At 60.7% G+C, this 55,352-nt stretch carries 62 protein-coding genes and 2 tRNA genes (1 of these 64 running past the window's edge); 54 read left to right on the plus strand and 10 right to left on the minus strand.

From position 1 onward, the window contains the following. The 41 genes from QM647_RS17205 to QM647_RS17405 form a co-directional block, all read left to right on the plus strand. A partial coding sequence (locus tag QM647_RS17205; protein ID WP_376855822.1) for a hypothetical protein occupies positions 1-95 on the plus strand: 95 nt, incomplete at its 5' end. 338 nt (positions 96-433) lie between these two features. Continuing rightward, positions 434-1,075 (plus strand): glutathione S-transferase family protein, encoded by a 642-nt coding sequence (locus QM647_RS17210; RefSeq protein WP_414996787.1) that lies wholly within the window; start codon positions 434-436, stop codon positions 1,073-1,075. 81 nt (positions 1,076-1,156) lie between these two features. Then, positions 1,157-2,323: a GNAT family N-acetyltransferase gene (locus QM647_RS17215; protein WP_414996788.1), complete on the plus strand. Its 1,167-nt coding sequence runs from the start codon at positions 1,157-1,159 to the stop codon at positions 2,321-2,323. A gap of 80 nt (positions 2,324-2,403) precedes the next feature. Further along, positions 2,404-4,011: a family 43 glycosylhydrolase gene (locus QM647_RS17220; RefSeq protein WP_414996789.1), complete on the plus strand. Its 1,608-nt coding sequence runs from the start codon at positions 2,404-2,406 to the stop codon at positions 4,009-4,011. A gap of 347 nt (positions 4,012-4,358) precedes the next feature. Next, positions 4,359-4,667: a 30S ribosomal protein S10 gene (gene rpsJ, locus QM647_RS17225; protein WP_006273890.1), complete on the plus strand. Its 309-nt coding sequence runs from the start codon at positions 4,359-4,361 to the stop codon at positions 4,665-4,667. Between the two features lie 11 nt (positions 4,668-4,678). Continuing rightward, positions 4,679-5,413 (plus strand): 50S ribosomal protein L3, encoded by a 735-nt coding sequence (rplC, locus tag QM647_RS17230; RefSeq protein WP_414996790.1) that lies wholly within the window; start codon positions 4,679-4,681, stop codon positions 5,411-5,413. 2 nt (positions 5,414-5,415) lie between these two features. Beyond that, a complete protein-coding gene (gene rplD, locus QM647_RS17235; RefSeq protein ID WP_414996791.1) occupies positions 5,416-6,048 on the plus strand; it encodes a 50S ribosomal protein L4 in 633 nt (210 codons plus the stop codon). Between the two features lie 5 nt (positions 6,049-6,053). After that, positions 6,054-6,350, plus strand: a complete 297-nt coding sequence (locus tag QM647_RS17240; protein ID WP_414996792.1) for a 50S ribosomal protein L23 — start codon at positions 6,054-6,056, stop codon at positions 6,348-6,350. Between the two features lie 15 nt (positions 6,351-6,365). Then, positions 6,366-7,202 (plus strand): 50S ribosomal protein L2, encoded by an 837-nt coding sequence (rplB, locus tag QM647_RS17245; RefSeq protein ID WP_414996793.1) that lies wholly within the window; start codon positions 6,366-6,368, stop codon positions 7,200-7,202. Positions 7,203-7,204: 2 nt separating this feature from the next. Then, a complete protein-coding gene (rpsS, locus tag QM647_RS17250; RefSeq protein WP_414996794.1) occupies positions 7,205-7,483 on the plus strand; it encodes a 30S ribosomal protein S19 in 279 nt (92 codons plus the stop codon). A 3-nt stretch (positions 7,484-7,486) separates the two neighbouring features. Beyond that, positions 7,487-7,879, plus strand: a complete 393-nt coding sequence (gene rplV / locus QM647_RS17255; protein WP_090650571.1) for a 50S ribosomal protein L22 — start codon at positions 7,487-7,489, stop codon at positions 7,877-7,879. Then, positions 7,879-8,634, plus strand: a complete 756-nt coding sequence (gene rpsC, locus QM647_RS17260) for a 30S ribosomal protein S3 (RefSeq protein ID WP_414996795.1) — start codon at positions 7,879-7,881, stop codon at positions 8,632-8,634. The genes rplV and rpsC overlap by 1 nt, the downstream gene beginning before the upstream one ends. Before the next feature lie 5 nt (positions 8,635-8,639). After that, complete coding sequence (rplP, locus tag QM647_RS17265) at positions 8,640-9,074, plus strand: 50S ribosomal protein L16 (protein WP_018083969.1); 435 nt, start codon at positions 8,640-8,642, stop codon at positions 9,072-9,074. 5 nt (positions 9,075-9,079) lie between these two features. Then, positions 9,080-9,286, plus strand: a complete 207-nt coding sequence (gene rpmC, locus QM647_RS17270; protein WP_414996796.1) for a 50S ribosomal protein L29 — start codon at positions 9,080-9,082, stop codon at positions 9,284-9,286. Between the two features lie 13 nt (positions 9,287-9,299). After that, positions 9,300-9,539, plus strand: a complete 240-nt coding sequence (rpsQ, locus tag QM647_RS17275; protein WP_414996797.1) for a 30S ribosomal protein S17 — start codon at positions 9,300-9,302, stop codon at positions 9,537-9,539. A 17-nt stretch (positions 9,540-9,556) separates the two neighbouring features. Beyond that, entirely contained in the window at positions 9,557-9,925 is a 369-nt protein-coding gene (gene rplN, locus QM647_RS17280) for a 50S ribosomal protein L14 (protein WP_006273901.1), read from the plus strand. Then, a complete protein-coding gene (gene rplX, locus QM647_RS17285) occupies positions 9,925-10,248 on the plus strand; it encodes a 50S ribosomal protein L24 (RefSeq protein ID WP_414996798.1) in 324 nt (107 codons plus the stop codon). Before rplN ends, rplX begins: the two co-directional genes overlap by 1 nt. Further along, entirely contained in the window at positions 10,241-10,795 is a 555-nt protein-coding gene (gene rplE, locus QM647_RS17290) for a 50S ribosomal protein L5 (RefSeq protein ID WP_414996799.1), read from the plus strand. Before rplX ends, rplE begins: the two co-directional genes overlap by 8 nt. Before the next feature lie 18 nt (positions 10,796-10,813). Next, positions 10,814-11,119 carry a 30S ribosomal protein S14 gene (gene rpsN / locus QM647_RS17295; RefSeq protein ID WP_414996800.1) on the plus strand — a complete coding sequence of 102 codons (306 nt, stop codon included), beginning with the start codon at positions 10,814-10,816 and terminating at the stop codon, positions 11,117-11,119. 15 nt (positions 11,120-11,134) lie between these two features. Further along, a complete protein-coding gene (gene rpsH, locus QM647_RS17300) occupies positions 11,135-11,533 on the plus strand; it encodes a 30S ribosomal protein S8 (protein WP_414996801.1) in 399 nt (132 codons plus the stop codon). 45 nt (positions 11,534-11,578) lie between these two features. Next, complete coding sequence (gene rplF / locus QM647_RS17305) at positions 11,579-12,112, plus strand: 50S ribosomal protein L6 (protein WP_414996802.1); 534 nt, start codon at positions 11,579-11,581, stop codon at positions 12,110-12,112. 3 nt (positions 12,113-12,115) lie between these two features. Further along, positions 12,116-12,469: a 50S ribosomal protein L18 gene (rplR, locus tag QM647_RS17310; protein WP_414996803.1), complete on the plus strand. Its 354-nt coding sequence runs from the start codon at positions 12,116-12,118 to the stop codon at positions 12,467-12,469. A gap of 11 nt (positions 12,470-12,480) precedes the next feature. After that, a complete protein-coding gene (rpsE, locus tag QM647_RS17315; protein WP_414996804.1) occupies positions 12,481-13,056 on the plus strand; it encodes a 30S ribosomal protein S5 in 576 nt (191 codons plus the stop codon). Between the two features lie 3 nt (positions 13,057-13,059). Further along, positions 13,060-13,236: a 50S ribosomal protein L30 gene (gene rpmD, locus QM647_RS17320; protein ID WP_414996805.1), complete on the plus strand. Its 177-nt coding sequence runs from the start codon at positions 13,060-13,062 to the stop codon at positions 13,234-13,236. A 187-nt stretch (positions 13,237-13,423) separates the two neighbouring features. Beyond that, positions 13,424-13,954 carry a 50S ribosomal protein L15 gene (rplO, locus tag QM647_RS17325; protein ID WP_414996806.1) on the plus strand — a complete coding sequence of 177 codons (531 nt, stop codon included), beginning with the start codon at positions 13,424-13,426 and terminating at the stop codon, positions 13,952-13,954. 161 nt (positions 13,955-14,115) lie between these two features. Next, positions 14,116-15,501, plus strand: a complete 1,386-nt coding sequence (secY, locus tag QM647_RS17330; RefSeq protein ID WP_414996807.1) for a preprotein translocase subunit SecY — start codon at positions 14,116-14,118, stop codon at positions 15,499-15,501. Continuing rightward, on the plus strand, positions 15,498-16,058 hold the full coding sequence (locus tag QM647_RS17335; protein ID WP_414996808.1) for an adenylate kinase: 561 nt from the start codon (positions 15,498-15,500) through the stop codon (positions 16,056-16,058). The genes secY and QM647_RS17335 overlap by 4 nt, the downstream gene beginning before the upstream one ends. A gap of 307 nt (positions 16,059-16,365) precedes the next feature. After that, complete coding sequence (gene rpsM / locus QM647_RS17340; protein WP_414996809.1) at positions 16,366-16,734, plus strand: 30S ribosomal protein S13; 369 nt, start codon at positions 16,366-16,368, stop codon at positions 16,732-16,734. A gap of 14 nt (positions 16,735-16,748) precedes the next feature. After that, entirely contained in the window at positions 16,749-17,138 is a 390-nt protein-coding gene (gene rpsK, locus QM647_RS17345) for a 30S ribosomal protein S11 (RefSeq protein ID WP_414996810.1), read from the plus strand. 72 nt (positions 17,139-17,210) lie between these two features. Continuing rightward, the gene (locus tag QM647_RS17350) at positions 17,211-18,227 is read left to right on the plus strand and encodes a DNA-directed RNA polymerase subunit alpha (RefSeq protein ID WP_414996811.1); all 1,017 of its coding nucleotides are present in this window, start codon (positions 17,211-17,213) and stop codon (positions 18,225-18,227) included. Between the two features lie 239 nt (positions 18,228-18,466). Next, entirely contained in the window at positions 18,467-18,883 is a 417-nt protein-coding gene (gene rplQ, locus QM647_RS17355) for a 50S ribosomal protein L17 (RefSeq protein ID WP_414996812.1), read from the plus strand. Between the two features lie 250 nt (positions 18,884-19,133). Further along, positions 19,134-19,286 carry a hypothetical protein gene (locus QM647_RS17360; protein ID WP_414996813.1) on the plus strand — a complete coding sequence of 51 codons (153 nt, stop codon included), beginning with the start codon at positions 19,134-19,136 and terminating at the stop codon, positions 19,284-19,286. A gap of 101 nt (positions 19,287-19,387) precedes the next feature. Then, positions 19,388-20,641 carry an ectonucleotide pyrophosphatase/phosphodiesterase gene (locus QM647_RS17365; protein WP_414996814.1) on the plus strand — a complete coding sequence of 418 codons (1,254 nt, stop codon included), beginning with the start codon at positions 19,388-19,390 and terminating at the stop codon, positions 20,639-20,641. Between the two features lie 80 nt (positions 20,642-20,721). After that, the gene (locus QM647_RS17370; RefSeq protein WP_414996815.1) at positions 20,722-22,008 is read left to right on the plus strand and encodes a TCR/Tet family MFS transporter; all 1,287 of its coding nucleotides are present in this window, start codon (positions 20,722-20,724) and stop codon (positions 22,006-22,008) included. An 89-nt stretch (positions 22,009-22,097) separates the two neighbouring features. Then, positions 22,098-23,522, plus strand: coding sequence for a Do family serine endopeptidase (locus tag QM647_RS17375; RefSeq protein ID WP_414996816.1), 1,425 nt, complete (start codon positions 22,098-22,100; stop codon positions 23,520-23,522). A gap of 73 nt (positions 23,523-23,595) precedes the next feature. Further along, positions 23,596-25,548 (plus strand): M61 family metallopeptidase, encoded by a 1,953-nt coding sequence (locus QM647_RS17380; RefSeq protein WP_414996817.1) that lies wholly within the window; start codon positions 23,596-23,598, stop codon positions 25,546-25,548. A 69-nt stretch (positions 25,549-25,617) separates the two neighbouring features. Then, on the plus strand, positions 25,618-25,851 hold the full coding sequence (locus tag QM647_RS17385; protein WP_414996818.1) for a hypothetical protein: 234 nt from the start codon (positions 25,618-25,620) through the stop codon (positions 25,849-25,851). Between the two features lie 114 nt (positions 25,852-25,965). Further along, on the plus strand, positions 25,966-27,264 hold the full coding sequence (locus QM647_RS17390) for a replication-associated recombination protein A (protein ID WP_414996905.1): 1,299 nt from the start codon (positions 25,966-25,968) through the stop codon (positions 27,262-27,264). 18 nt (positions 27,265-27,282) lie between these two features. Further along, entirely contained in the window at positions 27,283-27,768 is a 486-nt protein-coding gene (locus QM647_RS17395; RefSeq protein WP_414996819.1) for a DUF805 domain-containing protein, read from the plus strand. Between the two features lie 32 nt (positions 27,769-27,800). Further along, positions 27,801-28,619: an RluA family pseudouridine synthase gene (locus tag QM647_RS17400; protein ID WP_414996820.1), complete on the plus strand. Its 819-nt coding sequence runs from the start codon at positions 27,801-27,803 to the stop codon at positions 28,617-28,619. A gap of 64 nt (positions 28,620-28,683) precedes the next feature. Beyond that, complete coding sequence (locus QM647_RS17405) at positions 28,684-29,091, plus strand: DUF805 domain-containing protein (protein WP_414996821.1); 408 nt, start codon at positions 28,684-28,686, stop codon at positions 29,089-29,091. On the opposite strand, the gene lipB is transcribed toward QM647_RS17405, so the two are convergent. Then, positions 29,088-29,807 carry a lipoyl(octanoyl) transferase LipB gene (gene lipB / locus QM647_RS17410; RefSeq protein ID WP_414996822.1) on the minus strand — a complete coding sequence of 240 codons (720 nt, stop codon included), beginning with the start codon at positions 29,805-29,807 and terminating at the stop codon, positions 29,088-29,090. The genes QM647_RS17405 and lipB overlap by 4 nt on opposite strands. An 89-nt stretch (positions 29,808-29,896) precedes the next feature. Here lipB and QM647_RS17415 point away from each other — a divergent pair, with 89 nt between their 5' ends. The 4 genes from QM647_RS17415 (at position 29,897) to QM647_RS17430 (ending at position 34,345) form a co-directional block, all read left to right on the plus strand. Further along, positions 29,897-30,154 (plus strand): FliM/FliN family flagellar motor switch protein, encoded by a 258-nt coding sequence (locus tag QM647_RS17415; RefSeq protein WP_414996823.1) that lies wholly within the window; start codon positions 29,897-29,899, stop codon positions 30,152-30,154. A gap of 99 nt (positions 30,155-30,253) precedes the next feature. Next, a tRNA-Leu gene (locus tag QM647_RS17420) sits at positions 30,254-30,338 on the plus strand. A 56-nt stretch (positions 30,339-30,394) separates the two neighbouring features. Further along, positions 30,395-31,891: a magnesium transporter gene (gene mgtE, locus QM647_RS17425; RefSeq protein ID WP_414996824.1), complete on the plus strand. Its 1,497-nt coding sequence runs from the start codon at positions 30,395-30,397 to the stop codon at positions 31,889-31,891. Positions 31,892-32,017: 126 nt separating this feature from the next. Continuing rightward, the gene (locus QM647_RS17430; protein WP_414996825.1) at positions 32,018-34,345 is read left to right on the plus strand and encodes a glycoside hydrolase family protein; all 2,328 of its coding nucleotides are present in this window, start codon (positions 32,018-32,020) and stop codon (positions 34,343-34,345) included. A 14-nt stretch (positions 34,346-34,359) separates the two neighbouring features. Here the strand turns inward: QM647_RS17430 and QM647_RS17435 are convergent, their stop codons facing one another. Then, positions 34,360-36,195, minus strand: coding sequence for a patatin-like phospholipase family protein (locus QM647_RS17435; RefSeq protein ID WP_414996826.1), 1,836 nt, complete (start codon positions 36,193-36,195; stop codon positions 34,360-34,362). 220 nt (positions 36,196-36,415) lie between these two features. Here QM647_RS17435 and QM647_RS17440 point away from each other — a divergent pair, with 220 nt between their 5' ends. Beyond that, complete coding sequence (locus QM647_RS17440) at positions 36,416-36,805, plus strand: DUF1489 family protein (RefSeq protein WP_414996827.1); 390 nt, start codon at positions 36,416-36,418, stop codon at positions 36,803-36,805. Between the two features lie 78 nt (positions 36,806-36,883). On the opposite strand, the gene panC is transcribed toward QM647_RS17440, so the two are convergent. After that, on the minus strand, positions 36,884-37,726 hold the full coding sequence (gene panC / locus QM647_RS17445; protein WP_414996828.1) for a pantoate--beta-alanine ligase: 843 nt from the start codon (positions 37,724-37,726) through the stop codon (positions 36,884-36,886). Positions 37,727-37,895: 169 nt separating this feature from the next. Between panC and QM647_RS17450 the strand changes: the two genes are divergently transcribed. From QM647_RS17450 to QM647_RS17460, 3 genes are all read left to right on the plus strand, one after another. Then, entirely contained in the window at positions 37,896-38,534 is a 639-nt protein-coding gene (locus QM647_RS17450; protein WP_414996829.1) for an SPOR domain-containing protein, read from the plus strand. Positions 38,535-38,567: 33 nt separating this feature from the next. After that, complete coding sequence (locus QM647_RS17455; RefSeq protein WP_414996830.1) at positions 38,568-40,250, plus strand: phosphatidylglycerol lysyltransferase domain-containing protein; 1,683 nt, start codon at positions 38,568-38,570, stop codon at positions 40,248-40,250. A gap of 115 nt (positions 40,251-40,365) precedes the next feature. Further along, positions 40,366-43,659 carry a PAS domain S-box protein gene (locus QM647_RS17460; protein WP_414996831.1) on the plus strand — a complete coding sequence of 1,098 codons (3,294 nt, stop codon included), beginning with the start codon at positions 40,366-40,368 and terminating at the stop codon, positions 43,657-43,659. On the opposite strand, the gene sfsA is transcribed toward QM647_RS17460, so the two are convergent. Continuing rightward, positions 43,640-44,365 (minus strand): DNA/RNA nuclease SfsA, encoded by a 726-nt coding sequence (gene sfsA / locus QM647_RS17465; protein ID WP_414996832.1) that lies wholly within the window; start codon positions 44,363-44,365, stop codon positions 43,640-43,642. The genes QM647_RS17460 and sfsA overlap by 20 nt on opposite strands. Positions 44,366-44,378: 13 nt before the next feature. Here sfsA and QM647_RS17470 point away from each other — a divergent pair, with 13 nt between their 5' ends. The 3 genes from QM647_RS17470 (at position 44,379) to QM647_RS17480 (ending at position 46,885) form a co-directional block, all read left to right on the plus strand. Further along, positions 44,379-45,176 carry a competence/damage-inducible protein A gene (locus tag QM647_RS17470; RefSeq protein ID WP_414996833.1) on the plus strand — a complete coding sequence of 266 codons (798 nt, stop codon included), beginning with the start codon at positions 44,379-44,381 and terminating at the stop codon, positions 45,174-45,176. Positions 45,177-45,185: 9 nt separating this feature from the next. After that, complete coding sequence (locus tag QM647_RS17475) at positions 45,186-46,640, plus strand: M20/M25/M40 family metallo-hydrolase (RefSeq protein ID WP_414996834.1); 1,455 nt, start codon at positions 45,186-45,188, stop codon at positions 46,638-46,640. 158 nt (positions 46,641-46,798) lie between these two features. After that, positions 46,799-46,885: transfer RNA gene (locus tag QM647_RS17480), tRNA-Leu, on the plus strand. 7 nt (positions 46,886-46,892) lie between these two features. On the opposite strand, the gene QM647_RS17485 is transcribed toward QM647_RS17480, so the two are convergent. The 6 genes from QM647_RS17485 to QM647_RS17510 all read right to left on the minus strand — a co-directional run bounded on the left by QM647_RS17485 (position 46,893) and on the right by QM647_RS17510 (position 54,805). Continuing rightward, positions 46,893-48,356, minus strand: a complete 1,464-nt coding sequence (locus QM647_RS17485) for a PepSY-associated TM helix domain-containing protein (RefSeq protein ID WP_414996835.1) — start codon at positions 48,354-48,356, stop codon at positions 46,893-46,895. Continuing rightward, positions 48,353-48,946, minus strand: coding sequence for a hypothetical protein (locus QM647_RS17490; RefSeq protein ID WP_414996836.1), 594 nt, complete (start codon positions 48,944-48,946; stop codon positions 48,353-48,355). The genes QM647_RS17485 and QM647_RS17490 overlap by 4 nt, the downstream gene beginning before the upstream one ends. Before the next feature lie 78 nt (positions 48,947-49,024). Beyond that, the gene (locus QM647_RS17495) at positions 49,025-51,121 is read right to left on the minus strand and encodes a TonB-dependent siderophore receptor (RefSeq protein WP_414996837.1); all 2,097 of its coding nucleotides are present in this window, start codon (positions 51,119-51,121) and stop codon (positions 49,025-49,027) included. Between the two features lie 251 nt (positions 51,122-51,372). Further along, positions 51,373-53,526 (minus strand): TonB-dependent siderophore receptor, encoded by a 2,154-nt coding sequence (locus QM647_RS17500; RefSeq protein WP_414996838.1) that lies wholly within the window; start codon positions 53,524-53,526, stop codon positions 51,373-51,375. 131 nt (positions 53,527-53,657) lie between these two features. Continuing rightward, positions 53,658-54,266 carry an esterase gene (gene ypfH / locus QM647_RS17505; protein WP_414996839.1) on the minus strand — a complete coding sequence of 203 codons (609 nt, stop codon included), beginning with the start codon at positions 54,264-54,266 and terminating at the stop codon, positions 53,658-53,660. Further along, the gene (locus QM647_RS17510; RefSeq protein WP_414996840.1) at positions 54,263-54,805 is read right to left on the minus strand and encodes a glutathione peroxidase; all 543 of its coding nucleotides are present in this window, start codon (positions 54,803-54,805) and stop codon (positions 54,263-54,265) included. Before QM647_RS17510 ends, ypfH begins: the two co-directional genes overlap by 4 nt. 109 nt (positions 54,806-54,914) lie before the next feature. On the opposite strand from QM647_RS17510, the gene QM647_RS17515 reads away from it, so the two are divergent. After that, positions 54,915-55,268: a DUF1304 domain-containing protein gene (locus QM647_RS17515; RefSeq protein ID WP_414996841.1), complete on the plus strand. Its 354-nt coding sequence runs from the start codon at positions 54,915-54,917 to the stop codon at positions 55,266-55,268. Between the two features lie 5 nt (positions 55,269-55,273). Further along, positions 55,274-55,352, plus strand: the 5' portion of a protein-coding gene (locus QM647_RS17520; RefSeq protein ID WP_414996842.1) for a GNAT family N-acetyltransferase. 449 nt of this gene lie beyond the right edge of the window; only the first 79 of its 528 coding nucleotides appear in the window; the start codon lies at positions 55,274-55,276; its stop codon lies beyond the right edge, outside the window.

Consider the following 55,352-nt stretch of genomic DNA (forward strand, 5'->3'; position numbering starts at 1 on the left):
TCACCCCGATCGCCATGGAAGAGAAGCTGCGCTTCGCTATCCGTGAAGGCGGCCGTACCGTCGGCGCCGGCGTCGTCTCCAAGATCGTCGAGTAAGTATTGAAAGGCGAGGGGGCGCAGCCCCCTCGACCCCGATACCTATTCAAGCGAGGCTTGATATAATAAAAAATCCTCCGGCTTTTGGCCGGGGGATTTTTTATTATCCAGGTTTTCGCTGAATATGTTCCGGGATCAAAGGGCCTGTGGCCCTTTGCCTTCAATCTTACTTTGACAGTCCCTGGCCACAAGCCCATCATGTAGTTGGGCGGCTGCCGGAGACAAGACATGCGGATAATATTGATCCTGACAGGCGCACTGTTGTGTACGGCCTGCGCCAATATGTATGGCGGCGTAGGCGTTAGCGCCCTGGCGCCGGCGCACCCGGAGACGGCGAAATGATCCTGATCGGCCAATATGATTCCCCCTATGTCCGGCGGGTCGGGATAGCCCTGACCCTCTATGGTCATGCCTTCGAGCATCGTCCGTGGTCGACCTTCGGTGACGGCGACAAGATCGAGCCTTTCAATCCCTTGCGCCGGGTGCCGACCCTGGTGCTCGATAATGGCGAGATTATCATTGAGAGTGCTTATGTGCTCGACTGGCTGGATGAGCAGGCGCGGGCGGCCGATGAGACGGCGCCGCTGATCGCCGCGTCCGGTCCGGATCGGCAGAAGGCGCTTTATTATATTGCGCTCACGACTGGCTTTTCCGACAAGGCCATCGCCCTGTTCTACGAGCAGGTGCTGCACAGAGAAAAATCGCCGGTGTGGCTGGAGCGCTGCCAGACCCAGATCGGCGCCGTGCTCGATGTGCTGGAGAAAATCCGTGCCGGCGCCAAGCGGCAGTGGTTGCTGGGCGGAGACATGACCCATGCCGATATCGCCCTGGCGTGCAGCCTGCGCCATGCGCGCGAGGCGCATCAGGCTATCGACTTCACAAAATGGCCGGCCCTGGCCTTTCACAGTGCGCAATGCGAGCAGATGGAGGTTTTCAGGACCATTTTCCAGCCATTCATCGGCCCCAATACGGATAATTAACGTCGCGCTAACCCTGTGGCTTAGGCCGGTATAAACCCTATCGTGGTAGCGTTCGGGCTCACTATCCGTCTGCGAGACCCCATGCCTTCCAAACGCCTGCGCTCCGTCAGTTCGCTGAACCGCATCGAAATCCTTCAGGTGAACGACCTGACGGAGGCGGATGCCGGCCTGTGGGCGGCGTGGCGCGAGTTGCGCCCGGAACTGATCGGGCCCTATTTCGACATACGCTATGTCAAGGCCATCGGCGCGGTCGTGCCGGGGGCTCGTGCCGCCCGCTTTTATAGCGAAGGCCAGATTGCCGGGTATTTCGCATACCAGATCCGCGGCGGCGTGTTGCAGCCTTTGGGCGCCCCCCTCAGTGATTATCATACCCTGATCGCCGCGCCGGGCTTTACACCGGATTTCAACCTGCTGCTGGAAGTGGCCGGCGCGAAACGCATGGACTTCCAGGGCTGGGTTGGCCCGATGGACCCGACGGCCGAAACGGCGGTGCTGAATCGCCGTGCCGCCCTGACGCCGGAGGGGTTCGATGCCTGGTATGAACATCAGGACCACGAACACCACAAGTTTTTCAAGAATGTCGGCCGGTGCGAGCGCAATATCGTCAAGGATTTCGGCGGTTTCGACTTCACCTGGGAGCGCGTCACGCCCGAGGTGATGGAATGGATCGTTGCGCTCAAGCGTGAGCAGTACAAGAAGACCGGCCTGCACGATATCTTCACCTGCGGCTGGACACGCGACGTGCTGATCAGTCTGGCCAGCCTGCCGGACGAGGACTACGGCCTGCGCGCCGGCGTTTTCCGTCATGAGGGCAAGCTGGTGGCGGCAGAGATCAGCCTTATGGACCGCGCCAGCGTCCATCTGTGGTTCCCGGCCTATGACCCGGCCTATTATCGCTATACGGTCGGTATCGTGCTGACCATGGCGATCATCCGTCACCTGTCGCCGCTCGGCTATACCAGTTTCGATTTCGGCACCGGAGGAGAGGACTACAAGTCTCCGATGACCGTCAGCGGCGGCGAATGCCTCGAAGGCAGCCTGCAATATGCCCCGGCCCTGAGCAGCCGGATGGTCGACCTGGCCGTGGCCCTGCTGCCGGCCCGCCCGCAGCTGGAAGAGGCGCGGCTATCCTTGCGTCGACGGGTCAATGTCATACGCTCCACCGAGGTCAGTCTCGGTGGTTGGGGGCGGGCGCTGATGGCGATGGGACAGCGCGCCGTCATGCGCCTGAAGCCGGAAAAGGCCTGAGCTGGTAGCGCTACCGGTTTCTGTTTACGTGGCTCATCGTTCGTTTTATGACGAAGAGACACAGAACAGGGATCGTACACATGGCGGATACATCACGGCGTGGCGTTTTCAGGACACTGATGGGCGACGCGGCCGCGGCGCCATTGGTGGCCACACAGGCCACAGCCGCTGCCAGTCGTGTTGAGGCGCCGAAGTGGGGCCGCGGGATCGAAGGGCAGCGCAAGGCCGATCTCGGCAATGGCACCTATCTCAATCCGATCATTCCCGGCGACCATCCCGATCCGACGATCCTGAAGGATGGCGCCGATTACTACATGACGTTCTCGTCGTTCTTTTCCTATCCGGGGATCGTCATCTGGCATTCGACGGACCTGGTGAACTGGACCCCGATAGGACCGGCCCTGCAAAAGCCGCTCGGCACCATCTGGGCGGTGGACCTGTGCAAGCACGGTGACCGCTATTACGTTTATATCCCTGCCAATCCGGGCAATCAGGGCTGGTCGATCTATGTTATCTGGGCCGATGATATCCGCGGGCCGTGGAGCGATCCGATCGACCTGAAGATCAGCGGCTGCATCGATCCAGGCCATGTGGTCGGTGAGGATGGCAAGCGCTACCTGTTCGTCAATGGTATCCGCAAGATACGCCTGACCGATGACGGTCTGGCGACCGATGGTGAGGTCGAGCCGGCCTATAGTCCGTGGCATTTCCCGGATGACTGGATCACCGAGAATTTCGCGCCGGAAGGCCCCAAGCTGCTGCGCCATAATGGCTGGTTCTACCTGATCACGGCAGTCGGCGGTACGGCGGGTCCGGTGACGGGCCATATGGTCATCGCGGCGCGGTCGAAATCGATCCACGGCCCCTGGGAGGATTGTCCGCACAATCCGCTGGTGCGCACCCTGAGCGCGGCCGAGCCCTGGTGGTCGCGTGGCCATGCCTCGATCGTCGAGGGACCTGCGGGCGACTGGTGGATGGTCTATCACGGTTACGAGAACGGTTTCCGCACCCTGGGACGTCAGCCGCTGCTGGAGCCGATCGAGTGGACAAAGGACGGCTGGTTCCGTGCTCTGGGCGGTGACCTGTCGAGGCCGATGCCGAAACCTAAGGGCGGCACGGCCGGGCAGGCCGGTTTTGCGCTGTCGGACGACTTCACGCAGAATCGCTTTGGTGCGCAGTGGAGCTTCCATGATCCGGCCACCGACGAGATGTCACGCGTGCATTATGACGCAGGCGCTCTGCGCCTCGATGCCCGCGGATCGTCGCCGGTGGATAGCGCGCCCCTGACCTGTCCCGTCGGGGACCGATCCTATCAGGCGGAGATTACACTCGATCTCGACGGCAAGGCCGAGGGTGGTTTGCTGCTCTTCTATAACCACAAAGCCTTCGTCGGCATCGGCTTCACGCCGGAAATGATGAAAACCTGGCAGTATGCCGAGGAGCAATCCTGGCAGCGCACGCCCATGACCACCGGCACGGTGCGCATCCGCGTGACAAATGACGAGAACGTCATCACCTGGCATTACTCACACGATGACGGAAAGAGCTGGATGCGCCACCCGACGCGGATGGAGGTTTCCGGTCTCAATCATAATGTCTTTGGCGGCTTCATCAGCCTGAAGGTCGGCATATACAGTGCAGGCGAGGGGAGTGTGCGCCTGCGCGACTTCGCATACCGGGCCATTTAGGCCTATATCCCTGCCTCGGGCAGGAAAGAATCCCCGGCCTTTATTTTCTTCGCTTTTCACCCATTTGGCGCTTGACGAAAGCGAGTCGTTTGGGCATATAGCGCGCTCTGTTAGATCGGCTGTGGCGTCTGAAGGATGCCAAACGCGGTCTGCAAGCATAAACCAACCCGGTCGGCGGCCCTTTTTAAAGGGAATTGACCGGTTTGATCAACGGCCCGCGCGGGTAAAACCGCGAGGGCTTTGTTTTTGCGGATATCGCGTTCGTGCTCACATTTGTGGGGGCGAGTTGGTCTTTGAAATGGTTCACTGGACGCGTTAAACGCAAACCTTTTGGGAATACGAGCGATATGGATCGTCAAAATATCCGCATCCGCCTGAAGGCCTTCGATCACCGCGTCCTGGATCATTCCACACGCGAGATCGTCAATACGGCCAAGCGCACGGGTGCTACCGTCCGGGGTCCGATCCCCTTGCCCACGCTGATCGAGCGTTTCACCGTCAACCGTTCGCCGCACGTCGACAAGAAGTCGCGCGAGCAGTTCGAAATCCGCACGCACAAGCGCGTGCTCGATATCGTCGATCCGACTCCGCAAACCGTGGACGCGCTCATGAAGCTCGACCTGTCGGCTGGTGTCGACGTCGAGATCAAGATCTAAGGGGCGCGCAGATGACCAACCGTACAGGTTTGATCGCTAAAAAGCTCGGCATGACCCGCTTCTTCGATGAAGCTGGCGTTCACGTGCCGGTCACCGTGCTGTCGCTCGACGGCTGCCAGGTTGTGGCTCAGCGTACCAAGGACAAGGACGGCTATGTCGCCCTTCAGCTTGGCGCCGGTTCGCGCAAGGCCAAGAATGTTTCCAATCCGGAGCGTGTCCGTTACGCCAAGGCTCAGGTTGAGCCCAAGGCCATCCTGACCGAGTTCCGCGTGACGGAAGACGCCCTGATCGAAGTCGGTGCTGAGTTCACCGCCGATCACTTTGCTGTCGGCCAGAAGGTTGACATCCAGGGCACGACCATCGGTAAGGGTTTTGCCGGCGCTATGAAGCGCTGGAACTTCGGCGGTATGCGCGCCACCCACGGTGTGTCGGTCTCCCACCGCGCCCACGGTTCGACGGGTAACCGCCAGGATCCGGGTCGTACCTTCCCGGGCAAGAAGATGGCTGGTCACTACGGCGTTGAAACCGTTACCACGCTGAACCTGGAAGTGGCTCGCATCGATGCCGAGCGCGGCCTGGTCTTCATCAAGGGCGCCGTTCCGGGCGCTGAAGGCTCCTACGTCAAGATCCGCGATGCGGTTAAGAAGGCCGCTCCGGCTGGCCTGCCTTTCCCCGGCGCTGTTAAGACGGCCAACGCCGCTCCGGTGGCTGCTGAGGAAGCTCCTGCGCAAGAAGGGGCTGAATAATCATGAAACTCGACGTTATCAAGCTTGACGCCTCCAAGGCTGGCTCGGTGGATGTCTCCGATCTCGTGTTCGGGATCGAGGAAATCCGTTCGGACATCCTGTCGCGCGTCGTCAACTGGCAGCTGGCCAAGCGCCGCGCCGGTACGCACAAGGTGCAGACCCGCAACGAGAACTCTCGTACGGGTAAGAAGATGTACAAGCAAAAGGGCTCCGGCGGCGCTCGTCACGGTTCGCGCCGTGCCCCGCAGTTCGTCGGCGGTTCGCGCGCTTTCGGTCCGGTCGTTCGCTCGCACGCCTTCGACCTGCCGAAGAAGGTTCGCGCCCTCGGCCTGCGTCACGCCCTGTCGTCCAAGATCAAGTCCGGCTCGCTGATCGTTCTCGATCAGGCTGTGGTCGAATCCCCGAAGACGCAATCGCTCAAGGCTTCCTTCGAGAAGCTCGGCCTGAAGAACGCCCTGTTCATCACCGGTCCGGAAGTCGATGCGAACTTCGCTCTCGCTTCGCGCAACATCCCGAACATCGACGTGCTGCCGTCGGCCGGCCTGAATGTCTACGACATCCTGCGCCGCCATACGCTGGTTCTGACGAAGTCCGCGGTTGAGGCCATCGAAGCTCGCTTCGCTGTGGAGGCCTAAAGATCATGGCTGCTACCATCCGTAATTTCGACGTCCTTCTGGCGCCGCACATCACCGAAAAGGCGACCAACCTGTCCGAACTGAACAAGGTTGTCTTCAAGGTGGCGCTCGACAGCTCCAAGGACGAAGTCGCTTCCGCCGTCGAAGCCATCTACAACGTCAAGGTCACCAAGGTGAACACCATTGTCACCAAGGGCAAGACCAAGCGTTTCAAGGGCATCAAGGGCCGTCGCAACGACGTCAAGAAAGCTATCGTGACCCTGGCTGAAGGCCAGTCGATCGATATCACGACCGGTCTGTAAGGAAGGATTGAACCCATGGCTTTGAAGCAATTCAACCCGACCTCGCCCGGCCGTCGCCAGCTCGTGCTGGTTGACCGTTCGGAACTCCACAAGGGCAAGCCCGAAAAGGCGCTCGTCCAGGGCCTGACCAAGTCCGGCGGCCGTGGTGCTGGCGGCCGCGTCGCTGTCCGCTTCCGTGGCGGCGGTGCCAAAACCCTGTACCGCATCATCGACTTCAAGCGTCGCAAGTTCGACGTGCCGGCGACGGTCGAGCGTCTGGAATATGATCCGAACCGCTCGGCTTTCATCGCGCTGATCACCTATGCCGACGGCGAAAAGGCCTACATTCTGGCTCCGCAACGCCTGAAGGCCGGTGACACCGTCATCGCCTCGGAAAAGGTCGACGTGAAGCCCGGTAACGCCGCGCCGCTGCGTTCGCTTCCGATCGGCACGATCATCCATAACGTCGAGCTGAAGCCCCTCAAGGGCGGCCAGCTGGCCCGCTCGGCCGGCGCCTACGCCCAGCTCGTCGGTCGCGATGCCGGCTATGCCCAGATCCGTCTCGGCTCGGGCGAGCTGCGCATGGTTCTCGACTCCTGCCTGGCCACGGTCGGTGCGGTGTCGAACCCGGACCACATGAACCAGAGCCTCGGCAAGGCCGGTCGCACCCGTCACATGGGCTTCCGTCCGCACGTCCGCGGCGTGGCCATGAACCCGGTCGACCACCCGCATGGTGGTGGTGAAGGCAAGACCTCCGGCGGCCGTAACCCTGTGACTCCGTGGGGCGTCCCCACCAAGGGTCGCAAGACTCGTACCAACAAGGCGACGGACAAGTACATCATCCGTTCGCGTCACGTTAAGAAGGCTCGCTAATTATGGCACGCTCCGTATGGAAAGGCCCCTTCGTCGACGGCCACCTTCTCAAGAAGGCGGAAACCGCGCTCAGCTCGGGTCGCAAAGAGGTCATCAAGACCTGGTCGCGTCGTTCGACCATCATGCCGCAATTCGTGGGTCTCACGTTCGGCGTTTATAACGGTCAGAAGCACGTTCCCGTGCTGGTGTCGGAAGACATGGTCGGCATGAAGTTCGGCGAATTCTCGCCCACGCGCAACTTCCCCGGCCACGCCGCCGACAAGAAGGCGAAGAAGAGGTAAGCTATGTCGCAGACTAAGAATCCTCGCCGCGTCAACGCCAATGAAGCCCGCGTGAAGCTGGTGTCGGTCCGTATCAGCCCGCAAAAGCTGAACCTGGTCGCCGCCTCGATCCGTGGCCTCAAGGTCCAGCGCGCGCTCAACGAACTGGAATTTTCGCGCAAGCGCATTGCCAAGGACGTCCGCAAGGCGCTCTATTCGGCGATCTCGAATGCCGAAAACAACCACAACCTCGACATCGACAACCTGATCGTTGCCGAATCCTATGTCGGCAAGGGCATTGTCATGAAGCGCTTCGCTTCGCGTGCTCGTGGCCGTTCGTCGCGCATCATGAAGCCGTTCTCGGAACTGACCATCGTCGTCCGTGAACTTGGCGCCGAATCTCAAGAGGCTGCATAATGGGTCAGAAAGCTAATCCGATCGGCTTGCGCCTCGGTATCAACCGCACCTGGGACAGCCGTTGGTTCGCCCAGCGTACCGACTACGCCAAGCTGCTCCACCAGGACCTGAAGATCCGCAAGGTTCTGAAGGAAAAGCTGAACGCCGCCGGCGTTTCGCGCATCATCATCGAGCGCCCGCACAAGAAGTGCCGCATCACCATCTACGCCGCCCGTCCGGGCGTCGTGATCGGCAAGAAGGGCGCTGACATCGACAAGCTGCGCAAGGACGTTTCCGCCCTCACCGAAGGCGAAGTGTTCCTGAACCTGGTCGAAGTCCGCAAGCCGGAAGTCGACGCTCAGCTGGTTGCTGAATCGATCGCCCAGCAGCTGGAACGCCGCGTGGCCTTCCGCCGCGCCATGAAGCGTTCGATCCAGTCGGCCATGCGCCTGGGCGCCAAGGGCATCCGCATGAACCTGTCGGGCCGTCTCGGCGGCGCCGAAATCGCCCGCATGGAATGGTATCGTGAAGGCCGCGTGCCGCTTCACACCCTGCGCGCCGACATCGACCTGGGCTTCGCCGAAGCCCTGACCACCTACGGCATCATCGGTGTCAAGGTCTGGATTTTCAAGAACGAAGTCCTGGAACACGATCCGATGGCTCAGGACAAGCGCTGGGCCCAGGAAGCTTCCGGCCCGTCGTCGAACGAGCGTCCGGAGCGTGGTGAACGTAACAATCGTGGCCCGCGCCGCGACCGCAACAATAAGGAGGCGTAACTCCCATGATGCTTCCCAAGCGTACAAAGTACCGTAAGGCCTTCAAGGGCCGTATCCACGGTAACGCCAAGGGTGGTTATACCCTGAACTTCGGTTCCTACGGTCTGAAGACCGTTGAGCCGGAGCGTCTGACCGCCCGCCAGATCGAAGCCGCCCGCCGCGCCATCACGCGTCAGATGAAGCGTCAGGGCCGCGTCTGGATCCGCATCTTCCCCGACCTCCCGGTCACCGGCAAGCCTGCCGAAGTCCGTATGGGTAAGGGCAAGGGCGCCGTCGACCATTGGGCCGCTCGCGTGGCTCCGGGTCGTATCCTGTTTGAAATCGACGGCGTGCCGGACGACATCGCGCGTGAAGCGCTGCGTCTCGGTGCCGCCAAGCTGCCCGTTTCCACCCGCGTCGTGACCCGTATCGACGCCGGCGTGGCCATGGCCGCGGAGTAGGACCTATGACCAAGATTGCCGATCTGCGGACCAAGACCGCCGACCAACTGCAAGATCAACTGCTGGACCTGAAGAAAGAGCAGTTCAACCTGCGCTTCCAAAAGGCCACCGGCCAGTTCGAAAAGACCCACCGCGTCAGCGAAATCCGCAAGGACATCGCCCGCATCAAGACCCTGCTGACGGCCCAGAAGGCCGGCGGTAAGGTCGCCTAAAGGAAAGAAGACCATGCCCAAGCGCATTCTTGAAGGTCTGGTTGTCTCCGATAAGGGCGACAAGACCGTGGTTGTGAAGGTGGAGCGTACCGTTCTGCACCCCGTCCTGAAAAAGACGGTTCGTGTGTCGAAGCGTTACCATGCTCACGACGAAGCTAATGATTACAAGGCCGGCGAAAAGATTCGTATCATCGAATGTGCGCCGAAGTCGAAGCTCAAGACGTGGGAAGTTCTCCCGCGCGAAGCCAACTAACTAGGAAAGTTTGAACCATGATTCAGATGCAAACTAACCTGGAAGTGGCCGACAACTCCGGCGCACGCCGGGTCATGTGCATCAAGGTGCTGGGCGGCTCAAAGCGCCGCTACGCCTCGGTGGGTGACCTGATCGTCGTGTCGGTCAAGGAAGCCATTCCGCGCGGCCGCGTCAAGAAGGGCGACGTTCTGCGCGCCATCGTCGTTCGCACCTCGAAGGACATCCAGCGCAAGGACGGTTCGGTGATCCGTTTCGACACCAACGCCGCCGTCATCGTCAACAAGTCGAGCGAGCCGATCGGCACGCGTATCTTCGGGCCTGTGCCGCGTGAACTGCGCGCCAAGAACCACATGAAGATCATCTCGCTGGCTCCGGAGGTCATCTAATGGCTGCGAAGATTAAGAAGGGCGACTCGGTCGTTCTGCTGACCGGCAAGGACAAGGGCCGCAAGGGCACCGTCGCCAAGGTCGTCACCAAGGACGGCCAGGCCGAGCGCGTTGTCGTTTCGGGCCTCAACATGGTCCAGCGCCACACTCGTCCGTCGCAGGGCAACCCGCAAGGCGGCATCATCAACAAGGAAGCGTCGGTGCACGTTTCCAACGTGTCCCACGTTGACTCGAACGGCAAGCCGACCCGCGTCGGTTTCAAGGTCGAAGGCGACAAGAAGGTGCGCGTTGCCAAGACGACGGGAGAAGTCATCAATGGCTGATAAGTACATCCCCCGCGCCAAGCAGGTCTATCTCGAAAAGATCCGCACCGCGATGAAGGAAGAGTTCGGTTATACGAACGAAATGCAGGTCCCCAAGCTCGACAAGATCGTCGTGAACATGGGTATCGGTGAAGCCACGGCCGACTCCAAGAAGGTCAAGGCTGCCGTGAAGGACCTCGAAGCCATCACCGGCCAGAAGGCGGCCGAAACCCGCGCCCGCAAGTCGATCGCCGGTTTCAAGCTGCGCGAAGGCATGGTGGTCGGCGCCAAGGTGACCCTGCGCAAGGACCGTATGTACGAGTTCCTCGACCGCCTGATCACCATCGCCCTGCCGCGCGTGAAGGACTTCCGTGGTCTGAACGGCAACAGCTTCGATGGCCGCGGCAACTATGCCATGGGCCTGAAGGAACACATCGTGTTCCCGGAAATCAACTATGACCAGATCGATCAGATGTGGGGCATGGATATCGTGGTCTGCACCACGGCGACGACCGACAAGGAAGCCAAGGCCCTCCTGAAGCACTTCCAATTCCCGTTCACGTCCTGAGGCGGGTAGAGAGATAACATGGCAAAGAAAAGCGCTGTAAACCGCAACGAGATGGTCAAGAAGCTGGTGGCTCAATACGCCGCCAAGCGCGAAGCCCTCAAAGCGATCGCCAATGACGAAAGCCTGCCCCTGGAAGAGCGTTTCGACGCTCGCCTGAAGCTGGCCAAGTTGCCCCGCAACTCGAATGCGACCCGCATTCGTAACCGCTGCGAAGTCACCGGTCGTCCGCGTGCCTACTATCGCAAGCTCCACATGAGCCGGATCGCGCTCCGCAAGCTGGCCAACGAAGGCCAGATTCCGGGCATGACCAAGGCCAGCTGGTAAGGGAGGACCAAGAATATGTTCGTTAATGATCCTCTGAGCGATATGATCGCCCGCATCAAGAACGCTGCCCAACGCAAGCGTTCCAAGGTGTTGACCCCGGCTTCCAAGCTGCGCGCCCACGTGCTCGACGTCCTGAAGGACGAGGGCTACATCCGCGGCTACGAAGTGGTGGAAACTCCGGGTGAATTCCCGCAGTTCGAAATCGAACTGAAGTATTTCGACGGCCAGCCGGTCATCGCGGAAATCTCCCGCGTGTCCAAGCCGGGCCGCCGTGTCTATTCGTCGATCAAGGACCTGAAGCCGGTGAAAAACGGCCTGGGTATCTCGATCCTGTCGACGCCGAAGGGCGTCATGTCTGACAACAACGCCCGCGAAAACAACGTGGGTGGTGAAGTTCTCTGCCGCGTCTACTAATAGTAGACACGGCAGAGGACACTTAAGGCATTAGAAGGTTTTAAAATGTCCCGGATTGGTAAAAAAGCCATCGCAGTCCCGGCCGGCGTGACCATCACGCTGAACGGGCAAGACATTTCGGTGAAGGGCCCCAAGGGCGTCCAGAGCTGGACTGTCGTAGAAGAAATCGAAGTCAAGCAGGAAGGCGCCAGCCTCTCCGTCGCCCCGCGCGGTGAAACCGCTCGCCACAAGGCGATGTGGGGCCTGTCGCGCACCCTGATCGCCAACATGGTGAAGGGCGTGACCGACGGCTTCGAACAAACCCTGGAAATGGTCGGCGTCGGTTACCGCGCCGCCATGCAGGGCAACAAGCTGGAGCTGTCGCTCGGCTTTTCGCACCCCGTCGTGATCGATCCGCCCACCGGCATCACCTTTGCCGTGCCGAAGCAGACCGAAATCAAGATCCAGGGCATCGACAAGCAACTGGTCGGTGAACTGGCGGCCAAGATCCGCAAGATTCGTCCCCCTGAGCCTTATAAGGGCAAGGGCGTCAAATATGCCGGCGAAAAGGTTCGCCGCAAGGAAGGCAAGAAGAAGTAAGTCATGGCTCTGTCTCCTCGTGAACAATTGGCTCGTCGCGCGCAACGCAATCGCACGCGCCTGAAGTCGCTCTCCAACGGCCGCCCGCGTCTGTCGGTCTTCCGTTCGGACAAGAACATCTATGCCCAGGTCATCGATGACGCTTCCGGCGTCACCCTGGCTTCGGCTTCTTCGCTGGAAAGCGCCAAGAAGCAGGGCTCGAACGCGGCTGCCGCCACGGAAGTCGGCAAGCTGGTCGCCCAGCGCGCCATCGAAAAGGGCGTCAAGGACGTCGTGTTCGATCGCGGTGGCTACATCTATCATGGTCGGGTGAAGGCGCTGGCGGAAGCCGCGCGTGAAGCCGGTCTTAACTTCTAAGGGAAATCGTAATGGCTCGTCCTAGCGAAAATCGCAATGATCGCCGTGACCGCACCGAGGAACCTTCGGAGTTCGTCGAAAAGCTGGTCGCTATCAACCGCGTCGCCGCCACCGTCAAGGGTGGCCGTCGCTTCTCGTTTGCTGCCCTGATGGTCGTTGGTGACCAAAAGGGTCGCGTCGGCTACGGCCATGGCAAGGCGCGCGAAGTGCCGGAAGCCATCCGCAAGGCGACCGAAGAAGCCAAGAAGTCGCTGATCCGCGTTCCCTTGCGCGAATCCCGCACCCTGCACCACGACGGTTACGGCCGTTGGGGCGCCGGCAAGATCCAGATGCGCGCGGCCCCTCCGGGCACCGGCGTCATCGCGGGTGGTCCGATGCGTGCGGTTCTCGAAACCCTGGGCATCTCGGACGTCGTCGCCAAGTCGCTCGGTTCCTCGAACCCCTACAACATGGTGCGCGCCACCTTTGAAGCGCTGAAGGTGCAATCCTCGCCCCGTCAGATCGCCTCGAAGCGCGGCAAGAAGGTCGGTGACCTGCTGAAGTCGCGTGCCGATGGCGCTTCGTCGCCTGAATCCCTGGAGGGCTAAGATATGGCTACTATCAAAGTCAAGCAGACCGGTTCGCCGATCCGCCGTACCAAGGACCAGCGCGCCACGCTTGCCGGCCTGGGTCTGAACAAGATGGGCCGCGTCTCCGAACTGGAAGACACCCCCTCGGTTCGCGGCATGATCGCCAAGGTCCACCACATGGTGACGATTGTCGAGTAATCGATAATCACCTGATTAATGAGCAAGCCCGCGGATTCCGGTTCGCGGGCTTGCTTATTTATGAAGCGTGCTGTAACAGCGCGTTCCAGAGCCCTGAAGCAGCGAAGCGACAGGGCAACCAAAACTTTTTTATAGCCGAGTTGATCCGCCTACGGATCAGCGCACCTGTCATTGAAAGGCAAAGCAAATGACCAAGCTGAACGAACTCCACGACAATCCTGGTTCGACCAAGGGCCGCATGCGCGTTGGCCGCGGTCCCGGCTCCGGCAAGGGCAAGACCTCCGGCCGTGGCGTCAAGGGCCAGAAGTCCCGTACCGGCGTGAGCCTGCTGGGCTTCGAAGGCGGCCAGATGCCGCTGTACATGCGTATGCCGAAGCGTGGTTTCAACAATCCGTTCGCCCTCAAGCTGGCTGAAGTCAACCTGTGGCGTCTGCAGGACGCGATCGATGCCGGCAAGCTTGACGCCAAGGCCGCGATCGACGGTGCCGCCCTGGTGGCTGCCGGTGTCATCCGCCGCGAGCTGGACGGCGTGCGTCTGCTGGGCGAAGGTGAACTGAAGGCCAAGCTGAACCTGACCGTCTGGTCCGCCTCGGCCGGCGCTGTCAAGGCTGTCGAAGCCGCTGGTGGTTCGGTGACGCAAAACCGCGCCGCCCACGAAGCCAAGGTCGCGGACCGCAAGGAAAAGATCGCTGCTGCCCGTGCCGCCCGCAAGGGCTAAGTCGCAAACGAGTAACGCGCGCATTTGACCTTTTCAGATGCGTACCCCATATGGGTTGGATTGGGTGAGGGGTGCGGCTTCGAATCGCATTAACACATCTGGTCCGCCCTTTTGGGGGTTGATTACAAGGGCTTTGGCGCCCGCGCGAATTTGAGGACTTTATGGCTTCTGCTGCTGAACAACTCGCCGCCAATATGAATTTCGGCGCCTTCTCCAAGGCGACCGATCTGCACAAGCGGCTGCTCTTTACGCTCGGCGCTCTGATCGTTTACCGCCTCGGCACCTATGTGCCGCTGCCGGGCATCAACATGGCGGCCTTTACGCAGGCTTTCTCCAGCCAGCAAAACGGCATTTTCGGCATGATGAACATGTTCGCCGGCGGCGCCGTGCAGCGCATGGCCGTCTTCGCGCTGAACCTGATGCCATATATCTCGGCCTCGATCATCATCCAGCTGATGGGCTCCGTCTATGCGCCGTGGGAAAAGCTGCGCAAGGAAGGCGGGGAGGCTGGCCGCAAGCAGCTGAACCAGTATACCCGCTACCTGACCGTCGTCCTGGCCCTGATCCAGTCCTTCGGTATCGCCACGGCCATGCAGACCTCGGGTCTGGTCATCCAGCCGGGCATCTTCTTCATCATCACCGCCATGACCACCTTGACCGGCGGCACGCTGTTCCTGATGTGGCTGGGTGAGCAGATCACCTCTCGCGGCATCGGCAACGGCTCGTCAATGATCATCTTCGCCGGGATCGTGGCCGTGCTGCCGTCGACTGTCGGTCGGCTGTTCTCGATGGGCGCCACGGGCGACATTAATCCGGGCATGCTGATCCTGATCGTGGCCGTGCTCATCGCCGCCATCATCTTCATTGTCTTCATGGAACGCTCGCAGCGCCGTCTGCTGGTGCAGTATCCCAAGCGCCAGGTCGGCAATCGCATCATGGGTGGCGAGTCGTCCTTCATGCCGCTGAAGGTCAATACGGCTGGCGTCATTCCGCCGATCTTTGCCTCGTCGCTGCTGCTGATGCCGACCTCGATCCTGGCCTTCGTCGGCCAGAACCCGGACAAAATCCCGAGCTGGCTGCAATGGCTGCCTTCGATCAGCGCCCAGCTGACGCACGGCCATCCGGTGTTCATGATCCTCTATGCGGCCATGATCATCTTCTTCACCTTCCTCTATACCTCGCTGGTCTTCAATCCGGACGAAACGGCCGAAAACCTGCGCAAGTACGGCGGCTTCCTGCCGGGCATCCGTCCGGGCAAGCGCACCGCCGAATATATGGATTTCGTGCTGACCCGCATCACGGTCATCGGCGCGGCCTACATCACCATCGTCTGTCTGCTGCCGGAATTCCTGATTTCGCAGCTTGGCAACAGCTTCTATTTCGGCGGCACCTCGATCCTGATTGTCGTGACTGTCACCATGGATACCGTGGCGCAGATTCAATCGCATCTGCTGGCGCACCAGTATGATGGCCTGATCAAGAAGTCCAAACTCAAGACCGGCAGCAAGAGTCCTGCCGCCAGCACCCGCGGAAGGATTGGCCGATGAACATCATTTTGTTTGGGCCGCCCGCGGCGGGCAAGGGGACCCAGGCGAAACGTTTGGTTTCGACGCGCGGAATGGTTCAGCTGTCGACCGGGGACATGCTGCGCGCCGCCATCAAGGCGGAAAGCGAACTGGGTCTGAAGGTCAAGGATATCCTGGCGACCGGCGGCCTGGTCTCCGACGAGATCGTTATCGACCTGATCAGGGAAAACCTGCCGGCGGCCGAAGCGGCCGGTGGCGCCATCTTCGACGGTTTCCCGCGCACCGTGGCGCAGGCTGAGGCGCTGGACGCCATGCTGGCCGAGCGTGGCGCGAAGATCGACAAGGTGGTCCGCCTGAAGGTGGACGAGAATGCCCTGGTGACGCGTATTGAAAAGCGCTTCGCCGAAGAGGGCCGTTCGGACGACAACCCGGAAGCCTATAAGGTGCGCCTGGCAGCCTATAACGCCCAGACCGCGCCGCTGCTGCCCTATTATGCGGCGCAGGGCAAGCTCTTCGAAGTCGACGGCATGGGCGCGGTGGAAGACGTCGCTGCCCGTATCGACGGCGCTCTGGCGTAAGAATCTGTCGGTTACTCGAAAGGGAGCCGGCGAGGACGAAAGTCCGAAAATACGAGAGGTTGGGTACTTTCGGGTGTCCAGCATCTGACTAAACTTAAAAAAGTATGACTAACATCTGTTTGTGCTTGCTTTTTTAAAACTTAACCATTGACGGGAGCAAAAACCCTTCTATAAGGGCAGCTTCCGCGAAATCGCGCGTATGAACCACGGCTGAAGGTCAAAGCTTAGCCGTGTGGCATACGTGTCATCTTTCGTTTCAAGAAATGCGTCCCGTTAGCATGGGGGCGCGTTGCAGGAGATACCTCAAGTGGCCCGTATCGCAGGCGTCAACATACCGACCAACAAGCGCGTGAAGATCGCGCTTCAATATATCCACGGCATCGGCGCACACCACGCCGAAGAAATCGTCAAGAAGGTCGGCATCGAAGATGCGCGCCGCGTCAACCAGCTTTCGGACGCCGAAGTGCTGCAGATCCGCGAAACCATCGACCGCGATTACACGGTCGAAGGCGACCTGCGCCGTGAAGTTTCGATGAACATCAAGCGTCTGATGGACCTGGCCTGCTACCGCGGCCTGCGTCACCGTAAGGGCCTGCCGGTCCGCGGCCAGCGCACCCACACCAATGCCCGCACCCGCAAGGGCCCGGCGAAGCCCATCGCCGGCAAGAAGAAGTAAGGAATAGCTGACCAATGGCTAAGGAACCTTCACGCGTTAAAAAGCGCGAGCGCAAGAACATCACTTCGGGTGTGGCTCACGTCAACGCCTCGTTCAACAACACCATGATCACCATCACCGATGCCCAGGGCAATGCGGTGTCGTGGTCGTCGGCCGGCGCCATGGGCTTCAAGGGCTCGCGCAAGTCGACCCCGTATGCTGCCCAGGTGGCGGCGGAAGATGCCGGCAAGAAGGCCATCGAGCATGGCGTCAAGACTCTGGAAGTCAGCGTTGCCGGTCCGGGCTCCGGCCGTGAATCGGCTCTGCGCGCCCTGCAGGCCGTCGGTTTCACCATCACCTCGATCCGTGATGTGACCCCGATCCCGCATAACGGCTGCCGTCCGCCGAAGCGTCGTCGCGTTTAATTTTATTTTCCCTAATTTTCAGTCGCTCTGCCTGATCCGGCAGGGCGACCTTTCCTGTCTTGAGGGACGTAAATGATCGAAAGAAACTGGCAACAGCTTATTCGTCCCGAGAAGCCACAAGTCGAAGCGGGTTCCGACCCTTCGCGCAAGATGCGTCTTGTCGCGGAGCCTCTGGAGCGCGGTTTCGGCGTGACCCTCGGTAACGCGCTGCGTCGCGTACTCCTGTCCTCGCTGCAAGGCGCGGCTGTCACCTCCGTCCAGATCGACGGCGTGGTGCACGAATTCTCCTCCATCGAAGGCGTTCGTGAAGACGTCGTCGACATCATCCTGAACATCAAGCAACTGGCCCTGCGCATGCATGCGGAAGGTCCGAAGCGTATGGTCCTGCGTGCTAATGGCGCCGGCCCGGTTACCGCCGGCCAGATCGATGTTCCGGCCGATATCGAAGTCCTGAACCCCGACCACGTGATCTGCACGCTGGACGAGGGCGCCTCCGTGCGCATGGAATTCACCGTCCAGAACGGCAAGGGCTATGTCCCGGCCGACCGCCTGCGTCCGGAAGACGCGCCGATCGGCCTGATCGCCGTCGACGCCCTCTATTCGCCGGTCAAGAAGGTGGCTTACAAGGTCGAGCCGACCCGTCAGGGCCAGTCACTCGATTACGACAAGCTGGTGCTGGAAGTCGAAACCAATGCTGCTGTCACGCCGGTTGACGCTGTCGCTTTCGCGGCGCGCATCCTGCAGGACCAGCTGCAGATCTTCATCACCTTCGAAGAGCCGAAGGCCCCGGTCGTTGAAGAAGGCAAGCCTGAGCTGCCGTTCAACCCGGCCCTGCTCAAGAAGGTCGACGAACTGGAACTCAGCGTCCGTTCGGCGAACTGCCTGAAGAACGACAACATCGTCTATATCGGCGACCTGATCCTGAAGACGGAATCCGAAATGCTGCGCACGCCGAACTTCGGCCGCAAGTCGCTGAACGAGATCAAGGAAGTCCTGGCTTCCATGAACCTCTCGCTCGGCATGGATATCCCGAACTGGCCGCCGGAAAACGTCGAAGACCTGGCCAAGAAATTCGAAGACCAGATCTAAGATTTTTGATATTATGGGTGAGCCCGGATGAGCGATCGTCCGGGCTCACTATTTATAGGAACTGTTTTTCGGTTCTGACTTGCCGCGAAAGACCAAAACCTTGTCGTGGCAATTTCCTTCCTGAAAAGGAAGGACGTCTGAAACGGGCAGGGGCCGGAGGCCTCGTGACCTTTGTTTTCAGGCTCGTTTTTGGGGTCGCGCACAGCCAGAGTGCGGCGCGATCTTATGGAGAGTATCTCATGCGTCACGGCTCCGGCTATCGCAAACTCGGTCGCACCACCTCGCACCGTATCGCCATGTTCGCCAACATGGCCGCCTCGCTCATCAAGCACGAACAGATCGTCACCACCCTGCCGAAGGCTAAGGAACTGCGTCCCTTCGTCGAAAAGCTGGTTACGCTGGCTAAGTCCGGCACCCTGCACGACCGCCGTATCGCCATCTCGCGCGTGCGTGACGTCGCCCAGGTCGGCAAGCTGTTCGACGTGCTCGGCAAGCGCTATGCTGATCGTAACGGCGGCTATATCCGCATCATGAAGGCCGGTTTCCGCCACGGCGATAACGCCGCCATGGCCATCATCGAGTTCGTCGATCGCGACGAAGCCGCCAAGGGCCTGGACTCCGGTCCGGTGTTCGAAGTCGCCGGCGACGAAGAATAGGACATATCACTCCTCCGGTACGTCAGTGCCGGCAAGGACTAGCGCTCGTTCGCGGCGCTTGAGGATATTAAAAGCCGTCAGGTTTTTCCTGGCGGCTTTTTTACACTTTGGTGACAATGGTTAACGAAAGTGTGATTATTAAGGGATGAAGCGTTATTTCGCATCCGCGGAATTCTCCACTAGCATGAACCTCGTGGACAGGGCCCTGTGTGCCGCGTCCATAGTCATCGCACTATTTAAGGAGGGTACCATGCTTGACGATTTCGCCATCGCCGATCCCGCCGAAGAGACGCTTGAGGCGTCGGGCGATACGGACCTTGACCTGCAGCAGCTTGACGCTGGCCAGGGGGCATCTGCCGTATTTCTGTCTCCTGTGCTGGACCGTATCCGGACCAGCGACTAAGATAACAGCCTTATTTTTTCAGAAACCCCTGGCCCAGGCCGGGGGTTTCTTTTTATTGTCATGGGCCCGCTCTAGATTGGCGCGGTTTCGTGGAGTGCATGATGTTCAGAAAAATCCCGCTTGTTGTGGCCGCTTTGGCCTGTCTGTCCATCGCCTCATGCAGCCATGTGCCCACTGCAGCTCCGGTGGCCGAAACCGCGCTGCCGGGGCCGAAGCTTATCCTCATTTCGATCGACGGTTTCCGTGCCGACTATCTCAAGGAGGGCATCACCCCTAATCTGCAGGCCCTGGCCGATGGCGGCGCCAGCGCGGCGATGCGTCCGTCTTTTCCCAGCCTGACCTTCCCGAACCATTATGCGCTGGTGACTGGCCTGCGGCCCGATCATCACGGCATCGTCAACAACACCATGCGCGACCCGCAGAAGCCGGGCGTCACCTTCAAGCTGTCGAATAAGGAGGCCGTAGCCGACGAATTCTGGTGGGACGATGGCAAGCCCTTGTGGGAAACCGCTCAGGCGCAGGGCGTCAAGGTCGCGACTATGTTCTGGCCCGGTTCCGATGCGGCGATCCATGGCGTGCGCCCGACCTACTGGTTGCCCTATAACGAGCAGCTGTCGAGCGCCGACCGTGTGAAGCAGGTGCTCGATTGGGTCGACCTGCCGGCGGGGGACCGTCCCGGCGCCATCACGCTCTACTATTCGGATGTCGATCACCAGGGACATGATTTCGGCCCCGGCAGTCCGGAAGTCGATGCCGCCTTGCGCGATGTCGATGCGTCCATCGGGCAACTGGTCGACGGCCTGAAGGCGCGCGGCCTCTTTGGCAAGGTCAATCTGGTCATCGTGGCCGATCACGGCATGGCGAAACACAATCCGGAGCGCTTTATCCGTCTTGCCGATATCCTGCCGGCGGATAGTTACGATCTGGTCACCGGCGGTCAGGTGGCCGGTCTGAATCCGAAACCCGGCTACGAGGTCGAGGTCGACAAGGCGCTGATCGAAACGAAGCACGACTATATGCAGTGCTGGCACAAGGCGAAGATTCCGGCGCGCTTCCACTATGGTCACCATCGCCGGGTGCCGGAAATCACCTGCCTGGCGGCGGTCGGTGGCTATATCGTCAGCCCTTCGTCGGACAACTGGATGCCCAAGCCCCAGGGCGGCAGCCACGGTTACGATCCGGCGGCGCCGGAAATGCAGGCCCTGTTCATTGCCAATGGTCCGGCCATCCGCCGCGGCGTGAAGTTGGCGCCCTTCGATAATGTCGACGTCTATTCGCTGGAGACCAAACTGCTGGGCATCAAGGGCGAGCCGAACGATGGCAAGCTGGGGCCGCTCAAACCGGCGCTCTACTGACAAAAGGCGGTAGAGGGTCTTGTATCTGGCAGAACGCGGATTTTTCGCGTACAGGCACAGGATAACCAGAAAGACCGAACATGCCGGAAGCGCCCGCCCATCCCCGTAAAGCCGCCGCCGCCTTTATCCTGGTGACGGTGTTCCTGGATATGTTGTCGATCGGGGTGATCATCCCGGTCCTGCCCAACCTGATCAAGAGCTTCCTGAATGGCTCCGTATCGGAAGCTGGTTTGTGGACCGGCATCTTCGGCGCGGCCTGGGGGCTGGCCCAGTTTCTTTTCACGCCGGTGCAGGGGGGACTGTCGGATGCTATCGGTCGGCGGCCGGTCGTGCTGGCGTCAAACTTTGGCACCGGCGTGGATTTCCTGTTCATGGCCCTGGCGCCCGGCCTGTGGTGGTTGCTAATCGGCCGGATCATTTCCGGCATGACTTCGGCCAGCATCTCGACCGCCTATGCCTATATGAGCGATGTCACGCCGCCGGAAAAGCGCGCCGGCGTCTATGGCCTGATGGGCGCGGCCTTCGGTGTCGGTTTCGTGGTCGGGCCGAGCCTGGGCGGTATACTGGGGGGCGGTCTGAACTGGCAGTTCATCCAGTTCTCAGGCGATCATCACTATCCGTTCTTCTTCGCCGCGATCTTAAGCTTGTGCAACTTCCTTTATGGCTTGTTTGTGCTGCCGGAATCCCTGCCGGAAGACAGACGTAAGCCTTTCAGCTTCCATACGGCCAATCCGCTGGGGGCCATCCGCTTCCTGGCGCGATCGGGGCAGGTGATGCGCCTGTCGCTGATGTATTTCCTGCTGATGTTCGGCCAGAGTGTCTTCCCGACGACCATGGTGCTCTATGCCGATTATCGCTTCGGCTGGGGCGTAACGCAGGTCGGGCTGATGCTGGCCGTAGTCGGCATACTGTCGGCCATCGTGCAGGGGGGGCTGACCGGGCTGGTCACCAGGCGGATTGGCGAACGCAAGGCCATGTATGTTGGTCTTATCGCCTCGCTGATTGCCTACGCAGGTTACGGACTGGCAACGAATGGGCTGATGTTCGTTGCCTTTATCGCCATCGGCTGTCTGGGCGGACTGGCCATGCCGAATATCCAGTCGCTGATGAGCAGCAAGGTCGATCCGAAGGAGCAGGGGACGCTACAGGGCTCGAATATGAGCCTGTCCACCATGGGCAATATCGTGGCGCCGCTGATTTTTGGCCTGGTGCTGGCGACCGTGACCAAGGCGGGGGTGCCCATGGCGTTCAGCGGCGCGGCCTTCCTGCTGGCCGGGGTCTGCACGCTTTTGGCCCTCGGGCTGGCGACAGGGGTGAAGCAGTCGCTGAAGGTTGAAGCAGGGTATAGCGAGGAAACAGCGGAATAATATGGCGCAATCTCGTCGCGCCTCAGCCTTGATACCGCCGCAATAGTTTTTACATTTAAGGCCCTGAGATCAAAAGCTGGGATAATCGAATGAACCTGCGCGCCCCTGTTGTCCTGTCCGCCGCCGCCCTGCTGATGGCCTGCTCGCCGTCTCACAGTCAGGATACCCAGAAATATTCCGGCAGCTTCAGCGACAGCTTGTCCCAGCCCTCCAAGGTGCCGGATAGCGCCATCGGCATGAAGGCCTCGTTTGCGCCGGTCGTGCGCACCGTGGCGCCGGCCGTGGTCAATGTCTATGCCCGCGGTGTGGTGCGCCAGCAGGTCGATCCGTTCTGGCAGATGTTCGGCGCCGTACCGCGCCAGCAGGTCCAGCAGTCGCTTGGCTCCGGCGTGATCGTGCGTAAGGATGGCATTGTCGTCACCAATAACCATGTCGTCGCCGGTGGTCAGCAGTTCATGGTCGTGCTGAACGACCGCCGTGAATATCCCGCCAAGCTGCTGCTGGCCGATGAGCGCACCGACCTCGCGGTTCTGCAGATCGATTCCAAGGAAAGCTTCCCGACCCTCGAAATGGACGATGACCGCAATCTCGAAGTCGGTGACCTGGTCCTGGCCATCGGCAATCCCTTCGGTATCGGTCAGACGGTCACCAATGGCATCATCTCGGCGCTCAACCGCACCGAGGTCGGGCCGGGCGGAGGCTCCTATATCCAGACCGACGCGGCAATCAATCCGGGCAATTCCGGCGGCGCTCTGGTCGATATGAATGGCCGTCTGATCGGCATCAATTCGATGATTGTTTCCGGCTCAGGCTCCTCGGCCGGTGTCGGTTTCGCCATTCCTTCGGCTCTGGTGCGCCGGGTGGTGGACAGCGCCGCCGGCGGCGCCACGCATCTGCAGCGGCCGTGGCTCGGCGCCAAAGGTGACACGGTCACCAGCGATATCGCCAAGAGCCTGGGCATGGACCGTCCGGAGGGCGTGCTGGTATCGGATATCTATGCCGGCGGTCCGGCCGAGCAGGCGGGCCTCAAGACCGGCGATGTCATCCTCAGCATTGACGGCCAGCCGGTCAACGATGCTTCCTCCATGCGCTACCGCATCGATCTCTTGACCCTGGGGCAGATGACCGAGGTGCAGGGCGTGCGCAGCGGAAAGCCGTTTACGATCAAGGTCAAGGCGCAGCCACCTTCGGCGACGCCGGCGCGCGATGAACGTGTCATTGCCGGTAACAATCCCTTTGCCGGGGCCAAGGTGGTCAATCTGTCGCCGGCCGTGGCCGAGGAAGTAGGGGCGGATCCCTTCGACGCGCCCAAGGGCGTGATGGTCTATTCGATCGATTCTTCACGAAGCTATGCGGCGGGTATCGGTCTGCGGGCGGGTGACATCATCAAGTCGGTGAATGGCAAGGCGATCCTGACGACGGCCGATCTCGATGCCGCCACCAAGGCCCCGGCACGCCGCTGGCAGATCAGCATCATGCGCAATGGCCAGATGATCACAGCGACCTTTAGTTAGGTATCGCGCGCAACCACTTTACAAGCCGGGATTCCCTGACAATAGTGCGGCCTTCATTTTCGGGAGGCGTATAATGTTGAAGGTATCCGGTTTGGCTTTGGCTATGGCCCTGATGGCGGGTAGTGCGTTTGCTCAGGAACAGCCCTTGCCAATGCCGGCGCCGGATACACCCGCCTTACCCGCGCCGCAGGATGTCGATTATCCGGGCACGATCCAGCTGCATGTCGATGCCACCGATCTGGAACGTCACATCATCACCATCCACGAGGTCATTCCGGTCTCGGGCGCCGGGCCTCTGGTGTTGCTCCAGCCGAGGTGGCTGCCTGGCACCCATTCGCCGCGCGACAGCGATGTGACCAAGCTGGCCAGCCTGCATGTAATGGCCGGTGGGCAGGAACTGAAGTGGCGCCGCGATGATGTGGCCACCAATGGCTTCCATGTCGAAGTCCCGGCCGGTGTGACCGAGGTTGTGGCCGACTTCCAGTTTCTCTCACCGGTACAGCCTCGCGATGGCCTGATCGTCCACACGCGCAACATGATGGACATGCAGTGGGAAAACGAGAGCCTCTATCCCGCCGGCTATTACACCCGCCGCATTCCGGTGCAGGTGACCCTGACCCTGCCGCAGGGCTGGGGTTATGGCTCGGCTTTGGAAACCGACAAGCGTGCAGGTGACGTGGTTACGTTCAAGCCGATTTCCTACGACAACCTGATCGATTCACCGCTGCTGGCCGGACGCTATTTCAAGCGCTATGACCTCGATCCGGGTTCGAAAGTGCCGGTCTTCCTCGATATCGCCGCCGACGATCCGGCCGATCTGGAGGTGCCGGAAAAGGCCCTGACCATCCAGAAAAACGTGGTGCAGGAGGCCTATAAGCTCTTCGGTGGGCAGCATTACGATCACTACGATATCCTGCTGGCTGTTACTGCTGAGATGGGCGGTATCGGCCTTGAGCACCATCGCTCGTCGGAAAACGCCGTCGAGCCGGGCTATCTGCGCAATGTCGTCGGCAAGGGTTTTGGCCGTTTCATCCCGCCGCACGAATATACCCATAGCTGGGATGGTAAGTTCCGCCGCCCGGCGGGCCAGTTCACGCCGACCTTCCAGGAACCGATGCGCGATGAACTGCTCTGGGTCTACGAGGGCGGCACGACCTATTGGGGGGAACTGCTGGAAAGTCGCGCTGGGCTCTATAATTTCGACCAGCGCCTGCAGATGATGGCGGTGACCATGGCAAGTTACGACCTCCTGCCGGCGCGTGAGTGGCGCGATCTGCAGGATACGACCTATGATCCGATCATTTCCAATCGCGAGCCGAAATCGTGGCCCACCTGGCAGCGCTCTGAGGACTATTATGCCGAGGGCGGCCTGATCTGGCTCGATGCCGATACCCTGATCCGCGAGAAGACCAACGGCAAGAAATCGCTCGACGATTTCGCCAAGGCCTTCTTCAACGTCCATAACGGTTCTTATCTGCCCGCACCCTACACATTTGATGATGTGGTGGCGTCGCTGAATTCGGTCTATCCATATGACTGGGCCACCTTTCTGAAGACGCGGCTGGAGCGCACCGGAAAAGGGGCACCGCTCGATGGTCTGGCCCGCGGCGGCTACAAACTGGTCTATGACGATACGCCCTCCGACTATCTCAAAAGCACAGAGGCCAAGCGCGGCGCCAATTTCGGCTATAGCCTGGGTCTGAGTATCGGCAAGGATGGCAGTATCCGCGACGTGTTGTGGAACGGTCTCGGCTTCAAGGCCGGTCTGACGGCGGGCATGAAGGTCATTGCCGTCAATGATCGCGCCTATGATGGCGATCGCCTGAAGGACCTGATCACGACGGCCCACAAGCCGGGCAATACCGACCGGATTACCTTGCTGGTCCAGGACGGTGAATATTTCCGCACCATCCCCTTCGATTATCATGACGGTCTGCGCTATCCGCATCTGGAGCGTATCGCGGGCACGACCGACTGGCTCAAGCCGATTTACGGCGCCGAGGATAAGCCGGTAAAGGGAAAATAATTGGCGAAAAACGTTAACGCACGTTAACCTCTTCGATGCGGCGAATCGTTGGCCGCACCGGAGGCCGGATTGAATTTTGCAGCCACAGGACAGGTTGAAACACGGGCCAGCGCCTATTGGCGTCAGCGCGTGCAGGCGGTCGAGCCGGTCGCTGGTCAGGCCCGGCGCAATGCCGCCCATCGTCCGGATGCGGACGGAGAGGACGGCCATGGGCCGGCGCTGTATGTCACCTTGTCGCCTATAGGCCAGGCACAGCTTGACACTCTGAGGGGCGAACTGGCCGCACAGCGGGCGAATCGTTAATTTTGCCTTCCCACGCCGGGCAGGATGTTCTATATTTGTTTCATGTCGAAAGCGCCTATTGCCGATCTGTTCGGCGCCCCCGAACCGTCGCTGAGAAGCGCCCAAATTGCCGCAATGCCGCAGGTCGATGAGGCCGCCAAGCCGCTGGCGGATCGCCTGCGCCCGAAGACGTTGGCTGAAGTGGTGGGGCAGGATCATGTGCTGGGCAGCGGCGGGGCGATTGCGCGTGTGATCGAACGCGGGTTCCTGCCGAGCCTGATCCTGTGGGGACCGCCGGGCGTTGGCAAGACAACCATTGCGCGCTTGCTGGCCGAGGCGGCGGGTTATGAATTCCAGCAGATTTCCGCTGTCTTTTCCGGCGTCGCCGATCTGAAGAAAGCCTTCGAGCAGGCGCAGTTCCGCCACTCGCAAGGCGCGCGCACGGTTCTGTTTGTCGATGAGATTCATCGTTTCAATCGCGCCCAGCAGGACAGTTTCCTGCCCTATGTCGAGGCCGGCGTGGTCACCCTGATCGGCGCCACGACCGAGAATCCGTCGTTTGAGCTGAATGGCGCGCTTCTGTCGCGCTGCCAGGTGTTTGTGCTAAAGCGTCTGGATGAGGCGGCGCTGGATCAGCTCATCGCCCGTGCCGAGGCGCACCTGGGTCACAAATTGCCGCTGATGCCGGACGCCTATGAAACGCTGAAATTGCTGAGCGATGGTGACGGGCGCTATACGCTAAGTTTGGTCGAGTCGCTGGACCATATGGGCTTTGAGGAACCGCTCGACAGCGAGGGCCTGCTGGCCCATCTGCAAAAGCGCCGGCCGAACCACGACAAGGACCGGGAAGGGCACTACAACCTGATCTCTGCCCTGCATAAATCGGTGCGCGGTTCCGATCCGGATGCGGCGCTTTACTGGCTGGCGCGGATGCTGAATGGCGGTGACGATCCGCTGTTTATCGCCCGGCGCCTGATCCGCATGGCCTCGGAAGATATCGGCAATGCCGATCCGATGTCGCTGCTAATGTGTAATGCGGCGCGCGATACCTATGAGGTGCTGGGCTCTCCGGAAGGCGAACTGGCTCTGGCGCAGGCCGTGGTCCATATGGCCGCCGCGCCGAAATCCAACAGCGTCTATACGGCCTTCAAGGCGGCGACACGGCTGGCCAAGGAAACCGGTCATCTCGATCCGCCGGCGGTGATCCTCAATGCCCCGACCAAGCTGATGAAGGATATCGGCTATGGCGCGGGCTATATCTATGATCCGGACGATCCCGATGGCTTCTCAGGCCAGAACTATTTCCCCGATGGTATGAAACGTCCGAAGTTTTACGATCCCAAGGGCGACGGTCACGAGGGCAAGACGAAACAACGGCTTGAATACTGGGCCGATCTGCGCGAGAAAAAGCAGAAAGCACGTGGAGGGAACTAGCGCAATTCAGGGGGAAAAATGATCTTATTTTTTGTACCGTTCGTGGCTGCTTTGGCGTTTGTTATCGCGGTTATTGTTTTTGGCGGAGCGTTTGCTTTTGTTCGTAAGCCCTCCCAACTGCCAAACCGCTTTGGTTCGGAATCTGCAACCGGAAATCCGCTTGAGGCAATTATATCCGGTTTCCGACGGGCGATTGATTTTCAGGGACGTGCCAATCGGATGGATTTCTGGGCCTTTGCCGTATTTGTGGCGTTACTGTGCACGGTTCCCATAATTGTCATTATAGCCAGCGTCTATATGAACGAGCGATCATGGACCTGGAGTTTATTCAGCGTATGGCTTTGGCCTGCCCTTGCTATTCCGAGCTTAACCGTAGCTGTCCGGCGATTGCATGATGTCAATAGAAGCGGATGGTGGGTATTGCTGCTATGCGTTTTCGGCTGGTTTGTGCTGCTGTATTGGTTTTTACAGCCGTCACAAAAAGAAACGGCTGAATTATTTTGACCTGATGCTTTGCTGGCGTTAGGCATCCGCCTATGTCCAAACACTCCCCTCAGCATCGTCAGGCGCTCGCCAGCGGCCGCTCGCGTCCGCCGCAAAAGAGCAAGAGCGATAACCCACGCAAGGGGCCGCGTCTGATTCCGGACGTGGATCAGGCATGGGTTAAATCGATGATCGTTTACGAAGATGACCTGATTATGGGCTTCAACAAGCCCTCTGGTCTGTCTTCGCAGGGCGGACGCGGCGGCGGAAACAATCTCGACGACATGATGTGGACCTTCGTCAAGCCGAGCGGTCGCCGGCCCATGCTGATCCATCGCCTGGACCGCGATACTTCCGGCATATTGCTGGTGGCCAAGACACAGCCGGCGACCTCCTATCTTGGCAAGGCGATGATCCGCAGGGCCTTTGCCAAGACCTATCTGGCCGTGGTCGGCAATCCGCATAATCTGCCGGACGAGGGCGTGATCCGTTTCCCGCTGCGGCGCGAGGAGATCGGTCGTGAAGCCTATAGCCGGGTCTGCGACACCGATCATCCGGAGGGGCAGAGCGCCGAAACGGCCTACACGGTACTGTCGCGCACCGATGAGGCCGCTCTGGTGCGCTGCGAGCCGCATACTGGCCGTATGCACCAGATTCGCGTCCATCTGGCGGAAATGGGGTCGCCGATTGCCGGTGACATCCGCTATGGCGGCGCGCTGTCCCTGGGCGGCGTGGCCGTGCCGCGGCTGATGCTGCACGCCCTGCGCCTGACCTTTCCGCATCCGGACGGGCGGGGTGAGTTCACGCTGGAAGCGCCGGTGCCGGAAGATATGGCCCGGCTGTGCCGCGAGATCGGCCTCGATCTACCCTGAGCCTTTTTGCTTTTCGCCTGTGCCGTCATAGTATAAGGGCAAGGTAACGTAACCGGAGCCGCCTATGAATTCGAAGATCGACTGGAGCGAACTGTTTTTCTCGTCCACCGGACGGGCCGGGCAGGTGCCATCGATCATAGCCGGCATTGTCCTGCTGGTGGCGTTCGCCTTCTACCGCTCGGTTGTCAGTGGTGCGCTGGAGTTCCTGAACTGGATCGTCTATCCCGTGTTGCTCTATTGCGGCGCTTGCGTGCTTTCGAAGCGCCTGCATGATCGCGGCCGGTCCGGCTGGTGGGCGGCGGTGATCCTGTTGGCCCTTGTCATGGTGCTGCCGCGTCCGCAGGGCTTTTTCGATTTTGTGGCCGGGCTGGTTCTGGTCTGGGCGTTGATCGACCTGTGCGTCATGCCCGGTGAGCGCGGCGATAACCGCTATGGGCCAACGCTCTTTCGTCTGACGTCGAGCGAAGGCTAGGCCTTCGCTTCCACCGGCCCGAAGATCGCCTCGAAGCTCGATTTCAGCGCATAATCCACCTCGTCCATGCTGACGGGAAGGCCGAGATCGAGCAGGCTGGTGACGCCGTGCTCGGTAATGCCGCAAGGCACAATACCCTCGAAATGTGACAGGTCCGGTTCGACATTCAGGCTGATGCCGTGGAAGCTGACCCAGCGGCGCAGTTTGATGCCGATGGCGGCAATCTTGTCTTCAGTCAGAGGCTCGTAGCCCTTGTCGCGACGTTCGACCCAGACCCCGACGCGGCCGTCACGGATATGGCCTTCAACATTGAATCGCCAAAGGGTGGCGATGATCCATTGCTCCAGGGCTTCCACAAAAGCCCGGACGTCCTTTTGCCGGCGATTCAGGTCGAGCATGACATAGACCACGCGCTGACCGGGGCCGTGATAGGTGTATTGCCCGCCGCGCCCGGCCTCGAAGACCTCGAAGCGGTCGGGTGCGATCAGGTCTTCGGGCTTGGCTGAAACCCCGGCCGTATAGAGCGGGGGGTGCTCGACCAGCCAGACAAGCTCGCGCGCCTGGCCTTCGTGGATGGCTGCCACGCGGGCTTCCATGGCCGCCAGGGCTTCGGGATAGTGCACTGGCGCGGGGGCGATGACCCATTCCGGTGTTTCACTGTCGATCCGGCCGAAAGGCGGGGTATTTTCGTCGGGATTTAACGTCTCGGAAAGCATGTCGCTTCAATGTGTCATAAGTTGTTAAGAGGCAAGGCCCTAATATAGGAAGCCGGTCTTCGGGTGTGGGTGTTAAAGGCTAAATTCGCGTGACAAATTCGCAGGTGGGGGCGGTTCCCGTCGAAATTTCGGTTCTGCTTGGCCGTTCGGTCCTGCCTATGGCGCAACTCCTGCGCATGGGCCGTGGCGCGGTGATTCCGCTCGATGCCCACGAACATGACGAGGTGTGGATCCTTGCCAACAACCATCCGGTGGCGCGCGGCGAAATCCAGATTTTCGAGGAAAAGATTTCGATTGTGGTGACCCGCCAGGCCAATGTCTATGACTTTATGGCAATCGGATCGTAAGCGCGCCCGCTAATAATTTGGGATAGTGCAACAAATTTACGATTAAGGGCTTCCCAAAGCGTAAAAGTGTTGCTATCTGCGCCCCTCTCCGGATGGCGTGCGGTCATGGCGGAATTGGTAGACGCGCAGCGTTGAGGTCGCTGTGGGGCAACCCGTGGAAGTTCGAGTCTTCTTGACCGCACCAATCCGGAGATCATTTTTGAGGCATACGCGGTAGCGTCTGAATGGGGAGCCTGAGCGATGAGCCAGAAGTCCGAAACCCCTCAAAAAACGGATATTCCCGATAATGAAACCCTTGTCGCGGCCGCGCCCGTAAAAGAGCGCCGTGATCTCGAAGATATTGACGCCGAGCTGATTACGCCCGAGCAGATCGAGGACTTCGCGCTCAAGGACGATTACGCCCTTAATCCGCACTATATCTCCCTGGTCATCGATGCCGCCGATCGTGGCGATGGCCTGCGCCTGCGCGAGCTGCTGGACGCCCTGCATTACGCCGATATCGCCGACTTGTTGGGTTTCCTGTCGGAAGACTACCGCGAGGAAGTCATTCCATGGATTCCCTCCGACGCCCTGGCCGATATCCTGCCGGAACTGGACGACGACATCCGCGAGGAAGTCATCGAGAGCATGCACACGGCCGATATCGCCGAGGTGCTGCAGGAACTCGATTCGGACGACGCTGCCGCGGTTTTCGAGGACCTGGAAGAAGACCAGCAGAAAGCCGTTCTGGCCGCCATGCCGGAATCCGAGCGTGAGGCCATCGTCACCTCGCTGGGTTTTGAAGAAGAAACCGCCGGCCGCCTGATGCAGCGCGAGGTCATGGCGGCGCCGAGCTTTTGGACCGTGGGCCATGCCATCGACCATATGCGCGAAGCCGGCGACGACCTGCCGGAACTGTTCTTCGATATCTATGTCATCGATCCCTCGCACAAGCCGGTGGGGGCGATCGCCGTCTCGGTGCTGATGCGTTCGAAGCGCGATATGGTGCTGTCAAACCTCATGGACCCGACGACGGAAATCACCGTCGACATGGACCAGGAGGAGGTGGCCTATATCTTCGAGAAGTACCACCTGATTTCGGCGCCGGTCGTGGACCAGTCCGGGCGGCTGGTCGGGCAGATCACGGTCGACGACATCGTTAACATCATTCAGGCCGAAAACCGCGAAGACATCCTGGCGCTTGGTGGTGTGTCCGATATCGAAGGGCGCGACACCGATATCACCGCCATGGTGAAATCGCGCCTGCCGTGGCTGCTGATCAATCTGGTGACGGCCTTCGCTTCGGTGACGGTGATCAACGCCTTCCAGGGGGAAATCGTCAAGATGGTCGTTCTGGCCACCCTGATGCCGATTGTGGCGTCGATTGGCGGCAATTTCGGCACTCAAGCCCTGACCGTGGCCGTGCGGGCCCTGTCAGCGCGCGAACTGACGGCGGCTAACGCCATGCGGACCCTGGGGCGCGAAATCCTGTCAGGCCTGCTGATTGGCGGCTGCGTCGGTCTGGGACTGGCGGCGGTGGTGCTGATATTCTGGCATGATTACCGGCTGGCGGTGGTTATCGCCGGGGCGACCATGATCAATTTCACCATGGCGGCCCTGGGGGGCACCCTGATACCGATGGGCGCTTCCAAAATGGGCATGGACCCGGCCGGCGCCTCGCCGATCTTTGTCACTTTGGTGACGGATTTCTGCGGCTATTTCAGTTTCTTAGGGCTGGCGGCGATAATTCTCTTGTAGTGCTCAAACGGTCTGTGGTTTGCTAGATTTGCACACAGAGCCCGAAAACTGTCTTGTTTTGGGGCAGTTTGTGTTTGAGCCTTGTGGAGTCGATCCGAAGGCTGGATTCAGGGACTGGGATTTCGGATGAGAGCGCGTCAAAAAGTTTCCCGCGCGGGGGTAGAGCTCATCAAGAGTTTTGAAGGCCTGCGCACAAGCGCGGCGCGTCTTCCTGACGGCCGCTGGACCCTGGGCTATGGCCACACCTTTTCCGCTCGCGAAGGCGCCCGGGTTACTCAGGAAGATGCCGACGCCCTGCTGCGTTTCGACTTGCTGCCGGTGGTGGACGCCATCAATAATCTGGTACTGACGCCGCTCAACCAGAACCAGTTCGACGCTCTTGTCTCATTCTGCTTCAATATCGGTGTTGAGAATTTCGGCCAGTCGACCGTTCTGAAACGCATCAATGAGGGCAAGCTCAGCGAAGCCGCCCTGGCCATGGATAGCTGGCGTTCGGCCGAGTTCAACGGTCAGACCTATGTGCTGGCGCCGCTGATCCGTCGCCGCGCCGCCGAAAAGGACCTGTTCCAGACGCCGGACGAGATCAGCCATCAGGCCGCCGTTCTGGGCCGGCCGGTGGAAGACGTGACGCCCATTACACCGGCCCCTTCGGCGCCCATAGCTTCGACGTCTGCGCCTGAAGCCAGCCTCATCAATCCCTATGCCGCCGTGCCGCAGCGTCAGGTTATTGACCTCGGCGCGGGAGAGCCTGCGCACCCGACGATCGACATGCAGGCCGCCATTGCGCGCGCCCAGGCCGAGCTGCGCGAGGAAAACCTGCGCCAGGAGGCGTTGAAACTCGAAGCGCAGCGCCAGGCCGAGGCCTTGGCGGCGGCGCGGACCGCCGAAGAGGCGCGTATCCGCGAGGCAGCGCGCCTGCAGGAAATGCAGCGGCTTGAAGCCGCCAAGGAAGCCGCCCGGCTGGAGGCTGCCAGAGAGGCAGCGCGATTTGAAGCCGCCAGACAGGAAGCGATCAGACAAGAGGCTGCGCGTCAGGAGGCTGTCAGGCTGGAAGCGGCGAAGCTGGAACAGCAGCGCCTCGAACAATGGCGACTGGAGCAGGCGCGACTAGAGGCGGCCAGAGAAGCTGAACGTGCGGAAGCCGCGCGCCTGGAAACCATCCGCGCCGAGGCGATCCGCCAGGAACAGATCCGTCAGGAGCAGGTCCGCGCCGAGCAGGCCAGGCTTGAGGCTGAAAGGCTTGAGTCTGAAAAAGCGGAAGCCGCACGCCTTGAAAACGAGCGCCTGGAAGCCGAGCGTCTTGAGGCGGAAAAAGTCGAGGCGGCCCGTCAGGCAGCCGAACGCGCTGAAAAGGACCGTCTCGCCGCCGAGCAGGCCAGATTTGAGGAAGAGCGCCTTGAAAACGAACGCCTTGAAAACGAACGCAAGGCGCATGAGCAAAAGGAAGCCGAGCAGGCCCGCCTTGCGAAGGAACAACTGGCGAAGGAACAGCTGGCGCGCGAAGCCGCCAATGCTCAACCCGTGGAAGACGAGGCCGAGAAGGCGCGCAAGGCCGAGGCCGCTGCCGCGCTGATGCGCCTCTATTCGCCCTATGGCGGTGGCAGCCTGGGGCGTCCGCTGACGCCTCCGCCTGCCGCGAAGTCAGTCACGCCGCCGGAGCCGCAACCCGCACCTGTGCCGGTCGTGGACGCCGCACCTGCCGCGGAATTCATCAATCACAGCGTCATTTCCCCGTCGCCGGTCGAGAATACGCCGTTCGAGCTTTCCGCCCGCGCGGAAGAGGTGCCTGCGCAGGCTGAACCCGAGCCCGAGCCGGAAGACGAATCGTCTTCGGTCGTGGATTTCAATCCGGTGGGCTCGCCCTCCACCATGCCGCCGCCGGTGATTACGGCGCTGAACCCTTACGCCAGGCCGATCCCGGCCGCTACCCTGGCGGCCGCTGAAACCGTGGTCGAGGTGGCGCGCCCGGCAGCGGTCGATCTGTCGGCTGAGGCCCCCAACCTGAACTGGCGCGAGCAATTGCAGCGTCCGCTGCCGCAGGATTATCAGGCGCCGGAAGCAGCGGCTGAGGCGGCGGAACCGGAACAGCCCTTCCTGCGCGCCGGCCCGTCATCCAATTTTCAGACCGCGGCCTATGAGGACGACACCGAAACCTGGATGATGAACGGTGATCGCATCGCCGTTTCCGCCGAAGAGGGCGAGGAAGAGCACGAAACCCTGTGGCAGATGTTCATCAAGACCCTATGGTGGATCATCATTAGCGCCATCGGCCTGGGCTGCCTCGGCGTCGCCACTGGCGCCTGGTGGCAGGCTACCCATGACCAGACGGTGATCCGCAACGGCATGGTGGACAGCTATACCTTTATCTCGATCGGCACGGCTGCGCTCGGCATCCTGTTCGTCTCGATCTCGGTCTGGCTGATCATGAAGCGGCTTGGTGGATTGAAGGATTAAGGCGACCTCGGGGATTAACCCTTGCCCCCCCTGGCGGCTTTCTCATCCAGCTTTGCCGGTGGTTCCACGGCTGTGGCCATATAGCTGTCGTCCGGCGTAAAGGCCGGAATGTTCGGGTGCACGCTTTTGCCCATCTTGCGCAGGGTCGTTACCGGCGAATCCAGCTGCGCCAGGGTGGCCACGGTCGTCTGGTAGCCGCTTTCCACCGCCTTGTCGTAAGCCTTCCAGTCGCGGATTTCGACGCCTTCCGGTTCGGGGATGATCAATAGGTCAGTGGCGGCACGTGACAAGGCGAGATCGGCGGCAGTGATCACGGTGGCCGAGCGCATCATGACCGAAACGATTGGAGGCCCGCGCCGCCATTCGCCTTTGGTGAACCACGAACTCAAATTCTTCGGTATGACCAGTGCCCGCGGATCGAGTCCCCGCGCCCGCGTGACATCGACGCCGATGACCGTGCCCAGGTGCGTGTTGCGCATCATGGTGGCCGGGAAGGAGCGCATGACCGCGCCATCGACCAGCACCTGGCCATCCTCTACCACCGGCGGCAGCACACCCGGCAGGGAAATCGAGGCGCGCAGGGCGCTGCGCAGCAGGCCGGTCTTGTGGACCTTGAGCACGCCGGTCGTCAGGTTGGACGACAGGCAGAAGAACGGGATTGGCATGTCTTCGATCTGAATGTCGCCGAAGTGCTTTTCCAGCCGCTTGTCGACCTTGGCGCCGGAGACCATCGAGATGAACGGCATGACGATATCGTCGAGCGGCGAGGAATTGACGAAGGCATCGCGGATGCGCCAGTCGATCTCGGCCTCGCTCCAGCCCAGGGCCAGGCTGGCGGCCAGTATGGCGCCCATGGAGGAGCCGCAGACGAAATCGACCGGGATGTGCGCTTCCCGCAGCGCCTGAATGGCGCCGATCTCGGCAAAGGCGCGCGCGCCGCCGCCGGAAAAGACGACGCCGACACTGTGGCCGGTGACAATGCGCGCCAGCCGGGCGGCGTCGGTCACATTACCGGCATGGGCGTGGAACCAGCGCGTGGGCTCGATGACACTGAGCCAGGCCCTGGTGCGGCCCATGATATGCGGTCCCGGAACACTGTCCGGATAAAGCAGGATCAGGTCGGGCGCCCGGTGCAGCAGGGATTTTTCCCAGGCACTGGCCATGGCGTCGGGCACACGCTCGGCATCGGCCACCAGGAAGACATGATCGACCTGGCGTGCGCTCAGCAGCCGCCAGTGGCTTTCATGGCATTCAGCGACGTGCAGCACATAGTCATTTTCCGCCTCGATCTGGCTGAAGGCCTCCGGCGCCGTGCCGTGGAAGCTCTTGTCGATGACGGCCACGCGGTAGCCCAGGGCGCGCGCCTGGTCGGCGACTTTTTCGACCAGCGGTGCGATGGATTGATCGCACAGGGCATAGAAGGCGAAGACATTGGGCGTGACATTGGGCGTTTCGCGCCGGGCGCGCTCGATCATCTTGCGCGAGAGGGCGAGCGTCAGGTCCGGGCGCGATTCCATGGCGGCGAAGAATTCCTCGCGCGGCATGGCCAGCAGGTCGGAATCGCGCAGGGCCATGACGGTGGTGGTATGGGCCGTGCCGGCCACCAGCGACATTTCACCGACCGGTTCGCCGGGGCGGATAATGCCGATCAGCGACAGGTCGTCATGGTCCTCGTCGTGGCGGAAGGCGCCGAGACGACCGGAACGCAGCAGGTAGAGGTGGTCGGAATCGTCGCCGGCGCTGAACAGGCGCGAGCCGCCGGGCAGGGAGATCAGGCTGGCGCTGCGGCCCAGGGCTGTGCCGAACAGGCTTTCCAGCGCCGTTTGCAGGGAGGGAGTATCCTTAGCCATGCCGTCTACGCAAAACCTCTTATAGAGCACTTTCCAAAAAGTGTGACGCACTTTTCGGATTAAAAAGTGCGTTAAAGTAAAGAGTTAGAGCGTCGATCTGATCCAATCAGATCGGAATACGCTCTAACGCGATAATCAGCGCCTTTTGGTATAGCAGTGCGCCTGATTTGCTTCTAAATATTTAAGCCTGTTTTTTAACGCTGTTAAGGCTTGAGTCCGTTTGAGCAATATTCATCTGGTAAAACTATGCGTCGGGGCCGACAGCCTCGAAGACCTGCTGCGCTGGGAAAAGGCGCGCGGGGACATATCCTATATCCATACACGCAACCGGCCGACGCGCTGGGAGGAATTGCTGGACGGCGGTTCGCTCTATTGGGTGATCAAGGGCGTGATCCTGTGCCGCCGCGAGATCGCTTCCTTCGACGAGGAGGCTGATCATTGGCGCATCGGCCTGCGCACGAAGAATATCCTGACCGAGGCCCAGCCGCGTCGCGCCTTCCAGGGCTGGCGCTATCTCAAGCCGGAGGATGCGCCGCGCGACATCGTCGAGGGCGAGACCGACCTGCCGCCGGACATGATGAAGGCGCTGAAGGAAGCGGGAGTCTGGTAATCTCCATTTGCGTCAGCAAATGGCCAGGCTAAAGGCCGCCCGAGCTGATGCGAGGCGCCATGCGGCGTTTAAGCCAGATTAAGCCGCGATGTTGTCGATCAGGCGTGTCTTGCCGAGCCACAGAGCGGCCAGCAGGCGGCGTGCGGTCGTCTCAGAGGTTACCTCGCCAAGCGTTTCGGCATCACGCAGGGTGATGTAATCGATCTGGCCGAAACCGGCGGCTTGCAGGTCTGCCTTGGCCTGATCGATGGTGAGGCGGCCGTCGCGTATCGCTTCCAGCGCCGCGTGCAGCTTCGGAGCGATGGCACGCTCACCGGCCGAGAGGTAGGCGTTGCGCGAGGAGAGGGCCAGGCCGTCGACTTCGCGCACGGTCGGCAGGCCCACGATGTCAATGCCCATGTCGAAATCGCGCACCATGGCGCGAACCACGGCCAGTTGCTGGAAATCCTTTTCACCAAAGACCGCCACGTCGGGGCGCACCTGATTGAACAGCTTGGAGACCACTGTAGCAACACCTGAGAAGAACTGCGGGCGGAAGTCGGTTTCCAGGCCGAGCGCCGGACCGGCCATCTCGATACGGCTGACGAAATGCTTCGGGTAAAGCACATCGACGGTCGGCAGGTAGACGAGGTCGCAGCCGACGCTCTGCAGGCGCGCGATATCGCCGGCTTCGTCGCGCGGATAGCGATCGAGGTCCTCAGTGGGGGCGAATTGCAGCGGATTGACGAAGATCGATACGACCACCTTGTCGCACAGGGTTTTCGCCTGGCACACCAGAGCCAGGTGACCGTCGTGCAGGGCGCCCATTGTCGGGACAAAGCCTATGCTGGCCCCGCCGGCGCGCAGGGCCGCCAGTTCTGTCTTCAGGGCGGGCAGGGTGCGGGCACGGGCGATTTCAAAGGGTTTGGCGGTGTCCGGCATAAGCGCTTTCCGAAAAGTGTAACGCACTTTTCGGATTAAAAAGCGCGCAAACTAAGAAGATTAGAGCGTTTTCGATATGGTGATCAGATCGAGAACGCTCTAATCAATTGTCCGTTATTAACCATGTTCGCTAACCCTATTTTTGCGGGTCTGGCACATATTCGGCCTTATGACCGATCTGGCCCCCCTTCGTAAAGCTTTCATTTTGTGCGCCGCGGCGACGACAGCACTGTGTCTGACGGCCTGCGACAACCAGAATCTCAAGGAATCCCTGGCGCGGATCAAGGAGGTGCCGGTCGATGACAGTGGCAAGCCGGTCGACGCGGATGCGAAAAGCCTGAGCGGCGAGGACGTCAAGCTGGTGGTCGATACGGCCAAGGATCTGACGGTCGGCAAGGGCGGTCTGCTGCATGACGCCGATGGGCCGCTGGTCAAGCCGAAGTTCAAGATCGCCATTGTCGATCCGCTCAAAATGCCCAGCGAAGCCAATCCACCGCTCGATACCGGCACGGCCGAAAGCCCCGCGCCGGCGCCGGAACCCGTGTCGGCCGTGGTCACCACACGCGGTAACCGCCTGATCCAGATCGGTTCCTTTGGCACGGCAGATGCCGCCCGCGATGCCTGGCTGGGATTGCAGGCGCGTTATCCGGGCGTCGAGCAGTATCATCCGGTCTATCAGAAGATCACTACGGCCGCCGGCAAGCCGATGGTACGTCTGAAGGTTGGTCCCGTGACCAGCGAGGACCAGGCGCAATCCCTCTGCCTGCAACTGGATATTCGTGACCGTTGGTGCAGCAAGGCCAGCTAGACCTTGTTGCCGAATTGTGGTGAATAGCCACCCATGACGGCACAGACTCACATTCGGGCCAATCTCAACCATATCCTGTTCGATTTCGCCACGCGGATGATCCCGGCGGCGTTCGCCACCGTCATGTTTGCCGCCGGCACGTTGCTGTTGCTGTCGATTTTGACACCGATCGACCCGGCGGTCATGCCGCTGGTGCGGAAATGGTTGCCCCTGGGCCTGGTCGAATTCTCGCACGCCATCGGTCTGGTCGTCGGCGTGCTGATGATCTTCCTGGCGCGGGCGCTGTGGGAGCGTATCGAAACCGCCTGGTATCTGGCCATCGGCCTGTTCTGCGCCGCCGCCGTTTTGTCCCTGACCCGCGAACTGGCGCTGATCAATGCGGTGTTGCTGACCATCTGCGCTCTGCTGCTGATCCCGTGCAGGGGCGCTTTCAACCGGCGCTCCAACCTGCTCAGCCTGTCGATCAATCCCCTGTGGGCCTTTACCAGCCTGTTCACACTCGGTCTGATTATCTGGGGTGGGTTCTACGTCTATAAGCACGTGCCTTATGCCCATTCCCTGTGGATCGACTTTTCCTACCACGCCAATACATCGCGTTTCCTGCGCGGTGTCGTGGTCATCGTCGTGACCATCGTCCTGATCACGCTTTATCGCCTGTTCGGCATCGCCCGGCAGGTGCCGCCCGTGCCCGATGCCGAGGACCTGGAGCCGCTGAAAACGGTGGTGACCGGCGCCTCCAATCCGCAGGCCTGGCTGGCCCTGCTGCGCGACAAGCATATCCTGTGGAATGATGCGCGTACGGCCTTCATCATGTACGGCGTCTCCGGCAAGCAGTGGGTGGTGATGGGCGAGCCGGTCGGACCGGGCGCCGAAGCCACGGCGCTGTGCTGGGAATTGAAGGAGATGGCGGCTTTGGCCGGGGCGCGCCTGAGCTTTTACCAGGTCAGCCCGGCCCTGCTGCCCCTGGTGCTCGATCTCGGCCTGTGGCCCTACAAGATCGGTGAGGAAGCACTGGTGAGCGCTGCCGGTTTCGATCTGTCGGGCAAGAAGGGCTATGGCTTCCGCCAGACCCTGAAGCGTTTCGAGGGGCTGGAAGCCCGGTTTGAGGTGATCGCGCCCGAGGCGCTCGAGCCTTGGATGCCGCGCCTGAAGCAGGTATCCGATGCCTGGCTGAAGACGAAATCCGCCAAGGAGAAGAGCTACTCGCTGGGCTCCTTCAAGATGGAATATATGCGCCTGACGCCCGTGGCGGTGGTGTGGATCGGCGGCGAAATTATGGCCTTCGCCAATCTGTGGCCGACCGATGACCGAACCATTCTGACCATCGACCTGATGCGCTACGACCCGGCATCGCCGCCGAGCATCATGGAATATCTGTTCCTGCAACTGATCGCCTACAGCCGTGAGCAGGGCTATGGCCACTTCTCGCTCGGCATGGCGCCACTGGCCGGTCTGGAAGCCAAGCCGCTGAGCCGTGCCTGGTACAAGATCGCCTCGGTGATCTACCAGTTCGGCGGCGATTTCTATAATTTCGAGGGCCTGCGTGCCTACAAGGAGAAGTTTCGGCCCGACTGGCAGCCGCGCTATTTCGCCGTACCAGGCCAGGAAGCGGCCCTGATGCCGGCCCTGCTGGCGGTGGTGGCCCTGGGCGCGAAACCGGCATCGCCGCGCAAGAGCAGCCGCAGAAAACGCCAGCCTGTCGCCGTTCCTAATTGATCCCTTATAAGTCGGCCCGCTAGCTTCGCGAGCGCGCGTATATGAGTCGCACAGGGGGCTGAAGCGTGTATGGCCGGGCTTCCCGTTCTGTCCGCAGCCAGCCAAAGAGCCTGAAATGCCCGAAAAATCCACTGCGGATCTGTTTGTCGACAGCCTGGTTTCCAGCGGCGGAGAAACAGGCCGTCTGATCGCTGCGCATGACTGGTCAAAAACCTCTATCGGCCCCATTGCGACCTGGCCGCAAAGCCTGCGCACGGCGCTGGGCCTGCTGCTGCGTTCGCCCGTGCCGATCGTCATGCTGTGGAATGAAGACGGCGTCATGCTCTATAATGACGGCTATTCCGTTTTCGCCGGCGGCCGGCATCCGCAATTGCTGGGTTCCAAGGTGCGCGAAGGTTGGCCGGAAGTCGCGGATTTCAACGACAATATCATGAAGGTGGGGCTGGCCGGCGGCACCCTGGCCTATCGCAATCATGTGCTGGTGCTGAACCGCACGGGCAAGCCGGAAGAGGTGTGGCTCGATCTCGACTATTCCCCGGTGCCGGATGAAAGCGGTAAACCGGCGGGTGTTATCGCCATCGTTTTTGAGATCACCGAGCGGATTATGGCCGAACGCGCCGCCGAGGCGGAGCGGGCGCGCCAGAGGGACATGCTCCAGCAGATGCCGGGATTTGCCGCCATCCTGGAAGGGCCACAGCACCTCTATACCTATGTCAACGATGCCTATGTCGCCATAGGGGGCGGGCGCCCCTTCATCGGACGCACGGTGCGCGAGGCCTTTTCGGAACTGGAGGGGCAGGGGATATTCGAGCTGCTGGATGGCGTTTATCGGACGGGTGAGCCTTTTGTGGCGCGTTCGCTGCCGGTGCGCTTCGCGGGAGAGGCGGAGGACCGGTATCTCGATTTCGTTTACGCCCCTGTCCGCAATGCCGGTGGTCAGGTGTCGGGCATATTCGTTGGCGGCTACGATGTGACGGAAAGCCACCGGTCAGAGCGGCGGCGGGAAACCCTTATCCGCCTGAGCGATGAGATTCGCGATCTCGACGATCCGGCCGAGATTGCCTTTACCGCAGCGCGGGTGCTGGGGAAGACCTTTCAGGTCAGCCGCGCCGGCTATGGCGTCATAGATCGCGAGCACGAGACCATCACCATCGAACGCGATTGGAACGCGCCGGGTATCAAATCCCTGGCGGGGGTTCTGCAGTTCCGCGATTACGGCACCTATATCGAAAATCTCAAGCGGGGCGAGACTGTCGTCTTTGCCGACGCGGAGACAGATCCGCGCACGGCCGCCACCGCGAAGGCGCTTAAGGCCATCAGTGCGCAATCGGTCGTCAATATGCCGGTGACGATGCGTGGACGCTTTGTGGGCCTGCTCTATCTCAATCATGAAACCGCACGGGCATGGTCGGAGGCAGAACTGGCCCTCATCCGTGAAATCGCCGATCGCACCCATACGGCATCCGAGCGCGCCCGCGTCGCTCAGGAACTGCGCGAACTGAACGCCAACCTGCAAAAGGAGGTGATCGAAAGATCGGCCGTGGGCGGACAGTATTGGCAGATTACGCCTGACCTTCTGTGCGTGTTGCGCGGCGATGGCTATCTCAGCAGCTTCAATCCCTCATGGACGCGTATACTGGGTTACAGCGAAGATGAATTGCGCGCCATGCCCTACAGCGCATTAGTGCATCCTGACGATATCGAGCGCACCCGGCGTGAATTTGAAATCCTGATCGCCGGCCATGCCATACCCCGTTTCGAGAACCGCTATATCCGCAAGGACGGCACGGTGCTGTGGATCGCCTGGACGGCCTCTCCCTATGGCGAGGCCTATTATTGCACCGGGCGCGACATCACCGCCGAGCGCCAGCAGGCCGAGGAACTGGCCGAAGCACGCGCCGCACGCGATCGCATCTGGAACAATTCGCGTGACCTCAATATCGTCGTCGATTCCGAAGGCGTCTTCATGGCCGCCAATCCGGCCTGGCAGGACATACTGGGCTATGCGCCGGAGGACATATTAGGGCATCACTTCCGCGACTTCATGGTGCCGGAGGATGTGGAACCTTCCCTTCACGCCCTGGCTGATGCGGTGGGCGATCATGACCTGACCCGCTATGTCAATCGCTTCCGCCACAAGGATGGCTCGGTACGCTGGATATCCTGGAACACCTCACTGGAGGGGGAGTATGTTTATGCTTATGGCCGTGACATTACGCCGGAACGGCATCAGGCCGATGCGCTGCAGCAGGCCGAGGAACAACTGCGTCAGGCGCAGAAGATGGAGGCCGTGGGGCAACTGACCGGCGGCATCGCCCACGATTTCAACAATATGCTTGCGGTGGTCATGGGGTCGCTCGACCTGCTTAACCGCCGTATCGGGCCGGAAGACCCGCGCGCGCGGCGTTATGTCGAGGCGGCGGCCGAGGGCGCCCGTCGCGCCGCCAACCTGACGCAGCGGCTGCTGGCCTTTTCACGCCAGCAGCCGCTGCGCCCGGAATCGCTCGATGCCAATAAGCTGGTGGCCGGCATGTCGGACCTGTTACGCCATTCCATCGGCGCCGATATTCGCCTGGAAACCGTTCTGGCTGGCGGGTTATGGCGCGTTCATGTCGATCCCAACCAGTTGGAAAGCGTCATTCTCAATCTCGGCGTCAATGCGCGCGACGCTATGGCGGAAGGTGGCAAACTGACCATCGAGACGCAGAATGCTCACCTCGATACGCGCTATGTCGCCTCGGCCCTGGGCGTACCGGCCGGGCAGTACGTCCTGATCGCCATTACCGATACCGGTTCTGGCATGTCGCCGGAGGTTATTGCCAAGGCCTTCGACCCCTTCTTCACCACCAAGGAGGTCGGCAAGGGCACGGGGCTGGGGTTGAGTCAGGTCTATGGCTTCGTCAAGCAGTCCGGCGGTCATGTCAAAATCTATTCTGAGGTGGGGCAGGGAACCACGATCAAGATCTATCTGCCGCGCGCGGGCACCGAGGAAAACGAGACGGAAGAGGCCGCTGTGTCCGCAGAGCTTCTGACCGGCGACGAGCGCGAGATCATACTGGTGGTCGATGACGAACCATCGGTTCGGCAATTCAGCGCCGATGCCCTGTCGGAGCTGGGCTATCGTGTGCTGGAGGCCGACAGTGCCGCCGTGGCGCTCAACCTGCTGCGCGCCAATCCCGATATCAGCCTGTTGTTCACCGATATCGTCATGCCCGATACCAACGGCCGCAAGCTGGCGGAACAGGCGCACCATATCCGCCCGGACCTCAAGGTGCTCTATACCACCGGTTATACGCGTAATGCCGTGGTGCATAACGGTATCGTCGACAAAGGCGTCGAACTGATCGGCAAGCCGTTCACCGTCGATGAACTGGCGGCGCGGGTGCGGGCTATTCTGGACGCCGTATGACCAGTTCGCGATCGAAACGCAGACCAGCCTCAGAAACGCCGAAACCGACCGCCATGAATTCCACCCCGGCCTCGCGGGCGGCATCGTAGGCGCGGCCGAAGCCGGGGTCGCAATCGCGGGCGATATCGAAAGACTGGCAATCGTCACGCTGGACGCAGAAGAGGACGATGGCGCGGTAGCCGTCCTTCACCATCTCGATCAGTTCATAGAGATGCTTGGCACCGCGCTCGGTAACGCAGTCGGGGAATTCCGCCAGGCCTTTCTGCCGCGACAGATGGACGTTCTTGATCTCGATATAGGCGTCAGGCCTGACGGCATGGCCGCTGGCATAGAGGTCGATACGCGAATTGCGGCCGTACTTTTTCTCCGGCTGGAGCGCGCTGTAGCCGGCCAGTTGCGGGATCAAACCGGCCTTGATCGCCAGGGGGATGACCCGGTTGGGCCACTGCGTATTGACCCCGATCCAGATGCCGTCTTCTGCGAGCGCCTCCAGCCGGTACTGCAGTTTCTTCTTCGGATCGTTGAGGTGCGTCACCAGGGCGGGCGTGCCCGGTGCCAGCAGGCCAAGCATCTTGCCGGGGTTGGGGCAGTGTGCTGTAATGATTTCACCTGTATCGAGTTCGATATCGGCGAAGAAACGCTTGTATCTGGTGACAAGCCGCCCTTTTATAAGGCCGCTCATGTCGATAAGCGAATCTGATACCACTGGAGCCCTTCCCATGACGACCAATCCGACCGCCGCGATCCTGATAATCGGCGACGAGATTCTCTCGGGGCGTACCACCGACAGCAATATCAATACAATCGCCAAATTCCTCGTTTCGCTCGGCATCGACCTGAAAGAGGCGCGGGTGGTGCATGACGACGAGACGCAGATCGTCGAGACGGTCAATACCCTGCGTCATGCGTACGACTATGTCTTCACTACCGGCGGCATAGGCCCGACTCACGATGACATCACTGCCGACTGCATGGCGAAGGCGTTCGGTGTCGATATCAGCGAACACCCGGCGGCGCTGAAGGCGCTGACCGATCGCTCCATCGCCATGGGCTGGACGCTCAACGACAACAGCCGTCGCATGGCGCGCATCCCGCATGGCGCCGACCTGATCAAAAATCCGGTTTCGGCGGCGCCGGGCTTCCAGCTCGGCAATGTGTTCGTGATGGCAGGTGTACCCAAGATCATGGAGGCCATGCTGGAGGATGTGGCGCCACGCCTGCGCACGGGCGCGCGCGTGCTGTCGCGCACCGTCAAGCTGGCCTATGTCGGCGAAAGCTATGCCGCCGATGCCCTGCGTGAGATCAATGGCCGCTATCCAGACCTGTCGCTCGGCAGCTATCCCTATGGCTTGTCACTGAATGGCGAGTTCGGCACCCAGCTGGTGGTGCGCGGCCGCGATGCCGAAGGGGTCGATGCGGCCACGAACGAACTGAAAGCGGCGCTGATCCAGGTGGTCGAGGCCGGGAAGGCCCGTAATCCACTGGCCAGTTTTGAAGAAATCACTGCGCAAATTTGAGGAGTTATCATGAAGTTCGCTGTCACGGGCCTTGCGGCCGTTCTTGCCTTTACTGTCGCCGTGCCTGCCCTGGCAAAGCCGAAGCCAGCGCCTGTGGTGGCAGCGCCGGTGCCGGCCGAGGTTCAGGCGGCAGTCCTGCGTGATGACGCGCTGAAAACCAATGTGGCCTATGATTTCCTCTCCGAACTGACGACGCGTTTCGGCCCGCGTCCGGCCGGCAGCGATTCGGAAAAGCGCGCCGCGGAATGGGCCGCCGCCCATCTGAAGGAACTGGGCTTCCAGAACGTACACATCGAAACCTTCCCGCTGCATGTCTGGGCGCGCCGCGGACCGGAGACCATCGCCATTACCGGTGAGTTCGCCCAACCCCTGGTCGGCGTATCGCTGGGCGGCACCACGGCCGGTGAGGTCGAGGCGGAAGCGGTGATGTTCGATACCTGGCAGGAATTCCTCGATTCCAAGGCGGATGTCACTGGCAAAATCGTCGTCGTCCTCCAGCCGATGGCCAAGGCCAGCAATGGCTCGGGCTATGGCCGCATGTCGGGTACGGTTCGTTCAAAAGGGCCCATGGAAGCCCAGAAGCGCGGTGCGGTTGGCTTTGTGATGCGCTCCCTGAGCACCGATGGCAATCGCTTCGCCCATGCCGGCGCCTCGGCCTGGTCGGATGGCAAGGGTATCCCGGCCATGGCGATCAGCGCGCCTGATGCCTCACAACTTAGCCGCATCGAAGCTCTACAAAAGGCCGGGAAGGGCGGGCCTGTCAGCATCCACATGAAGACGACCGGCCAGTTCCTGGGGCTCAAGACCTCGCAGAACGTGGTGGCCGATCTGGTCGGCTCCGAAAAGCCGGAAGAAACCATCGTAGTCGGCGGTCACCTCGACAGCTGGGATCTCGGCACGGGCGCGATCGATGACGGCGCCGGTATCGCCATCACCATGGCCGCTGCCAAGGTGATGATCGATCACAACCTGAAGCCCAAGCGCACGATTCGCGTTGTCTTCTGGGGCTCGGAAGAAGTCTCTCAGCCGGCCGGCTCGCCGACCTCCGAGACCGGCGGCGGTGCTTTCCGTGAGGCACACAAGGCCGAGCTGTCTAACTATGTGGCGCATGCCGAATCCGACTTCGGCGCGGACAGGATCAATAACTTCGCCCTGTCGGCGACCGATGACACGGGCTTTGTCACCCAACTTGGCAACCTGCTGTATCCACTCGGTATCTACCAGGACACCAAGGCCACGCCGCACGGCGGCGAGGATTCCGGCGCCATGAATGGTTTTGTACCGGCCTTCGACCTCAACCAGGATGGTTACCGCTATTTCGATACTCACCATACGGCCAATGACACCCTGGACCGCATCGATCCGCAACAGATGAGCCAGAACGTTGCGGCCTATACGGCGACCTTGTGGCTGATGGCCAATACGGATGTCCGCTTCAAACTGCCGCCGAAGGACGAGGAATAGGGCGCAATCCGATAAAGTGGACACCACTTTTCGGATAAAGTGCGCGATAAGACAAGAAGCCTGGAGCGGAAGTTTTGATTTTATCAAAACACATTCCGCTCCAGGCTTTACGACTCCCTTGGTTTCAGGCAGAAGCATCCCCCTGCCTGCCTGGACACGCGGCCATGGCGAAATTGGTAGACGCAGCAGACTTAAAATCTGCCAGGAGCAATCCTATGCCGGTTCGACCCCGGCTGGCCGCACCACCTCAACTCAGCCTTGGCGGCGATCTTGCCAGAGGGTCAGTCCGGCAGTAATAGCCGCGAGAACCAGCAGGGTCAGGTTAAGGCCGAGCGCCGTCTGTGAGAACGATGTCGCGCCGAAGCGCAGCACATGACCGGCCACCAGGGCTAGCAGGGAGGCCGCCAGGGCATAGCGGCCGATCCTCGATACCTGACCTTGTGAAGGCAGGCACAGACCTGACAGCGACAGGACCAGCGTCAGGCCCCAGAAAACCGGAATATAGGGCAGGCCGGCAGTGATCGTCGTCAGGGTTGCCAAGGCCATGGCAGCCGCGCTTCCCCATACAAAGCCAGTCCAGAGCTTGTGCAGGCGCGGATAGGGCCGGCCCTTCTGTGCCGATTTCATCAGCCAGATATCCATGCCGGTCGTGCAGATCAGACACAGGCCAAGTCCCAGGAGCACGTAGGCCCAACGCACCCAGATGCCGCCGAAATTGCCGAAGTGCAGGCGGTAGAGGCTGGCGAAGACTTGTTTGCCGGCCGCGCCATCCGACAGGTGCAGCCTGCCGACCAGATTGCCCTTGCCGTCGAATTCCCAGTTGTCGCCATAGACCAGGCGGTCATCAACCTCGGCGGCGACACTCAAGGCCTCGTGATCCGTGCCGATATTGTTGAGGCCGATATAGTTGGGATGAGCGTCCGGATGCTGGGTCCTGAGGGTGGTCAGGGCCTTGATGATGGCCTCGGTTGACATCTGGCCGTCATGGGTCTTGGCGGCGATATCGGGATAGACGGGAGCGAAGGCGGCCGTGGTATCCCCCTTGTTGAAGGTCATGGCGGAGACGAACAGGAAGATCTGCGACAGGCCGATCACCGCGCCGGTCAGGGCAATGACGATATGGAAGGGCGAGGCCCAGACGCCGATGCGGTTATGCAGGTCGGCGCGGTTGGTGCGTGGCGTACCATTAAGCCGCCAGAGGAAAGCGTCCTTCAGGATGCGAGGATGGGCCAGCAGGCCGCCCAGGATCAGGGCCAGCATGGCCACGCCACCGATCGAGACCACGATCATGCCGAAGCTGGACGGCAGGTGCAGATAATAGTGCAGTTCGGTCAGGGCCTCGGTGGCCGGATGCTTGCCGGAGCCGGCATAATGGCCCTGAGCGTCATAGGTGCGCGTTTCCTTGCCAACCTGGACATTGAGGCGCGGATAGTCCTTCGTCGGCGTGTAAAGGTTGATGGTTGTCTCGCCTTTCGGCAGACGGGGGCGTGCATCGGCAATGGCCGCCGCCACGATCTCCGGACGGAATTCGGTTATTTCCGGGTTTCTGGCGGTCTCCCAGCGCTCCATGTCGATATAGAAAACAGTGGCCGTGCCGGACAGGCAGATCAGGTAGAGCACGGCGGCGGTGGCGAGGCCCAGGATCTTGTGGCCGGTCAGGTTCTGCGCCACGAAGGCGGCGGAAACCTTTGGCCAGAGGGTGCGGGATTTGGTCATGCGCCTTTACCAAGCAGGAGGGGCAGATAGACCGCCACGGCGGTAATGGCGGCCAGACCGGTCAGGAGGCTGCACGTACGATAGGGGTGACGGCTGGCCAGTTGCCAGGTCAGGGCGGCGCCCATGATCAGGATGGCGGCGATGGCGGCGCCGACCAGTCCGTCGGCGGCACTGACCGGCATATAGGCCTGCCAGAAAATGCCGAGCATTATACTAACGGCCGGCACGACGAGCAGGCTGCCGACCAGGCGGACGGCGAAGCGGCCCCAATAGCCCTTACCCAGAGCAATGGTGTCCGTGGCGCTTTCGCGCTCAATTTGTGTCTTGGCGGGTTTGCCGGCCAGCTTCAAACCCTGCCAGGCCAGGATGCCGCCTGCCAATATCATAAGGGTCACCGAACCCAGGGCTAGACCCTGGTCGGGGTGGGTGCTGAACGCCCAGATGGCCATGCCGGCAATAATCAGTGCCCATCCGCCCGGCAGACCATAGCGCCAGATGCCTGTACGCGTCCCTTTGTGCCGCCAGGTTGTGAATACCGTCAGCAAACCGGCAATGAGAAGCAGGAGTCCCGGGATCGCAAGCGCGTTCATCTTCTATCCGTCAAATAGTCTGGCCACCCGCAGGCAGACGACCGCGGGTGGCTGGGGATTTATAAGCAAGTCTTGGGTTTAATAGCTGTAGTTCAGTGTAAATGTATAGCTGCTCGGAGCGGCATAATAGGCCTGCCCCCAAGCCAGGGTCGACCAATAACGCTGATTGAAGACGTTCTTGAGGTTCAGACCGGCGGAGACATGATCGGTCAGGCGGATATTAGCCATCAGGTCGGTGACGGCATAAGCCTTCTGAACGATCGTTGTTGTATTGTCGACAGTTGACGTATCGCTTTGCCAACGTACAGCCCCACCGATTTTCAGGTCCCGCCACTGAGGCACCCTGTAGGTGCTTGACAGTTTCAGCATGCGGCGAGGGGAATACAGACGGGAATCGTTGCCATCGGCGTCCTTGATCTCCAGATCGCTCCAGCCGCCATTGAGCGTCCATTGCGGCGTGATGTTGCCGGCAACCTCCACCTCGTACCCCTTAGCATAGGCTTCCGTGGGGGCATAATAGGTCGCGAACGTATCCGGATCGGTCCCCGCGGCTTCCGCCAGATTATGCTGTTCTGATTTGAAGAGTGTAACGGCAGCATAGAGGCGTTTTTCGAACCATTCCGATTTTAAGCCGCCTTCATAGCTCTTGCCTGTTGCCGCGGGCAGAGTCTGATGATTCACATCCACTTCGTACTGCGGGTTATAGATGTCGGAATAGCTGGCATAGGCCGAGATATTTTTCGTCAGATCGTAGACCGCGCCAACATAGGGGCTGACGGCATGGTCAGAACGGTTATTGCTGACGCTGTAGGAATAGCCGACTTCCTTCAACTGGATCGCGTTGAAACCGACGACGCCCTTCAGCCGGTCGGACAGGTTCAGATGAACGGCACCATAGAGGCGGTTCGTTTTGGTTTCGGTATCTTCCTGCAGGATAAGATCGGTGAAGCCCGTATCGGCCGGCGGAGAAGACAGCCAGCTCGAGATATCCGAATAATAGCTATAGGCGTTGGCCGCACCCGACCATTGCAGAGAGGTGGCATCGGCGGTGTTGATGCCGACCACCAGCTGGTGCTCGCGTCCGAAGAGGGTGAAGGGACCGCTGGCCTGGGCATCGATCATGTTCTGCTTGGCATCGGACGGATAATGGCCCGAATAGGCTATGATGGTGTTATAGGCCGCGTAAGGCCAGGCGTAGAGTAGTTCGGAATCATAGTTGAGTTCGCGGTGCGTGCCCGTCACCTTGGCGGTCCAGCCGTTATCGAAGGCATAGCTCACTTCGCCGAACGTGCTCTTGTCGTGCGTGTTCCAGTAGGTCCAGGGAGCGGACGTGGTGTCCGAGGTTTTGTAATAGGTGATCGGCGTGCCGTCGAGTTCTGTCAGGGGCAAGGCGCCCCAGGTCACGCCGTCGGCCAGATTGTCCTGCTGGGAGTAGCCACCGGTCAGTTTCAGCTTCGGCGTAATGTCCCATGATACGATGCCGTAGTAGGTATTGCGGTTGACATGATTGTAATCGAGCCAGGAATCCTTGTCCTCGCCGGCATATACGAAGCGACCGGCAAGCGTGCCGCTCTTGTTCAGGGCACCGGAAATATCGGCCGTGAGGCGCTTGTCATCCCATGAGCCGTAGGAGGCACTGATATCGGCCTTGAAGGCCTGGGTTGGACGCTTGCGAATATAGTTGATGGTGGCGGACGGATTGCCCGTGCCGGTCATCATGCCGTTGGCACCACGCACCGCTTCGACACGCTCATAAATGGCCGTGTCGATATCGCCGTACTGGATGCCCCAGATCAGGGGCTGGCCCACGCCATCTACCTGGAAATTAGTGATGTCGAAGCCGCGCGAAGCATACATGGTACGGTCGGTTTCCGCGGCGATGACCTCTATGCCAGGGACCTGGAGCAGCAGCTGGTTGGCGCTGGTCAGGGCGAAGTCCTTGATTTGCTGTGCATCGAGCACCGTGACGGACTGCGGCGTTTCACGCAGGGAAAGATCCAGGCCCGTCGCACCGGCAGATCCCTTGATCACGCGTTTGCCGATGACGACCACTTCCTTGGGCTCGCTGTCGGCGACCGTATCAGCGGGCGTTTCCGCATGGCCCACAGCGGTTGACAGCAGCGCGGCGGCAGATGTGGCCATCATCAGGGTGGCGAGGCGGCGGGTTGCGAGCATGAATAACTCCGATATGCGAATGGCTTGCAACGGTCATTACGTAGGGCTATGCCACCTGTCAATGGAGAATGAGAATAATTCTCATATCGCCTGTGCCTGTGGTCGATATGTCGCAGTGCGGTAGGGAAGCTTGTTTTCATGCGCCCCATGCGGTGAATATGGCGTAAGGCGCGAAAGTAAGATTGCCAGGCAATAAACAGCCCCCGCAAGCCAGCGCTTACGGGGGCTGAAGTGGACTGAGTGAAGTTGTTCTAGAACGTATAGTCGAGCGTCAGCGTATAGCTGGTGGGCGCGGCATAGAAGGCTTGATCCCATTGCAGGCCGCCGAAATACTTCTGGTCGAAGGCGTTCTTGATGTTCAGGCTGGCGCGGATGTGATCGGCCAGGCGCAGGCTGGCCATCAGATCCACCACCGAATACGCATCCTGGCTGAAGGGATAGCCCGCACTCGTCGTCGAGACTTCGCTTTGCCAGCGCCAGGCCGCGCCCAGCTTCAGATCGCGCAGCTGCGGAATGCCATAGGTGGTGGACAACTTGAAGGTCTTGCGCGGCAGATAGGTACGTGTGTCGTTACCGTCGCTATCTTTGATCGAGAGATCTGTCCAGCCGCCATTGACGGTCCAGTCCGGCGTGATCTTGCCGGCGACTTCGAGTTCGTAGCCTTCGACAAAGGTGTCTATACCCGCGTAGTAATACTGACCGGCCAGAGCCGCGTTGTAATCTGGATCCTCCGGGTCGGTCGTGTATTGGCCGGCATATTCGGACAGGCCATATTGCTCGGATTTGAAATAGGCCGCCGTTGCATAGAGGCGCTTGTCGAACCATTCCGACTTGATGCCGGCTTCATAGCTCTTGCCTTGGGCGGCATCGAGGCGCTGGCGATTATAGTCGTAGGTCGACTGCGGATTGAAGATATCCGAATAGCTGGCATACAGTGACACATTGGTGTTGATGTCATAGATGGCGCCGACATATGGGCTGATCTTGTCTTCCGAGCGATTTTCGGCCACGCCGTAGGAGGCGCCGACCGACTTGAGATTTACCGCATTGAAGCCGACTACGCCCTTCAGCTTGTCGGTGAAATTCAGATGGATGGCGCCGTAGGCGCGGGTGGTATCCGTCTTGATCTGCTCCTGCAGGACCGCGTCGCTATAGGATGGTTCCGCTGGTGCCGCAACGGTGCCGCCCAGGATGGCCGAATAATAGAGGGCATCGCCATTGGCTTCCCACTTGTAGGTCGAGGAATGGGTGGAATTCACGCCGAAGATGAGCTGGTGCTCGCGGCCGAAAAGGCTGACATCGCCGCTGGCGATCACGTCGAACATGTCCTGCTTGAGGATCGACGGATAGATGGCGGTATAGCCATAAACGCCGACGCTGTCCGGATCGCTGTCGGACAGGCCTGTCGTTGCGTCGGGGTTGCCCCACGGATAGAGCAGCTTGGCGTCTTCGTTATAGGACTTGCGCGTGTAGATGCCCTTGACGGTCCAGCCATTATCGAAGGCATAGGACAGTTCGCCGAAGGTCTGGTGGTCGTGGGTGTTCCAGTAGGTCCAGGGGGCCGCCGAGTTGGCATTGACCGAGTAGTTGACCGGCGTGCCATCGGTGAAGTTCAGCGGCAGGGCGCCCCAGCTGGCGCCGTCCACATCGTTGTCCTGCTGCGAATAACCGGCGGTGGCCTTCAGCTTGGGGGTGATATCCCAGGACAGCACGCCGTAATAGACGCTGCGGTCGGTGCTATAATAGTCCAGGTAAGAATCGGAGACATTGCGGGCATACACGAAGCGGCCGGCGACTGTGCCGTCTTCATTCAGCGGGCCGGATACATCGGCGGTCAGGCGGGCATTGTTCCACGAAGCGTAGGAGGCGGTGACGTCGGCCTGGAAATTCTTGGTGGGGCGCTTGCGAATATAGTTGATGACGGCCGACGGGTTGCCGGTGCCGGTCAGCATGCCGGTGGCACCGCGGATGGCATCGATACGTTCGAACAGCACGGTATCGAGCGCGCCGACCTGCAAGCCCCAGTCCAGCGGCTGGCCAACGCCATCGACCTGGAAGTTCAGGATGTCGAAACCGCGCGAATTGTAATAGGTGCGGTCGGTTTCATCGGCCTCGACATTGATGCCGGGCAGGGTGTTCAGAAGCTGGTTGGCGTCCGTGAGGGCGAAGTCCTTGATCTGCGCCGCCGTGACAATTGTCACAGACTGTGGCGTTTCGCGCAGGGAGAGGTCGAGACCCGTGGCGCCGGCGGAGCCCTTGATCACGCGCTTGCCGATCACCACCACTTCCTTGGCATCGCCGTCAGCGGCCGGCTCGGCGGGCGCTTCGGCATGAGCCACAGCAGCGGAAATAAGCGCGGCGGCTGAGGCGGTGATAAGAAGGGTAGATAGGCGACGGGCAGTCATGGGGAGGTTCCTGCGAATGAGTTTCAATGTGTCGCTCATACGCAGGGGGTACGGGGCTGTCAACTGTAACTGAGAGTAATTCGCAAGCGAGCGAGGCGTGTGGTCTATTTGCCGCAGTGCCGCCTGGAGACTTAATTCACATAAGTCAGGAGCCGCCGGGTCACTTCCGCATTAATGGTGTGGGGCAGGCCTGGCACGATATCCAGCGTCACATCGGCGCCGAGCGCGACCAATTGGTCATGAGCGGCGATGGCGTGCGCGGCCGCCATGATCGGATCGGCGTCGCCATGTATCAGGTGAACCGGCATGGCCGGTTTTGTCTCAGGCGGGGCGGCGAAACGGCCTGACAGACCGATGACGGTGGCGGCGATCCGGTCCGCTTGCTGGGTGGATTCCAGAGCCATGATGGCGCCCTGGGAAAAGCCGATCAGCAGGGTCTCGTCAGTTGGAACCTGCATCTCCGCCTGCCATTGCTTTACGCAGGCGATAAAGGCCGGCATGGCTTCGGTGACCCTTGCCGGACGGGTCTCTTCGGTAACGCCGCGTACGGAGAACCACTGATAGCCGCCGCCGGTATCGGACGGATAGGGCGACGCCACACTGACCACGGCGGTATTCGGGTGAGCGTCGGCAATCACCTTGCCAAGCGTGACCATATTTTGCGGCAGGGCGCCGACGCCATGAAACAGCAGGACCAGCCGATCCGGTGCCCCCGGGCGCTGAATGATTATGGACGTCATTTCGCCAGTTCGCGCTCGATGGACGCCACCAGGCGCGGATCATCGGCGGTCACATCCGGGGCAAAGCGTTCGACGACCTGACCGTCCTTGCTGATCAGGAACTTTTCGAAATTCCACAGAACTTCCCCTTCCGGGCTGACGGGAATGCCGAACTTTTCCAGACGTTCGCGCATCGGGCCGGCGCTGACGGCTTCTGGCTGTGCCGATGTGAAGGTGTCATAGAGCGGGTGCTTGTCAGGCCCCACCACGCTGATCTTGCCGAACATCGGAAAGGTGACGTCGTAGGTGCTGTAGCAGAAGGTCGCGATCTCATCGTCCGTACCCGGCTCCTGAGCCAGGAAGTTATTGGCCGGAAAGCCGAGGATTTCGAGCCCTTCGCCGGACTTTTCGCGATAGAGCGCCTCCAGGCCTTCGTACTGCGGCGTCAATCCGCATTTCGAGGCCACATTTACCGCCAGCAGCACCTTGCCCTTGAAATTGCCAAGTGTCGCCGGCGTACCGTCGATGCGCTTCAGGGGGATGTCGTAAATGTTGGTCATGGGGTACTCCTCAGATATGGGCGTAAAGTGCTTTCTTCCTTGCGCTTTGGCAAGAGCGGGACCACCATATAATCCATAACCCGTATACGCATAAAAAGGGGAGGCTTGCGTGCATCTGATCGCCAACATCATTACCGGGCTGGTCGCGGTATTGCATATCGGTTTCCTGATCCTGGAAATGTTTCTGTGGCAGACGCCGTTCGGCCGCAGGACCTTCGGCCTGACGCCCGAATTCGCAGCGCAATCCGCCAAACTGGCGGCCAATCAGGGACTCTATAACGGTTTTCTGGCCGCGGGTCTGATCTGGGGGCTTCTGGCGCCTCATGACGGTTTCTATATCAAGATATTCTTCCTGACGTGCGTGATCGTGGCCGGGCTTTACGGTGGTTTCACGGTCAAGAAGTCGATTCTGTTCATTCAGGCCTTGCCCGCTCTGATCGCGCTGGTATTGCTCCATCTATGAACTTTATGCTGCGTACCGCGCTGCCGGCGGATATTCCCGACCTGAAAGCGCTGATTGCCGAGTCGGTCATGGTGTTGCAGGCCG

The organism is Asticcacaulis sp. (genome assembly GCF_047605585.1).
GTDB lineage: Bacteria > Pseudomonadota > Alphaproteobacteria > Caulobacterales > Caulobacteraceae > Asticcacaulis.

What these genes read in the sequence shown, in the direction of transcription:
- QM647_RS17335 (WP_414996808.1), top strand. Translation starts at nt 15,498, where the DNA reads ATGAACATCATTTTGTTTGGGCCGCCCGCGGCGGGCAAGGGGACCCAG.
- QM647_RS17490 (WP_414996836.1), bottom strand. Translation starts at nt 48,946, where the DNA reads ATGAACGCGCTTGCGATCCCGGGACTCCTGCTTCTCATTGCCGGTTTG.
- QM647_RS17435 (WP_414996826.1), bottom strand. Translation starts at nt 36,195, where the DNA reads ATGGCTAAGGATACTCCCTCCCTGCAAACGGCGCTGGAAAGCCTGTTC.
- QM647_RS17390 (WP_414996905.1), top strand. Translation starts at nt 25,966, where the DNA reads ATGCCGCAGGTCGATGAGGCCGCCAAGCCGCTGGCGGATCGCCTGCGC.
- QM647_RS17395 (WP_414996819.1), top strand. Translation starts at nt 27,283, where the DNA reads ATGATCTTATTTTTTGTACCGTTCGTGGCTGCTTTGGCGTTTGTTATC.
- QM647_RS17220 (WP_414996789.1), top strand. Translation starts at nt 2,404, where the DNA reads ATGGCGGATACATCACGGCGTGGCGTTTTCAGGACACTGATGGGCGAC.
- rpsQ (WP_414996797.1), top strand. Translation starts at nt 9,300, where the DNA reads ATGCCCAAGCGCATTCTTGAAGGTCTGGTTGTCTCCGATAAGGGCGAC.
- rplB (WP_414996793.1), top strand. Translation starts at nt 6,366, where the DNA reads ATGGCTTTGAAGCAATTCAACCCGACCTCGCCCGGCCGTCGCCAGCTC.
- rplF (WP_414996802.1), top strand. Translation starts at nt 11,579, where the DNA reads ATGTCCCGGATTGGTAAAAAAGCCATCGCAGTCCCGGCCGGCGTGACC.
- rpsE (WP_414996804.1), top strand. Translation starts at nt 12,481, where the DNA reads ATGGCTCGTCCTAGCGAAAATCGCAATGATCGCCGTGACCGCACCGAG.
- rpmD (WP_414996805.1), top strand. Translation starts at nt 13,060, where the DNA reads ATGGCTACTATCAAAGTCAAGCAGACCGGTTCGCCGATCCGCCGTACC.
- rplC (WP_414996790.1), top strand. Translation starts at nt 4,679, where the DNA reads ATGACCAACCGTACAGGTTTGATCGCTAAAAAGCTCGGCATGACCCGC.
- rplN (WP_006273901.1), top strand. Translation starts at nt 9,557, where the DNA reads ATGATTCAGATGCAAACTAACCTGGAAGTGGCCGACAACTCCGGCGCA.
- QM647_RS17460 (WP_414996831.1), top strand. Translation starts at nt 40,366, where the DNA reads ATGCCCGAAAAATCCACTGCGGATCTGTTTGTCGACAGCCTGGTTTCC.
- QM647_RS17365 (WP_414996814.1), top strand. Translation starts at nt 19,388, where the DNA reads ATGTTCAGAAAAATCCCGCTTGTTGTGGCCGCTTTGGCCTGTCTGTCC.
- QM647_RS17510 (WP_414996840.1), bottom strand. Translation starts at nt 54,805, where the DNA reads ATGACCAACATTTACGACATCCCCCTGAAGCGCATCGACGGTACGCCG.
- ypfH (WP_414996839.1), bottom strand. Translation starts at nt 54,266, where the DNA reads ATGACGTCCATAATCATTCAGCGCCCGGGGGCACCGGATCGGCTGGTC.
- rplD (WP_414996791.1), top strand. Translation starts at nt 5,416, where the DNA reads ATGAAACTCGACGTTATCAAGCTTGACGCCTCCAAGGCTGGCTCGGTG.
- QM647_RS17210 (WP_414996787.1), top strand. Translation starts at nt 434, where the DNA reads ATGATCCTGATCGGCCAATATGATTCCCCCTATGTCCGGCGGGTCGGG.
- rplX (WP_414996798.1), top strand. Translation starts at nt 9,925, where the DNA reads ATGGCTGCGAAGATTAAGAAGGGCGACTCGGTCGTTCTGCTGACCGGC.
- rpsN (WP_414996800.1), top strand. Translation starts at nt 10,814, where the DNA reads ATGGCAAAGAAAAGCGCTGTAAACCGCAACGAGATGGTCAAGAAGCTG.
- QM647_RS17240 (WP_414996792.1), top strand. Translation starts at nt 6,054, where the DNA reads ATGGCTGCTACCATCCGTAATTTCGACGTCCTTCTGGCGCCGCACATC.
- rplQ (WP_414996812.1), top strand. Translation starts at nt 18,467, where the DNA reads ATGCGTCACGGCTCCGGCTATCGCAAACTCGGTCGCACCACCTCGCAC.
- rpsJ (WP_006273890.1), top strand. Translation starts at nt 4,359, where the DNA reads ATGGATCGTCAAAATATCCGCATCCGCCTGAAGGCCTTCGATCACCGC.
- QM647_RS17215 (WP_414996788.1), top strand. Translation starts at nt 1,157, where the DNA reads ATGCCTTCCAAACGCCTGCGCTCCGTCAGTTCGCTGAACCGCATCGAA.
- rplR (WP_414996803.1), top strand. Translation starts at nt 12,116, where the DNA reads ATGGCTCTGTCTCCTCGTGAACAATTGGCTCGTCGCGCGCAACGCAAT.
- QM647_RS17400 (WP_414996820.1), top strand. Translation starts at nt 27,801, where the DNA reads ATGTCCAAACACTCCCCTCAGCATCGTCAGGCGCTCGCCAGCGGCCGC.
- QM647_RS17380 (WP_414996817.1), top strand. Translation starts at nt 23,596, where the DNA reads ATGTTGAAGGTATCCGGTTTGGCTTTGGCTATGGCCCTGATGGCGGGT.
- rpsS (WP_414996794.1), top strand. Translation starts at nt 7,205, where the DNA reads ATGGCACGCTCCGTATGGAAAGGCCCCTTCGTCGACGGCCACCTTCTC.
- QM647_RS17485 (WP_414996835.1), bottom strand. Translation starts at nt 48,356, where the DNA reads ATGACCAAATCCCGCACCCTCTGGCCAAAGGTTTCCGCCGCCTTCGTG.
- mgtE (WP_414996824.1), top strand. Translation starts at nt 30,395, where the DNA reads ATGAGCCAGAAGTCCGAAACCCCTCAAAAAACGGATATTCCCGATAAT.
- QM647_RS17350 (WP_414996811.1), top strand. Translation starts at nt 17,211, where the DNA reads ATGATCGAAAGAAACTGGCAACAGCTTATTCGTCCCGAGAAGCCACAA.
- rplV (WP_090650571.1), top strand. Translation starts at nt 7,487, where the DNA reads ATGTCGCAGACTAAGAATCCTCGCCGCGTCAACGCCAATGAAGCCCGC.
- rpsC (WP_414996795.1), top strand. Translation starts at nt 7,879, where the DNA reads ATGGGTCAGAAAGCTAATCCGATCGGCTTGCGCCTCGGTATCAACCGC.
- QM647_RS17430 (WP_414996825.1), top strand. Translation starts at nt 32,018, where the DNA reads ATGAGAGCGCGTCAAAAAGTTTCCCGCGCGGGGGTAGAGCTCATCAAG.
- rpmC (WP_414996796.1), top strand. Translation starts at nt 9,080, where the DNA reads ATGACCAAGATTGCCGATCTGCGGACCAAGACCGCCGACCAACTGCAA.
- QM647_RS17500 (WP_414996838.1), bottom strand. Translation starts at nt 53,526, where the DNA reads ATGACTGCCCGTCGCCTATCTACCCTTCTTATCACCGCCTCAGCCGCC.
- rpsK (WP_414996810.1), top strand. Translation starts at nt 16,749, where the DNA reads ATGGCTAAGGAACCTTCACGCGTTAAAAAGCGCGAGCGCAAGAACATC.
- QM647_RS17370 (WP_414996815.1), top strand. Translation starts at nt 20,722, where the DNA reads ATGCCGGAAGCGCCCGCCCATCCCCGTAAAGCCGCCGCCGCCTTTATC.
- QM647_RS17360 (WP_414996813.1), top strand. Translation starts at nt 19,134, where the DNA reads ATGCTTGACGATTTCGCCATCGCCGATCCCGCCGAAGAGACGCTTGAG.
- QM647_RS17495 (WP_414996837.1), bottom strand. Translation starts at nt 51,121, where the DNA reads ATGCTCGCAACCCGCCGCCTCGCCACCCTGATGATGGCCACATCTGCC.
- QM647_RS17475 (WP_414996834.1), top strand. Translation starts at nt 45,186, where the DNA reads ATGAAGTTCGCTGTCACGGGCCTTGCGGCCGTTCTTGCCTTTACTGTC.
- rplO (WP_414996806.1), top strand. Translation starts at nt 13,424, where the DNA reads ATGACCAAGCTGAACGAACTCCACGACAATCCTGGTTCGACCAAGGGC.
- lipB (WP_414996822.1), bottom strand. Translation starts at nt 29,807, where the DNA reads ATGCTTTCCGAGACGTTAAATCCCGACGAAAATACCCCGCCTTTCGGC.
- QM647_RS17405 (WP_414996821.1), top strand. Translation starts at nt 28,684, where the DNA reads ATGAATTCGAAGATCGACTGGAGCGAACTGTTTTTCTCGTCCACCGGA.
- QM647_RS17455 (WP_414996830.1), top strand. Translation starts at nt 38,568, where the DNA reads ATGACGGCACAGACTCACATTCGGGCCAATCTCAACCATATCCTGTTC.
- QM647_RS17450 (WP_414996829.1), top strand. Translation starts at nt 37,896, where the DNA reads ATGACCGATCTGGCCCCCCTTCGTAAAGCTTTCATTTTGTGCGCCGCG.
- QM647_RS17470 (WP_414996833.1), top strand. Translation starts at nt 44,379, where the DNA reads ATGACGACCAATCCGACCGCCGCGATCCTGATAATCGGCGACGAGATT.
- panC (WP_414996828.1), bottom strand. Translation starts at nt 37,726, where the DNA reads ATGCCGGACACCGCCAAACCCTTTGAAATCGCCCGTGCCCGCACCCTG.
- secY (WP_414996807.1), top strand. Translation starts at nt 14,116, where the DNA reads ATGGCTTCTGCTGCTGAACAACTCGCCGCCAATATGAATTTCGGCGCC.
- rplE (WP_414996799.1), top strand. Translation starts at nt 10,241, where the DNA reads ATGGCTGATAAGTACATCCCCCGCGCCAAGCAGGTCTATCTCGAAAAG.
- QM647_RS17375 (WP_414996816.1), top strand. Translation starts at nt 22,098, where the DNA reads ATGAACCTGCGCGCCCCTGTTGTCCTGTCCGCCGCCGCCCTGCTGATG.
- rplP (WP_018083969.1), top strand. Translation starts at nt 8,640, where the DNA reads ATGATGCTTCCCAAGCGTACAAAGTACCGTAAGGCCTTCAAGGGCCGT.
- rpsH (WP_414996801.1), top strand. Translation starts at nt 11,135, where the DNA reads ATGTTCGTTAATGATCCTCTGAGCGATATGATCGCCCGCATCAAGAAC.